At 55.5% G+C, this 56,656-nt stretch carries 56 protein-coding genes, 3 tRNA genes and 2 pseudogenes; 49 read left to right on the top strand and 12 right to left on the bottom strand.

The window, feature by feature from the left end; genetic code table 11:
• Window positions 1-51: 51 nt before the first annotated feature.
• The 13 genes and pseudogenes from VNL73_00450 (at window position 52) to VNL73_00390 (ending at window position 10,584) form a co-directional block, all read left to right on the top strand.
• The gene (locus VNL73_00450; protein ID HXF47878.1) at window positions 52-489 is read left to right on the top strand and encodes a DUF4437 domain-containing protein; all 438 of its coding nucleotides are present in this window, start codon (window positions 52-54) and stop codon (window positions 487-489) included.
• 208 nt (window positions 490-697) lie between these two features.
• Window positions 698-1,702, top strand: a complete 1,005-nt coding sequence (locus VNL73_00445) for an amidohydrolase family protein (protein ID HXF47877.1) — start codon at window positions 698-700, stop codon at window positions 1,700-1,702.
• Between the two features lie 64 nt (window positions 1,703-1,766).
• Entirely contained in the window at window positions 1,767-2,282 is a 516-nt protein-coding gene (locus VNL73_00440; protein HXF47876.1) for a DinB family protein, read from the top strand.
• 95 nt (window positions 2,283-2,377) lie between these two features.
• Window positions 2,378-2,638 carry a DUF5661 family protein gene (locus VNL73_00435; GenBank protein HXF47875.1) on the top strand — a complete coding sequence of 87 codons (261 nt, stop codon included), beginning with the start codon at window positions 2,378-2,380 and terminating at the stop codon, window positions 2,636-2,638.
• Window positions 2,639-2,647: 9 nt separating this feature from the next.
• The gene (locus VNL73_00430; protein HXF47874.1) at window positions 2,648-3,019 is read left to right on the top strand and encodes a VOC family protein; all 372 of its coding nucleotides are present in this window, start codon (window positions 2,648-2,650) and stop codon (window positions 3,017-3,019) included.
• Entirely contained in the window at window positions 3,016-3,468 is a 453-nt protein-coding gene (locus VNL73_00425) for a DUF2703 domain-containing protein (GenBank protein HXF47873.1), read from the top strand. Before VNL73_00430 ends, VNL73_00425 begins: the two co-directional genes overlap by 4 nt.
• Window positions 3,465-3,800 (top strand): NIPSNAP family protein, encoded by a 336-nt coding sequence (locus VNL73_00420; protein ID HXF47872.1) that lies wholly within the window; start codon window positions 3,465-3,467, stop codon window positions 3,798-3,800. The genes VNL73_00425 and VNL73_00420 overlap by 4 nt, the downstream gene beginning before the upstream one ends.
• Window positions 3,801-3,849: 49 nt before the next feature.
• Window positions 3,850-4,638, top strand: a complete 789-nt coding sequence (locus tag VNL73_00415; GenBank protein HXF47871.1) for an SDR family oxidoreductase — start codon at window positions 3,850-3,852, stop codon at window positions 4,636-4,638.
• A 323-nt stretch (window positions 4,639-4,961) separates the two neighbouring features.
• Window positions 4,962-6,209 carry a histidine kinase dimerization/phospho-acceptor domain-containing protein gene (locus tag VNL73_00410; protein HXF47870.1) on the top strand — a complete coding sequence of 416 codons (1,248 nt, stop codon included), beginning with the start codon at window positions 4,962-4,964 and terminating at the stop codon, window positions 6,207-6,209.
• Window positions 6,210-6,327: 118 nt separating this feature from the next.
• Window positions 6,328-7,689, top strand: a complete 1,362-nt coding sequence (locus tag VNL73_00405) for a sigma-54 dependent transcriptional regulator (protein ID HXF47869.1) — start codon at window positions 6,328-6,330, stop codon at window positions 7,687-7,689.
• The gene (locus VNL73_00400) at window positions 7,686-9,707 is read left to right on the top strand and encodes a DUF2723 domain-containing protein (protein HXF47868.1); all 2,022 of its coding nucleotides are present in this window, start codon (window positions 7,686-7,688) and stop codon (window positions 9,705-9,707) included. Before VNL73_00405 ends, VNL73_00400 begins: the two co-directional genes overlap by 4 nt.
• 60 nt (window positions 9,708-9,767) lie before the next feature.
• The gene (locus tag VNL73_00395) at window positions 9,768-10,196 is read left to right on the top strand and encodes a hypothetical protein (protein HXF47867.1); all 429 of its coding nucleotides are present in this window, start codon (window positions 9,768-9,770) and stop codon (window positions 10,194-10,196) included.
• A gap of 208 nt (window positions 10,197-10,404) precedes the next feature.
• Window positions 10,405-10,584, top strand: a pseudogene (locus VNL73_00390) (prepilin-type N-terminal cleavage/methylation domain-containing protein).
• 327 nt (window positions 10,585-10,911) lie between these two features.
• Here VNL73_00390 and VNL73_00385 read toward each other — a convergent pair.
• Entirely contained in the window at window positions 10,912-11,520 is a 609-nt protein-coding gene (locus VNL73_00385) for a transposase (protein HXF47866.1), read from the bottom strand.
• Between the two features lie 328 nt (window positions 11,521-11,848).
• Here VNL73_00385 and VNL73_00380 point away from each other — a divergent pair.
• The 8 genes and pseudogenes from VNL73_00380 (at window position 11,849) to VNL73_00345 (ending at window position 19,870) form a co-directional block, all read left to right on the top strand.
• Window positions 11,849-12,049 (top strand): annotated as a pseudogene (locus VNL73_00380) (prepilin-type N-terminal cleavage/methylation domain-containing protein).
• A 372-nt stretch (window positions 12,050-12,421) separates the two neighbouring features.
• On the top strand, window positions 12,422-14,491 hold the full coding sequence (locus tag VNL73_00375) for a DUF2723 domain-containing protein (GenBank protein ID HXF47865.1): 2,070 nt from the start codon (window positions 12,422-12,424) through the stop codon (window positions 14,489-14,491).
• Complete coding sequence (locus tag VNL73_00370) at window positions 14,472-15,536, top strand: glycosyltransferase (protein HXF47864.1); 1,065 nt, start codon at window positions 14,472-14,474, stop codon at window positions 15,534-15,536. The genes VNL73_00375 and VNL73_00370 overlap by 20 nt, the downstream gene beginning before the upstream one ends.
• Window positions 15,533-16,687 carry a glycosyltransferase gene (locus tag VNL73_00365; protein ID HXF47863.1) on the top strand — a complete coding sequence of 385 codons (1,155 nt, stop codon included), beginning with the start codon at window positions 15,533-15,535 and terminating at the stop codon, window positions 16,685-16,687. The genes VNL73_00370 and VNL73_00365 overlap by 4 nt, the downstream gene beginning before the upstream one ends.
• A 1-nt stretch (window position 16,688) precedes the next feature.
• Window positions 16,689-17,396 carry a class I SAM-dependent methyltransferase gene (locus VNL73_00360; protein HXF47862.1) on the top strand — a complete coding sequence of 236 codons (708 nt, stop codon included), beginning with the start codon at window positions 16,689-16,691 and terminating at the stop codon, window positions 17,394-17,396.
• Window positions 17,374-18,153 (top strand): class I SAM-dependent methyltransferase, encoded by a 780-nt coding sequence (locus VNL73_00355; protein ID HXF47861.1) that lies wholly within the window; start codon window positions 17,374-17,376, stop codon window positions 18,151-18,153. Before VNL73_00360 ends, VNL73_00355 begins: the two co-directional genes overlap by 23 nt.
• Complete coding sequence (locus VNL73_00350; protein HXF47860.1) at window positions 18,072-19,079, top strand: hypothetical protein; 1,008 nt, start codon at window positions 18,072-18,074, stop codon at window positions 19,077-19,079. The genes VNL73_00355 and VNL73_00350 overlap by 82 nt, the downstream gene beginning before the upstream one ends.
• Window positions 19,076-19,870: a prepilin peptidase gene (locus VNL73_00345; protein ID HXF47859.1), complete on the top strand. Its 795-nt coding sequence runs from the start codon at window positions 19,076-19,078 to the stop codon at window positions 19,868-19,870. Before VNL73_00350 ends, VNL73_00345 begins: the two co-directional genes overlap by 4 nt.
• A 23-nt stretch (window positions 19,871-19,893) precedes the next feature.
• Here VNL73_00345 and VNL73_00340 read toward each other — a convergent pair whose 3' ends face one another.
• A complete protein-coding gene (locus VNL73_00340) occupies window positions 19,894-20,379 on the bottom strand; it encodes a hypothetical protein (protein ID HXF47858.1) in 486 nt (161 codons plus the stop codon).
• Window positions 20,363-20,929, bottom strand: coding sequence for an exosortase H (xrtH, locus tag VNL73_00335; GenBank protein ID HXF47857.1), 567 nt, complete (start codon window positions 20,927-20,929; stop codon window positions 20,363-20,365). Before xrtH ends, VNL73_00340 begins: the two co-directional genes overlap by 17 nt.
• Before the next feature lie 70 nt (window positions 20,930-20,999).
• Here xrtH and VNL73_00330 point away from each other — a divergent pair, with 70 nt between their 5' ends.
• A complete protein-coding gene (locus VNL73_00330; GenBank protein ID HXF47856.1) occupies window positions 21,000-23,138 on the top strand; it encodes a M14 family zinc carboxypeptidase in 2,139 nt (712 codons plus the stop codon).
• Here the strand turns inward: VNL73_00330 and VNL73_00325 are convergent.
• The 8 genes from VNL73_00325 to VNL73_00290 form a co-directional block, all read right to left on the bottom strand.
• Complete coding sequence (locus VNL73_00325; GenBank protein ID HXF47855.1) at window positions 23,082-24,863, bottom strand: ATP-binding protein; 1,782 nt, start codon at window positions 24,861-24,863, stop codon at window positions 23,082-23,084. The genes VNL73_00330 and VNL73_00325 overlap by 57 nt on opposite strands.
• Window positions 24,864-24,983: 120 nt before the next feature.
• Window positions 24,984-26,675 carry a M6 family metalloprotease domain-containing protein gene (locus VNL73_00320; protein HXF47854.1) on the bottom strand — a complete coding sequence of 564 codons (1,692 nt, stop codon included), beginning with the start codon at window positions 26,673-26,675 and terminating at the stop codon, window positions 24,984-24,986.
• 18 nt (window positions 26,676-26,693) lie between these two features.
• Window positions 26,694-26,885: a hypothetical protein gene (locus VNL73_00315; protein ID HXF47853.1), complete on the bottom strand. Its 192-nt coding sequence runs from the start codon at window positions 26,883-26,885 to the stop codon at window positions 26,694-26,696.
• 248 nt (window positions 26,886-27,133) lie between these two features.
• Window positions 27,134-28,930 (bottom strand): DNA mismatch repair endonuclease MutL, encoded by a 1,797-nt coding sequence (gene mutL, locus VNL73_00310; protein ID HXF47852.1) that lies wholly within the window; start codon window positions 28,928-28,930, stop codon window positions 27,134-27,136.
• Entirely contained in the window at window positions 28,921-31,506 is a 2,586-nt protein-coding gene (gene mutS / locus VNL73_00305) for a DNA mismatch repair protein MutS (GenBank protein ID HXF47851.1), read from the bottom strand. Before mutS ends, mutL begins: the two co-directional genes overlap by 10 nt.
• On the bottom strand, window positions 31,503-32,486 hold the full coding sequence (locus VNL73_00300; protein HXF47850.1) for an SPOR domain-containing protein: 984 nt from the start codon (window positions 32,484-32,486) through the stop codon (window positions 31,503-31,505). Before VNL73_00300 ends, mutS begins: the two co-directional genes overlap by 4 nt.
• A gap of 3 nt (window positions 32,487-32,489) precedes the next feature.
• On the bottom strand, window positions 32,490-33,683 hold the full coding sequence (locus VNL73_00295; GenBank protein ID HXF47849.1) for a tetratricopeptide repeat protein: 1,194 nt from the start codon (window positions 33,681-33,683) through the stop codon (window positions 32,490-32,492).
• Window positions 33,683-33,985: a LapA family protein gene (locus tag VNL73_00290; GenBank protein ID HXF47848.1), complete on the bottom strand. Its 303-nt coding sequence runs from the start codon at window positions 33,983-33,985 to the stop codon at window positions 33,683-33,685. The genes VNL73_00295 and VNL73_00290 overlap by 1 nt, the downstream gene beginning before the upstream one ends.
• A 91-nt stretch (window positions 33,986-34,076) precedes the next feature.
• On the opposite strand from VNL73_00290, the gene VNL73_00285 reads away from it, so the two are divergent.
• The 8 genes from VNL73_00285 to VNL73_00250 all read left to right on the top strand — a co-directional run bounded on the left by VNL73_00285 (window position 34,077) and on the right by VNL73_00250 (window position 39,612).
• Window positions 34,077-34,913, top strand: a complete 837-nt coding sequence (locus VNL73_00285; protein HXF47847.1) for a hypothetical protein — start codon at window positions 34,077-34,079, stop codon at window positions 34,911-34,913.
• 192 nt (window positions 34,914-35,105) lie between these two features.
• Window positions 35,106-35,612 carry an HNH endonuclease gene (locus VNL73_00280; protein ID HXF47846.1) on the top strand — a complete coding sequence of 169 codons (507 nt, stop codon included), beginning with the start codon at window positions 35,106-35,108 and terminating at the stop codon, window positions 35,610-35,612.
• A 22-nt stretch (window positions 35,613-35,634) separates the two neighbouring features.
• Window positions 35,635-36,402, top strand: coding sequence for a hypothetical protein (locus tag VNL73_00275; GenBank protein HXF47845.1), 768 nt, complete (start codon window positions 35,635-35,637; stop codon window positions 36,400-36,402).
• Complete coding sequence (gene trpS, locus VNL73_00270) at window positions 36,402-37,376, top strand: tryptophan--tRNA ligase (protein ID HXF47844.1); 975 nt, start codon at window positions 36,402-36,404, stop codon at window positions 37,374-37,376. Before VNL73_00275 ends, trpS begins: the two co-directional genes overlap by 1 nt.
• Window positions 37,369-38,148, top strand: coding sequence for a segregation/condensation protein A (locus tag VNL73_00265; GenBank protein HXF47843.1), 780 nt, complete (start codon window positions 37,369-37,371; stop codon window positions 38,146-38,148). The genes trpS and VNL73_00265 overlap by 8 nt, the downstream gene beginning before the upstream one ends.
• Complete coding sequence (gene scpB, locus VNL73_00260; GenBank protein HXF47842.1) at window positions 38,129-38,716, top strand: SMC-Scp complex subunit ScpB; 588 nt, start codon at window positions 38,129-38,131, stop codon at window positions 38,714-38,716. Before VNL73_00265 ends, scpB begins: the two co-directional genes overlap by 20 nt.
• Window positions 38,706-39,452: a pseudouridine synthase gene (locus VNL73_00255; protein ID HXF47841.1), complete on the top strand. Its 747-nt coding sequence runs from the start codon at window positions 38,706-38,708 to the stop codon at window positions 39,450-39,452. Before scpB ends, VNL73_00255 begins: the two co-directional genes overlap by 11 nt.
• 86 nt (window positions 39,453-39,538) lie before the next feature.
• Window positions 39,539-39,612, top strand: a tRNA-Ile gene (locus VNL73_00250).
• 31 nt (window positions 39,613-39,643) lie between these two features.
• On the opposite strand, the gene VNL73_00245 is transcribed toward VNL73_00250, so the two are convergent.
• A complete protein-coding gene (locus VNL73_00245) occupies window positions 39,644-39,907 on the bottom strand; it encodes a hypothetical protein (GenBank protein ID HXF47840.1) in 264 nt (87 codons plus the stop codon).
• A gap of 111 nt (window positions 39,908-40,018) precedes the next feature.
• Here VNL73_00245 and VNL73_00240 point away from each other — a divergent pair.
• From VNL73_00240 to VNL73_00150, 19 genes are all read left to right on the top strand, one after another.
• A tRNA-Val gene (locus tag VNL73_00240) sits at window positions 40,019-40,092 on the top strand.
• 170 nt (window positions 40,093-40,262) lie between these two features.
• Window positions 40,263-41,060: a C4-type zinc ribbon domain-containing protein gene (locus VNL73_00235; GenBank protein ID HXF47839.1), complete on the top strand. Its 798-nt coding sequence runs from the start codon at window positions 40,263-40,265 to the stop codon at window positions 41,058-41,060.
• The gene (gene guaB / locus VNL73_00230) at window positions 41,061-42,527 is read left to right on the top strand and encodes an IMP dehydrogenase (protein HXF47838.1); all 1,467 of its coding nucleotides are present in this window, start codon (window positions 41,061-41,063) and stop codon (window positions 42,525-42,527) included.
• Between the two features lie 64 nt (window positions 42,528-42,591).
• On the top strand, window positions 42,592-43,347 hold the full coding sequence (locus VNL73_00225; GenBank protein HXF47837.1) for a YebC/PmpR family DNA-binding transcriptional regulator: 756 nt from the start codon (window positions 42,592-42,594) through the stop codon (window positions 43,345-43,347).
• Window positions 43,347-43,877, top strand: a complete 531-nt coding sequence (ruvC, locus tag VNL73_00220; protein ID HXF47836.1) for a crossover junction endodeoxyribonuclease RuvC — start codon at window positions 43,347-43,349, stop codon at window positions 43,875-43,877. The genes VNL73_00225 and ruvC overlap by 1 nt, the downstream gene beginning before the upstream one ends.
• On the top strand, window positions 43,874-44,470 hold the full coding sequence (ruvA, locus tag VNL73_00215; protein HXF47835.1) for a Holliday junction branch migration protein RuvA: 597 nt from the start codon (window positions 43,874-43,876) through the stop codon (window positions 44,468-44,470). Before ruvC ends, ruvA begins: the two co-directional genes overlap by 4 nt.
• Before the next feature lie 292 nt (window positions 44,471-44,762).
• Entirely contained in the window at window positions 44,763-45,827 is a 1,065-nt protein-coding gene (gene ruvB, locus VNL73_00210; GenBank protein ID HXF47834.1) for a Holliday junction branch migration DNA helicase RuvB, read from the top strand.
• Between the two features lie 22 nt (window positions 45,828-45,849).
• Window positions 45,850-47,349 carry a hypothetical protein gene (locus tag VNL73_00205; GenBank protein ID HXF47833.1) on the top strand — a complete coding sequence of 500 codons (1,500 nt, stop codon included), beginning with the start codon at window positions 45,850-45,852 and terminating at the stop codon, window positions 47,347-47,349.
• Entirely contained in the window at window positions 47,340-48,467 is a 1,128-nt protein-coding gene (gene queA / locus VNL73_00200) for a tRNA preQ1(34) S-adenosylmethionine ribosyltransferase-isomerase QueA (GenBank protein ID HXF47832.1), read from the top strand. Before VNL73_00205 ends, queA begins: the two co-directional genes overlap by 10 nt.
• Before the next feature lie 124 nt (window positions 48,468-48,591).
• Complete coding sequence (gene ispD / locus VNL73_00195) at window positions 48,592-49,275, top strand: 2-C-methyl-D-erythritol 4-phosphate cytidylyltransferase (protein ID HXF47831.1); 684 nt, start codon at window positions 48,592-48,594, stop codon at window positions 49,273-49,275.
• Entirely contained in the window at window positions 49,194-49,757 is a 564-nt protein-coding gene (ispF, locus tag VNL73_00190) for a 2-C-methyl-D-erythritol 2,4-cyclodiphosphate synthase (GenBank protein HXF47830.1), read from the top strand. Before ispD ends, ispF begins: the two co-directional genes overlap by 82 nt.
• Entirely contained in the window at window positions 49,757-50,389 is a 633-nt protein-coding gene (locus VNL73_00185; GenBank protein ID HXF47829.1) for a DedA family protein, read from the top strand. The genes ispF and VNL73_00185 overlap by 1 nt, the downstream gene beginning before the upstream one ends.
• Window positions 50,373-51,416, top strand: a complete 1,044-nt coding sequence (locus VNL73_00180; protein HXF47828.1) for a D-alanine--D-alanine ligase — start codon at window positions 50,373-50,375, stop codon at window positions 51,414-51,416. The genes VNL73_00185 and VNL73_00180 overlap by 17 nt, the downstream gene beginning before the upstream one ends.
• A complete protein-coding gene (locus VNL73_00175) occupies window positions 51,406-52,149 on the top strand; it encodes an HAD family hydrolase (GenBank protein ID HXF47827.1) in 744 nt (247 codons plus the stop codon). The genes VNL73_00180 and VNL73_00175 overlap by 11 nt, the downstream gene beginning before the upstream one ends.
• Window positions 52,150-52,182: 33 nt before the next feature.
• Window positions 52,183-53,259, top strand: a complete 1,077-nt coding sequence (locus VNL73_00170; GenBank protein HXF47826.1) for a M42 family metallopeptidase — start codon at window positions 52,183-52,185, stop codon at window positions 53,257-53,259.
• On the top strand, window positions 53,259-54,656 hold the full coding sequence (gene cysS / locus VNL73_00165) for a cysteine--tRNA ligase (GenBank protein HXF47825.1): 1,398 nt from the start codon (window positions 53,259-53,261) through the stop codon (window positions 54,654-54,656). Before VNL73_00170 ends, cysS begins: the two co-directional genes overlap by 1 nt.
• Before the next feature lie 33 nt (window positions 54,657-54,689).
• Window positions 54,690-55,181 (top strand): hypothetical protein, encoded by a 492-nt coding sequence (locus VNL73_00160; GenBank protein HXF47824.1) that lies wholly within the window; start codon window positions 54,690-54,692, stop codon window positions 55,179-55,181.
• Between the two features lie 12 nt (window positions 55,182-55,193).
• Window positions 55,194-55,793 (top strand): GNAT family protein, encoded by a 600-nt coding sequence (locus VNL73_00155; GenBank protein ID HXF47823.1) that lies wholly within the window; start codon window positions 55,194-55,196, stop codon window positions 55,791-55,793.
• Window positions 55,794-56,036: 243 nt separating this feature from the next.
• Window positions 56,037-56,108 (top strand) — tRNA-Thr (locus tag VNL73_00150).
• Window positions 56,109-56,656: the final 548 nt, after the last annotated feature.

Below are 56,656 nucleotides of genomic sequence, written 5' to 3'. Positions count from 1 at the left end.
GTTTTCAAAGATTGGCTATACCAACTACGCAAACAAACAAAGGAGGAAGACGTGAAAAAAATAGTGGCGTTTCTGGCGGCGGCGATTCTTTTAGCCGTTGTCTACGTAATCGGTTTTGGGCAGGCGAAACAGCCCAAGGCGAAAAAAGCGACCTTTGCCTCGGCCGACCAGGCAACCTACAAGGACATAGTTCCCGGCGCTTCCCGGGCAACCCTATGGGGGGATCCGGACAAAGGGCGCTTTGGTTCCTTTGTCAAATTCGTGCCCGGATTCGACGCCGGATGGCATACACACACCAACGATAACTGGCTCGTGGTTATCAAGGGGGCTTATCTGTATAAGGACGACGACGGTGAAAAGCGGGTCGGCCCCGGAGAATTCCTGCGGATTCCGGGCGGGCACAAGCACTGGAGCGGCGGTGACTCCACGGAGGGCGCGCTCTTTTACAACGAAGGCGCCGGCAAGTTCGACCTGATTCCGGCCAAGTAGGAGCCAAGCTTTTTTAGGGATAGTTCCCGACCTTTTCGGTTTTTGCAATTTCGAGAAAGCGGCCGGAGTTAGGCCGCTTTTCTCGTTTCTCCATGATTACCGCCCCCAAGCCTCCACGGAAAGGCTTTTGACGGTTGTGGAGTAGTTGACAAGTTTTTCGGAGTATGGTATAAAGCCGCCAATGACAAATCATGCGGAAACAAGAAGGTTGGGACTACTCCTGGGGCTATTGATTCTTCTTTTTGCAAATCCGCTTTCCGCCCAAGGACGCCTTCCAGTCATCGATATGCACCTCCACGCATTGTCAGCGGACGCCAACGGGCCGCCCCCTTTGGGGCTGTGTGTGCCCACCCAAGGATTTCCAACCAACGATCCGGCCGAATCGTGGGGGGATATCTTTATCGCTTGGCAGAAAAACCCCCCCTGTCCCGATCCTGTTTGGTCGCCCAAAACAGACGAGGAACTTATGTGGCAGACCATTGCGGCGATGAAAAGGCGCAACGTTTTTGGTGTCTTGAGCGGGACTTTGGAACGGGTGCGAGAATGGAGCAAGGCCGCGCCGGGCCGATTCATCGCCGGTTTTCAGTTCCAGTTTGGCCGCGAAAAAATCTCCCCTGATTCGCTCCGCCGATTATATCAGTCCGGGCACTTTGCAGTTCTGGCCGAGGTAACCAACCAATATGTCGGCATTCGACCCGATGACTCTCTTTTTGAACCATACCTCGCGGTGGCGGAAGAACTGGACATTCCGGTCGGCATCCACATCGGGACCGGCCCGCCCGGGGCTCCTTATTTGGGAGCCGGCCGCTATCGGGCCGCTTTACACAGTCCGCTCACCTTGGAAGAAGCGCTCATCCGGCGTCCGAAACTACGAGTTTACATTATGCATGCTGGCTGGCCAATGCTGGATGATTTACTGGCCCTATTTTGGGCGCATCCCCAGGTGTACGCGGAATTGGGCGGAATCATCTTCGGACTCCCCCGCGCCGAGCTTTACCGTTTTCTGCGCACGATTGTGGAAGCCGGTTTTGGAAAACGGATTATGTTTGGCTCCGACCAGATGGTGTGGCCCGGCGTCATCGAACCCTCCATAGACGCAATTGAATCGGCACCGTTTCTGTCTGAGGAGCAGAAACGGGACATTCTATACATCAACGCCGCTCGGTTTCTGCGCTTGAGCAAAGAAGAAGTTGCTCGACATCATGGAAGATGAACATACAAATGAAAGTTGCAGTCAAATTGGAAATATTAATTTGTGAATTATCGTTTGGAGGAAAATGACAAAAGCTTACCGTAAAGGCGGGGTGGGGGCGATGATGGATGAGTACGAACGGGCGGGGGGGGAATTAAAAAACGTGGTGGGAAGAGCCACGGTGGAGCAATATGAGCGCATCGTCGACCCCGACACCAAAGACCCCGACTGCCGCTCCATCCAAACCATCATCACCCACGTGGTGCGGGCCGGATACGGCTATGCGGACTACATCCGGGGGGCGTTCGGCATTCCCTCCCAAACCCCCAAAGAACACTTGCGCGGGTCGCCAAATGGACCTGGCGGGTCGGGTGTAATGGTTGCCCGGCAGGAAGCGGCGGGGAAAATCGACGGCTTTCTGCGCTACACGGCGGGAACGCTCGAAGGGAAGTGGGAGATGACGGATGAGGAGATACAGAACACAAAAATGACCGTACGCTGGGGCCCGACCTACGATTTGGAACAGCTTTTGGAACACGCCATCGTCCATATTTTGCGGCATCGAAGGCAGATAGAAAGATTCTTGGAAAGGATGGGTTAACCTCACCCTAACCCTCTCCGACACGGAGAGGGGACAAGACAAAGGTTTTAAGGTGGTAGCCTCGACTTCAGTCGAGAGGGGGCAAAGGAGAAAAGGTGTCAGCCAAAAAACAGTTCACCGCCGAGCAGGCCCGCCAAATCGGCGAAATGCTGGGCATTGATTGGAAGCGCTTTGACGTGGAGCAGTTCCGGATGGGGCTGGACGTGGAACTGGAACACGGCCTTGTCGACCCCTCCACAAACGTAACCGGCGACGACCCCATTTTGACCGGCAAAATTGCGCTCGCCCATCTGAACGAGTTTGCCGATTACTACACCCGCCTTTATAAAATGGAGCGGGAAGCGGAAGGGAAATAAGGGGCTTGGATGCTCAAATTCGCCATCCCGGTTTTGCATATCTCCAATTCCATTAAGGCGGAGGAATTTTATTGCGGGCGGCTCGGTTTCAAGCAGGAATTTGCCGTCCGGCCGGATGAGAAAAGAACGGACCCCTGCTATATGGGAATTTCGCGGGACGGCGTCTGGCTGCATCTTTCCTCCTTCTCCGGCGACGGGGTTGCCGGCGGCGTAGCGAATATCTACGTCGACGACGTGGATGCGCTCCATAGGGAATTCAAGGCCAAAACTGTCCCGATTGACTCCGGGCCGGTGGATCAAACCTGGGGGACGCGGGAAATGTACGTCAAGGACGCGGACGGGAATTGTTTGCGGTTCGTGCAGGAAGGGAAGAGGGGATGAAAAAACTGCCGATTGTCTGGCAACGATTGGTGACGCCGGATGGAAGGACCTGTGAACGCTGCGGCACGACGCAAAAGGAGATGGAACGGGCCGTAGAGAAACTTTCGCTTGCGCTTGCCCCGCTGGGAATTCGCCCGGTTCTGGAAACGCGGGCAATCGATGAAAAAACGTTCAAGGCCAATCCCGCGGAGTCCAACCGCATTTGGATGGGGGGACGGCCGATGGAGGAGTGGCTGGAGGGAAAGGCCGGCGCCAGCCCCTGCTGCTCGGTTTGCGGAGAGTCCGAGTGCCGGACGGTCGAAGTGGAGGAGACCGTGTTCGAGGCCATTCCGGAGAATCTTATTCTCAAGGCCGGGCTTCTGGCCGCATCCAGTTTGATTGAGCCCGCCACCCGGGAAACGCCCCCATCACAGACCGCCAACAGCGGCCGCGCCGGAAGAGATAAATGAAGAAAACGGTCGAAATCCGCGCCTATAATCTCAAACCCGGCAGGCGGGAGGAGTTTCACCGGCTCGTTCTGGAAAAATCGATGCCGATGCTCAAACGCTGGAAGGTGGATGTAGTCGACTTCGGTCCTTCGCTTCACGATGGCGATTCCTACTATCTGATTCGCGCTTATCAAGGTTTGGAAGACCGGCAGAAAAGCCAGGATGCCTTTTACGGCAGCGAGGAGTGGCGCAAAGGCCCGCGGAATGCGATTGTGGGGCTGATTGAAAACCATACCACCGTGGTTGTCGAAATGGAAGAGGCGGTGGTCGATGCTCTGCGGAGAAAAACGTAGAGGCAGCTTGACAAGTTTTGGGGGATTTGGTATAAAAACACCAATGGCAATGCAAACCGAAACACAGGCAAGGGCCTCCGGCATTGGGGCGCGCTTTACCGACAAAGTTGTTTTAATCACCGGCGGGACGCGGGGCATCGGCCGGGCGGTGGCTTTGAAAATGGCGGCGGAAGGGGCCAAGCTGGCGCTCGGCTTTTTCAAAAGCCGCCAGAAGGCCAAGGAAACCGAATTGGAAGTGAAGGCGCTCGGCGCGGAGTGTGTGATGGTGCGGGGCAATCTGGCCAATCCGGAATCGATTCAAAAGATGTTCGGCGAGGTGCAGGAAGCGTACGGACGGCTGGATGTGTTTGTCGCCAACGCCGCGATGGCGATGTTCGGCCCCACGCTCGAAATGTCGCTCGAGGACTGGAAGCTGACTTTAGACGCCAACATCACCTCGTTTTATCTCTGCTCCAGGGAGGCGGCCAAGATGATGACCGGGCCGAAGGGGAGAATCATCGCGCTCACTTCCTACGGCTCGCGGCGCTACATTCCCGGATATGCGGCAATGGGAGTGAACAAAGCGGCCATCGAGGCGATGGTGCGCTATCTTGCGGTCGATTTGGCCCCCAAGGGAATTCTGGTGAACGCCGTAAACGGCGGGCCGGTGGATACTGATTCTTTGCGCATCATTCCCGGCAACGAACAGATAGTCGCCGAATCGGTCAAACGCACCCCTGCGGGGCGGATCGGCCAGCCGGAGGATTTGGCCAACGTGGTGGCCTTTCTCGCCTCCGAAGAAGCGGACTGGATCGTCGGCCAGACCATCATCGCCGACGGCGGCGTTTCGTTATATTAAATTCCGGTAGTTGGTAGCCTCGACCGTAGTCGAGGAATTGGATGCACCGACACTGAAGTGTCGGCTACCAAGAACAAGATTTCCAAAAACAGAGGGGATTCGCTGGGGCTTGTGTTTGGGCAACTCCTTGCTCTTTGGCCGCTTATGTGAAACGGCTTGCAGGGGGAATTGGGGAACTGAGGCGTCAGCTATTATAGAAAGCTTTAATTTATCGGCACAAGTAGTTTGTTTTCAATTAGTTACTATTCAACAAAAAAATCGTTTATTTGGTATGAGTTTGGTTTGAGCGGTATGGGCCTTGCGAGGTAGGGGGATGGGGAATTATGTCGGAGACCGGGTTTAGAAAAAAGTTTGAAATCCTAAAAACGCTTACCTTGGCCAAGGGGGAGTTCGAGCCGCTCGCCAAGCGGATTTTGGGGGAGGTTGCCGAACTTTTAGAGCTGGAAGCGCTCTCGTTGCACATCAATTTCCTGGGGGAAAAGGAAATCGTTATCGAATCCGGGCAAAGACAGGCGCTTTCGGCCTTGGCCGAACTGGAAAAGGAAGTGCTGGCCGGGCTGCGAAAAAACTACGGAGTGGAGGGGTTTCATCTTTCGCTCAAGCGGGAAGGAGCCCGCGCGGTTTTCGGGGTGCCGGTTTCCGGCAGTTTCGGCCCGCTCGGGTTGCTCGAAGGGCTGGATAAAAAGGAGCGGAATTTTGCCGGGGATGAGGAGTTTCTCTCCGCCCTCGGCATCCAATTCGCCCTGACCTTCGAGCGGACGCTTTCGCAAAAACAGAAAGAAGCGGCAATCGCACATTCGGGTGCGAGGCCGGTCGCCCCCCTGGAACCGGGAGCGTTTCTTTTCTGGGCGCGGAATTTTTTAAAAAAAGAGAGCTTCAACCTCGTCGGGTTTTTGTTCGATGAGGAAAAAACCTTCCGCGAATTTTTCCTCTCCGCCGGAGCTTCCACCGCCGAGGAACAAAGCCATTCGGAACTGGACCCGCATTCCGCCTTCGGCAAACTCTGGGGGAAGGGGGAGGTTCAACTTTTGTCCCGATTGGGGACGGCGGAGGCACGCTTCAGGGCGGCCGGCTCGAAGTCGGCTTTGATTATCCCGGTAAAAACCGGCGGGAAATTCGGGGGGCTTTTTTACCTCGGTAGTTCGGTCGCAATAGAAGAGGGGCAGAAGACCGCCGTTTTAGAAAAGCTTGCCGCGGTTCTGCTCGGGGCGGAAAATGTTTTGTCCTATCTTGAAATCCGCCGGGCGGTAATGGCCTTGTCCCTCTCCCAGTCGGAGGAAATAAAAAAAGAGCGGCTGGCGGCGATCATCGAGACCGCCATTGCCGTCAGCCACGAGGTGAACAACCCGCTCACGGCGGTCATCGGGAACGCCCAGTTGGTCCGCCTGCGTACAAAAGACCTGCCCCCGGACGTGGAGGAAAAGCTGAAAATCATCGAGGAAGCGGCCGGGCGCATTCAAGAAGTGACCGCCGCCTTGATGCGCATCACGGAGCCGGCCACCCTCGAATACACTCCCGGCGTAAAAATGCTGGATATCTTCGGCTCCGGCCAAAAAGAGCCGAAAGAATAGGGCGGGGCTGCTTCACCCGCACAGCGTTTCTATTTGCATTTCCCTCTGAAAATTCCACAAAATTTGCCGATAAAATAAGGAAAGGGGGCCGTTTACTTTTGGCCCAAAATGGGGGAGTATGGAAAACGCCCGGCTATTGGTGGTGGATGATGAAGAATCGATGTGCAAGTTCATGCAAATCTTCCTTTCCAAGGAAGGATACGACGTCACCGCCACCGCCGATCCAAGCGAAGCCGTTTCGAAAATAGAAAAAGAGGACTACGATCTGGTCATCGCCGATTTGATGATGCCGGAGATGTCCGGGCTGGAGCTTCTGGCCCGTGCCAAGGGAATCGACCCGGGGCTCAACTTCATCGTGATGACCGCCTTTGCCTCGGTCGATTCCGCAATCGAGGCGTTGAAAAAGGGGGCCTCGGACTACGTCACCAAGCCGTTCAAGGTGGATGAAATTAAAATCGCCATCCAAAAAACGCTCGAACAGAAAAAAATCGTCCGTGAAAACGCCACTTTAAAGCGGCAGCTCAAAAAGGAATTCCAGTTCGACAATTTCATCGGCTCCTCACCGCAAATTTTGGAAATGAAAAAGCTGGCCGACCGGGTGGCGGCCACCGATTCCACCGTTTTGATCCGCGGCGAGTCCGGCACCGGCAAGGAGCTGGTGGCGCGGGCCATCCACAACCACAGTTTGCGCTCCGGCAAGCCGTTTGTTTCCATCAACTGCGCGGCCCTGCCGGAAACGCTTTTGGAATCGGAGCTTTTCGGCCATACCCGGGGGGCTTTTACCGGCGCCGTCAAGGAAAAAGACGGTCTTTTCAAGGTTGCGGACGGGGGCACGTTTCTTTTGGACGAGGTGGGGGAGACCTCGCCCGCGATTCAAGTCAAGCTCCTGCGGGTTCTGGAGGAAAAGGAAATCACTCCGCTCGGCGCCACCAAGCCGGTGCATGTGGATGTCCGGCTGATCGCCGCCACCAACGCGGACTTGGAACAGGATGTGAAATCCGGAAAGTTCCGGGCCGATTTGTATTACCGGCTGCACGTCATTCCCATTCTCATTCCCCCCCTGCGGGAGCGGAAGGAGGATATCAAGCTTCTGGCCAACCATTTCTTGAAACGGCTTTCGGAGCGGGAAAAAGCGAAGCTGAAGGGAATTACCGAGCCGGCCCTGAAGATGCTCGTGTCGTACGGATGGCCGGGAAACGTGCGGGAACTGGAAAACGTCATCGAACAGGCTTATCTGCTCTGCAAAAAAGAGCAGTTGGACGTGGAGGATTTCCCCGAACGGGTGCGGGCCGGAAATGTGCCGCAACTGGTCGAACAGAACCATCCTGGAACGCCGACTTTGGAGGAAGTGGAGAAGGCGTACATCTTTTGGACTTTGGAAAAGACCGGCTGGCAGAAAACCAAGGCGGCGCAGATTCTGGGAATCGACGCCTCCACGCTATACCGCAAAATCGAGCGGTACCAGTTCAAGGACAAATGAAAAAGGCGCTGGGGCCAAGTTTTCTTTTCTTCTTCTTCTTTCTGGTGTATCTCGTTTCCACTGCCCCCTCCGTTTTCTGGTGGGATTCCGGCGAGTTGGTGGCCAATGTCAAGACGCTCGGCGTACCGCACCGGCCGGGGTTTCCGCTCTACGTTCTTATGGCCAAGCTTTTCAGCTACCTGCCCATCGGCGGGTTTGTTTATCAGCAGAATCTTTTCTCCGGTTTTTGCGGCGCCTTGGCGCTTGTTTTCTTCCATCTTTCGCTGGTAATGTTTTTGAAAAGACAGAACGAACTTTTGGGGGGCTCGGCGGCCCGGCGGAATCTGGTGGCTTTCTTCACCACTTTGACCATCGGTTTCACTTTCACTTTCTGGATTCAGGCGGTGCGGGCGGAGGTTTATACCTTGGGGGCGTTTTTGTTCACTTTTGCCCTTTATTGTTTTCTGCGGGCAACGCCGCCGCCCCGCCCCGAAGCGGCAAGGCAGCCCTCCGCTTCCTTTCCGCGGCCCGGCTTCGAGTCCTTCGGCGAGGAAAGCGGCGACTATACGCCGGCCGTAGTCAAAGTTGGGAATCATGCCACAGCCCGCTGGTTCTGGCTCGGAATTTTCGTCGCGTTTCTCGGATTGGGGAATCACCACATCACTCTTTTGGCCACCTTCCCGTTTCTTTTCGCCGTGGCGGGGCCGTCCACCTTTACCAGCTTGAATTTTAAAAAATGGATGGGTTTGTTCTTCTTGTTTCTGCTTGGAATTTCAACCTATCTCTACCTGCCCGTGCGGGCCTGGAGCCAGCCGCTTTTCAACTGGGGGGGACCGGCCGATTTTGCCTCCACCGCCAATCTGGTCTTGGCCACCGATTCCTACAAAACCATTTCCACCTCGTTCATCGACAATCTGGTAAAGATGCACCAACTTTTGTCCGTTTTGTTTGACCAGCTTGGAATGGGACTTTTCTTCTTTGCCTTCGGCGGGTTTTTGATTCTGCTTTTCACAAACAAAAGCTGGTTTTGGAAGGCGGCTTTCCTGCTCGCCGGCAACCTTTTGGTCACCGCCCTCCTGGCGGCCGAGGTTATCCCGGACAATCCGGATTTGCACGGCTATCTGGTCTTTTCCCTTTTTGCCTTGGGGCTCGGCATCGCCACGACCATTGCGGCCTTCTTTGGCGTGGTGGAGCATGCCGTCGGCGCGGTTTCCAATTTTCTGGTCGGCTTTGCCCGCGTAGGGCTGGCGGGTCTGTTTTTGCTATTCAGTTTGATCCCCTGGACCTTTTCCCGTCCCCTATGCGACCTATCTGAAAACCGAATTGCCTTGAAGATGGCGCAGGAGGCGCTTTCCCCCGTTCCTCCGGGGGGGGTGGTTTTTCTCGATTCCCCCGCGCTCGATTTTGTTCTGCGCGGAGTGCAATACGGCGAGGGGTGGCGCAAGGACGTGGTGGTGGTGAACCGGGCGTTTATGGAGGCGGATTGGTACCGCAAAAGCTTGGTTGAGAATTTTCCCCGTCTCACCACGGTCTTTTCCTCCAAGCCGAAGAAAAGAGAGGGGGATGCGCTTTTCCGTCATTGGACCACGCGGCTGACGCAGAAAAAAGTCCCGGTTTTTCTGGAATTCACCGAGCGGGACAAGGACTTGGTCGAGCGCTTGCAGCCGACCGGCTTTCTCTTCCAATTGATAGACACCCCCTTCGTTCTGGACACCGTTTCCCTCGAGCGGCAGTTGATGTGGGAGGTTTCCAATCTCTGGACGGCGGATGACCGGGTGATGCAGAACGACCCGCAGGCGGTCAAAATGCTCGTTCTGTACCTCTACCGCTCCGGCTTGTACTACGAATGGCGCGGGGCGAAAAAGAAGGCCTTGAACCGCTATCACAAAACCGTCGCTTGGGGGGAGAAGGGGGAGGAAGTGCAAAAGAGAATAATGAGGCTGGAAAAAGAAATAACCCTTGCAGAAAGCAAGAAAGCAGGGTCGGCTCCAATTGCTGCGATGGAGCCAAAGAAATCGAAAAGGCAGTCAAGTCGTTAGCGTAGAATAGAGAACGGCGACGCTGGGGTTTGGGAACAAGCTTTGCAGTAGGAGGAAGATATGAAAACAAGAAAGTTTGGAATTGAGGAGATTGTGGTTTTGGGTTTGACGGTCTTAATGTTGCTGGCTTGGGGCTGTACTGAAACAAAATATATAACGATCGCCCCGCCAACACCAAGCAAGCAGGATGAAGCCAAATCAAAGTTGCAGGAAATTTATCAACAGCAATTGGCTTATCGGCAGAATACCGGAGTTTTTTGGCCAGCCGGAGGTATCGAAGGCTCCGCAGCAAATCCGTATGCATTTCTCCCGATTGGTGTGGATTTTAATTGCACCAATCGCTATTCCTATGTTTTCACGGTAGTTTATGACAGTGTTTTTGTCTGTAGAGCAACTTCTGGTATTTTGGATGGCGACGCTACGACAGACGTGTGGACGATTGACGAGAAAGGCTCATTGGTGGTTGTTTCTGACGATACGAGATCCTAATCAGGTTGAAAGAAGCGTAGTGAATTGGCGACTTTTCAAGCTGGAAAAGGAGATAACCCTTGCAGAACGCAAGGCGGCCGGCTCGCCGCCAATGGCCTCTTCGGAACCCAAAAAGCCCCGCGGCAAGGTAAGTCGTTGATGGACAAGGAAGATGAAAATAAAGCGGTTTTGGAACGGGGTTTGCCATAAAAAGGGGTGCGAGGGACGTATGCCTAAACTTATGAGACGGGACAAAGGGTTCACCTTGATAGAGTTGATGATTGTGGTGGTTATCATCGGCATTTTGGCGGCGATGGCTCTGCCGCGTTTCATGTTGGCAACCGTCAAAGCCAAGCAGTCGGAGGCAAGAACGATTTTAAAGGAAGTTTATACAATGCAGCTATCTTACAGACAGCAGTACGATGGATATTGGGGAGCCGGCGTTTCTGCTTATGCAAACGGAGCAGACACGGCTTTTGCACGGATTGGTGTCGATATTGCTTCAAACTCAAGATATACCTATACAATGACAGTTGCAAATGCCACCGCTTTTATCTGCGTCGCAACTGCCAGTTCTCCGGCTTTAGACACGGATCCGGCCGCTGATGTCTGGCAAATTGACAATACCGGCAATCTGGTTGTCACTTCCGACGACGCGATATTGTAAGTCAAGAATCGGCACGATTAAATCAAGCCCCGCAAGAGCGGGGCTTTTTTGTTGTGCCTCACCGGCCATTTACGCCGATACGTTCCAGAATTTTTCTTCGCTTCGGCGGCTATTCGGATTGGATAAAATGGCCGGGTTTTCGATGTCCAAGGCCCAATTCAATGGATTGCCCTTAATGTATTCCCGGATTTTGTTTAGGGAGGATTCATTGCGGATAATATGTTCGTAATAATTCCGTTGCCAGATGGGAAGGCCCGGCATTCGTCGAAATTCGTTTATTCGTCGAGCAGAGAATGTCTTGAACGCCCGGACAATTTCCGCCAGTGAACGTTTCTTCGAATTTTCACCTGTAGGGGCAGGTTTTAAACCTGCCCGGGGGGTGGAAAGGGCGGGTTTCAAACCCGCCCCTACAAGGATGATAATCCCGTGAATATGATTGGGCATAATGACAAATTTATCCAATTCAATCGACGGGTAATGTTCGGGCAATTCATCCCAAACCTTCTGGACTATCAGCCCGAGGTCATTCAATCGCATCTGGCCATCTATGATTTCGCCAAAGAGAGATTCTCTATTCCCAGTGCAGATGGTTATGAAATATCCACCCTCCCTGGAATAATCGTAGCCCCGCAGCCGAATGGAACGGCGCTGGGGTTTAGGCCGGTTCTCTATTGACATTCGGCAAAAAATGCATGGACATTTCGGTTTGTCAATGGTAGGGGCAGGTTTTAAACCTGCCCGGATGGTGGCAAGGGACGGGTTTAAAACCCGCCCCTACAAAGACCATTCTGATCATTCGCATTTTGCAAAATAATTGGCGGGTTACCCTTGGAATCCGTGTAGGGGCGGGTTTGAAACCCGCCTGGAGTTTGCGGCCTTCTGTAACCGTTTGTAAACAAATCACTTGCGAGGCCGAAAAAATGCCCGGCTTGGGCATCTTTTGGCATTGGGGTTGCGTAACTGTTAGCCGACGATTATGAAAACCAATAACCAAAGGGAGGAACAGATGTTCAACAAGAAAAACAGCCAGAAGGGTTTCACCCTTATCGAGCTGATGATCGTGGTGGTCATCATCGGTATTCTGGCGGCTCTGGCGATTCCGCGTTTTATGCGCGCGACGACCAAGTCCAAACAGTCGGAAGCCAAGCAGATTCTGAAGCAGGTTTACACGATGCAGCAGGCCTTTCGGCAGGAAAAAGACCGATATTGGTCAACTGCTTTGATAGCCGGTCCGGCGACGCCGAACGCCTTTGACAGTATTGGCGTGGAAATCGGGTTAACCGCCCGTTACTCCTATGACTTCACCGTGGCGAATGCTACGGCTTTCACCTGTCGGGCGCGGGCTCTCGCCAAAGACCTGGACGACGACGCGACGGTTGATACTTGGCAGATTGATCAAACCGGAAACCTCATCGTCACGACCGACGACGCGATACAGTAACCTTGCGTCACGAAAAAGCCCCCCGTACGGGGGGCTTTTTTTTGCTCTGTTAACCTCACCCCCTAACCCCCTCTCCGACGCGGAGAGGGGGAAAGGGTTACGGAAAAGGTGTTTTTTACCGAAAACAAGAAAGGGGATATGGATAACCGCTTGGAGCGTTTTTGTCTTTTGGCCTCGTTCATTTTGCCTTTGGGGGTCTATTTCTACACGGCCGCGCCGGGACCCTTCTGGGAGGATTCCGCCACCTTTTCGATGGCGGCGGCCACCCTTAGCTTACCTCATTCGCCCAGCTTTCCGTTGTGGGTTTTGATTGGCAAGCTTTTCAGTTGGCTTATTCCGCATAACCCCGCACGGGCCACCAATATGATGTGCGGGCTTTTTGGGGCGGCGGGAGCGGCTCTATTCTTCCTGTGCGTTAAAAAGGTTTTGGCGGATATTTTTGTAACCCCTTCCCTCGACTTCTCTCGGGACAAGCCCCAATCCTCCACGATAAGGGAAGAGGAAACGACCGGTGTTTTGGCGACAAATCCTGCGGTTGTGACTTTAACGGCGCTGGGAGCGGCTTTGGTTTTTGCCTTCAGCCAGACGGTCTGGCTGCAGGCCGTGCGGGCGGAAGTGTACTCTCTACAGTTGATATTGATCTTTTCGGTTCTGCTGATTGCGCTGTCGTTGGAAAAGATCGATAAGCCAACCCATTTTTTCCTTTTGGGTGCGTTTCTGTGGGGACTTTCGGCCACCAATCATCCGCTGCAGTCGGTTTCGATTTTGCCGGGGCTTTTAATTATGGGCTGTTATAAATCCGACAACTGGAAAGAAGAACTGTCTAAATGGGGTTGGGTGGCCGGTCTAATCCTGCTTGCGGCCACGATGTATTTGTTTTTGCCCATCCGCTCCGCCCAGGACCCGTATTTCAACTGGAACCAGCCGGACAATTGGGAGCGTTTCTGGGCCGCCCTCACCCGTTCCGGCAGTTGGCAGGAGTCCATCGACGACACGCCGACCAACGTTTCCTATCCCAATATGATGCGGCTCGCGGTCTTTTTTCAATCGGAATTTTCGGCGGTTTTCTGGCTTTTAGTCATCCCGGGAGCTCTTGTACTCGCGCATCATTTACCCCGGATCGGCCTGGGTGTTTTTGTGCTTTTGTTGTCCAATTTTCTGGTGACCTTGTGGGCGGCGGAATTCAACCCCTATAATATGGATATCTTGGGATATCTCTCTTTTGGGACCGGACTGGCTGTTTTGACGGCGACGGCGGGTTTGATGCAAGTCCTTACTTGGCTGTCAAAGGGCGTGTCCCGATTTGCGCTAAAAATTAGCTGGGCAGTTCCCGTTCTTACGATGTCATTTGGTCTTTTTTTGGCGGCAAAAAATTGGGGCGAATGCGATTTACATCAGAGCAGCTGGCCGCAAAAAATTGCGGAAGAGAGCTTGCGTTCCCTGCCGCCCAACGCCGTCGTTGTTTACTCTTCCGACCGCCTGCTGACCGCCGCTTTGTACCAGCAGGGGGCTTTGGGGCAAAGGCCGGATGTGGCCATTGTCTTGTCAAATGTTTTTTTTCAACCGCACTTGGCCGAATGGACACGGCACCGTTATCCGGATTTGATTATCGATTCAATCCCGAATAGTGCCAAACCGTTGACTCAACTCCGGCGCGGCTTTGCGGCGTTCTGTCAAAAAAACGAACGGCCGATTTTCACCCAGCTGGGGTATCACATCAGCGATTGTCGCTACTTTTGGCCCTTCGACTATCTCCTTGAATTCCGGCGAGAGAAGGTGGGGCTGGAGGTGCCGAAGCAGGTGGTGAACTTTGTGCGCAAGACCTACATCGGGGGGTCGGATAAACTCACGCGGGAAAGCTTAGAATTAGAAATATACAATTGGGGGGCCTACTTGTCCAAGATTGGTGCTCCGGAGACCGATGATTTGCTCAAACTGGCGACGGAATACGACGGCGAGAACCCGCGCACCTGGGTCACGGTGGGTAAGGCGTACCTCTATGCCCGGCAGTATCCTTTGGCCGAGACCTGCTTTAAGCTGGCGCTTTCTTATGATCCATACTGGGGAGAGGCGTACTTTTTTCTGGCCACGGCACTTCAGGAGCAGGGAAAATTTGACGAGGCCAAGGAGGCCCGGGCGGAGGGGAACTGGCTTTTACCGGACAAATTAAAACCGATGGGGCGAGAAGATGAAAAAACGACAAGATAACAGGTCACTGCAAAGACAATTATACGGCGTCTCCGTGGTGGTGCCGATGTACAACGAGGAGCAAAACGTCTCCTCGACTTTGTCCCGCATCGCCGCCGCCTTCCGGGCCATTGGCGGGGATTGGGAAATCATTGCCGTGGATGACGGCTCCACCGACCGGACGGCGCTTTCGGTTTTGAGCTTTGCCGAGCAGGAGCCGCGCGTCCGGCTCGTCTCCTATTTCCCCAACCGCGGGCGGGGCTGGGCGCTGCGGCAGGGGTTCGCCGCCTCCGCCAAGGAAATCATCATCACCGCCGACGCCGATTTGTCCTACAGCGAGGAATATCTTTTGGCGATGGCCCAAATTCTGCAGGCCCACCCAGAAGTGGATATCGTGGTCGCCTCGCCTTATACCAAGGGAGGCGGGGTGGAAAACGTCCCTTTGTGGCGGCTTTGGATTTCCAAGCTGGGGAACAAAATTTTGGGCTTCGCCATGAAGAGGGGGCTGGCCACCGTCACTGGAATGGTGCGGGGCTACCGCAAGAAGGTTCTGGAAGCGCTGGAGCTGGAAGCGGAAGGGAAGGAAATTCATCTCGAAATTCTGGCCCGTGCCCTTGGTATGGGCTATCGCGTGGTCGAAATGCCTGCGGTTTTGAAAGCCCGCAAGCTGGGGAAATCAAAGTTCAAATTCACCGCCACGGCGGTTTCCCACATCCTGTTCTCCTTCCATGAAAAGCCGGTTCTGCTTTTCGGCGGGGTCGGTTTGTTTCTGGTTTTGCTTTCGTTTGGCGGGGCGGTGTATATCTGGTATCTCTGGCAAGAAGGGAATTTGAACCCGACCCGGCCTTTGGTCACTCTTACGGTACTGGCTTTCCTGGCCGGTCTGGCGACTTTGTTTTTCGGCTTCCTCGGCACCCAGCTCGTGCACTTAAAGCGGGAAATCTACCGTATCCAAAAAACGGCCAAGGAAACAATGCTGAAACTGGAAGAGCTTTCCGGCGGAAAAGAACAGTTGGATTTTCAAGTGCGGGTCGAAAAGAGAAATAGAGAGAAGGTGAAGGTATGAAGCTGGGGCTTGTCACCAACCGCTATCCGGCCGGGAAGGGGGATACCGCCAGCCCGTTCGTGAAGGACTTCGTCCATGCCCTGCGCGAAAGGGGGCATAAAGTTTCTGTTTTCACGCCGGAATACGTCGTGGATCATCCCGCCAGCGACCCGGAGGTTTTCCGCTTCCCCTGGTCCGGCTCGATTGCCCCCATCGGCTCGCTGAATTACAAAAATCCGCTCAACTGGCTCAAGCTGGCCAACTTTCTTTACAGCGGGCGGAAGGCGGCGATGCCGTTCGTGCTCACCCACGATGTCGATTATCTTTTGGCTTTGTGGGCGCTCCCTTCCGGCTACTTCGCCCGCTACTTGAGCCAGCGCACCGGCATTCCGTACTCCGTCTGGTGTCTCGGCTCGGACGTGTACAAATGGTCGGAGCGCCCCTTTTTCGGGCTTTTGACCCGCCAGGTTCTGCAGGGGGCCGACCATCTGTTCGGCGACGGGTTTGATTTGTGCCAGAAGGTGGAGGAGCTTTCCGGCCGGGAGTGCCGTTTTCTCCCCTCCGCCCGCCGCCGCGAAAAACGGACGGTTCTTCCCAAAACAAACTACAACCGCTTTTTCTATCTGGGCCGGCTGGAGCGGGAAAAGGGAATCGAGGATATGCTTCTGGCCTTTTCCTACGTGGCGAAAAAGAAGCCGGCGGTCCTGGAAATCGCCGGCTGGGGAAGTTTGGCCGGCGAAATCCCCAGACGGTTGGCCGAGCTGAAACTGGGGGACAAGGCAATTTTTCACGGTAAAATTTCTGAAAAGGAGGCGGCGACCTATCTGCGCCGGGCCGCCTGCGTTTTGATCCCCAGCCATTCCGACTCCATTCCGCTCGTTTTGACCGAAGCGGTGGCCTCCGGAACGCCGGTGATCGCCACGGACGTGGGGGATATGGGGTATCTGGTTCGAAAGTTCAGTTTGGGAAAAGTGGTTCCGCCGCACGACCCGGAAAGCCTGGCGCAGGCGATGTTTGCCTTCATGCATGAAAAAAGGAATTACGACCCGGCTTCCTCCGGGCTTCTTGACCTTTTGGATGTTAACCGGGCGGCCAACGACTTTTTGAAGGTAATTGCCCGCAAGCGGAGCGGACAGCCGCTGCGGAGCCAGATGGCGAATCTGTTTGATTAAGATGATGGCGGTAGATGTTCCCGAAAAGCAAACCGGCGTTTTCTTCGACCGGTTCTGGAAAAAACAGGAACCGGAACGGGTGGATAAGCGGACGTTGCAGCGCTGGCAGTTTGTTGAAAGCAATCTTTCCTCCCTCCCGGGGAAGAAAATTCTGGATGTCGGCGCCGGGCGGGGGCTTATCGCCCGGATGCTGATGGAAAAAGGATATGAGGTTTCGGCCTGTGACGTCTCCTCCGACTCGGTCCAACTGCTGCGGCAGCAGGGACTGGTCGGCTTTGTCTTCGATTTGGAGGAGGATGAGCTGGAGCAGAAATACGACGCGATTTTCTGCATGGAAGTTTTGCAGTACCTGCGTTATCCGGAAAAGACGGTCGCAAAACTGAAAGCGGCCTTGAACCCGGACGGCATTTTGGTCATCTCCGTGCCGAACGAGTTTCACCTCCTGCGCCGGCTCGGAATTCTCCTTGGGCGTACAAGCTGGGCCGGTATCCAAACTCCGCATCTACGGCTATTTGACCGGAAAACGGCGCTTCAACTATTCGCACAATGCGGGCTCAAAACGAGGCGGATGATTCCGGTCACCCTCTGCCCGCCGGGACTTTGGGGGGAGAGGTTGGCGCAGCTTCTGGCCCGCTGGCTGCCGGACTGGTTTTCCCTCTCGATAATCTTTTACCTAAGGAGCGAGGATGGGGAAGCTGCCGCAAGTTGATCTGTCCATAGAACGGCGCTGGGGGCCGGAGGGGACTTTTTCGGAGCGTTTTCCCATTCTTTTCCGGAAGGGGGAACGGAATTTAAAGGCCGAGAAGGTTATTCGGGTTTTGGCTGACTTCGCCGGGGATTTGTCCGTCATGACCTGTCTTGATTTAGGGGCTTCCACCTGCATTATGTCCCGCTATTTTGCCGAGCATTTCAAAACCGTTTTGGCCTTGGACAACGACAAAGTAGGCCTGCAATACGGAAAAGAGAACGCCTCTCCCAATTTGATCCCCATCTGCGGGGACGGGGCGCGACTGCCCTTGCCGGATGAATCGGTGGACGCCATCATCTGCAACCAGGTGTACGAGCATATTGAAAACCAGACCGGGCTGGTGGCGGAGATGTATCGCGTCCTGAAACCGGCCGGCTGCGTCTATTTTGGGGCGGGGAACCGCTACGTTTTGGTCGAAGCCCACTACAAGTTGCCATTTTTATCCTGGCTGCCGCGCAAACCGGCCAACTGGTACATGCATTTAACCGGCCGGAAGATGGATTACGACGTGTTTCTGCTTTCCTGGCGGGCTTTGCGGAAGCTTCTTTTCCGTTTTGAAATCACGGACTACACGTTCAGGGTTCTGGAAAACCCGGAAAAATTCTCGGCCACCGACGTGGTGCCGAAGTGGATGAAATGGATAAAACCCTCCCTGCTGAAACCGTTCAAAACGGCCCTGCCGGCCTGGGTCTTGGTGCTGACCAAAAAACCGGCTTAGCGCGGCTCTGGTCGGTTTTTTTCCCGGTTCTCCAGTACGCCGCGGCCGGCTGGTTTTTGTGGTTTTACTATCAGACCATCCGCGCCGACTGGGGAGAAATCGTGCGATACGGTTTTCATCCGAACGCGCTTTGGTTCGGGCTGGGGGCGCTCCTACTTCTTTTGGGGCATTCCTGGCAGCCGGCCGCATTCTGGTTCAATTTCAAATTCACGGGGGTCTCCATCCCGGTGCGCGACAGCTACAAAATTTACTGCATGGCGCACATCGCCCACTACCTGCCGGGGCGCATTTGGTCGTACTTGAGCTTCGCCTATTTAGGGAAATTTTTGGGGATTTCGCCAAGCCGGCTGCTGGCCGCCTTGTATCTGGGATTCGTTGCCTCGCTTCTTTCCGGGGCAGCCTTCACAATTTTCGCCTTGCCGCTTTTCAAGCAACTGGGTCTTCCCACTTGGGCTCTGGCCGCTTTTGTCGTCTTGCTTCTGATTCTGTTTATCCCCAAAGTTTTTCACGGCATCATCAAAACCTTCGGGCGGCTGGTGCGGACGCCGATGGCGGAGCTGCCCGAACCGTTCGGCTGGCGGCCCGTTTTTTTATCCTCGGTTTACTACGGGTTCAGCTGGTTTTTGAATTCCGCCGGAGTGGTCTTTCTGGCCCTTTCTTTCCACTCCTTGACGTTCCGAGAAGTATTGTACTCCCTTTCCGCCTTTCCTTTGGCCTATCTGGCGGGGTATCTGGCCTTCTTTGCCGCCGGGGGATTGGGGGTACGGGAAGGGGTGATGCTGGCCTTGCTTTCGGCCTATCTGCCGCCGTATGCCGCCGCGACGGTTCCGATTGCAGCCCGGCTTCTGACTTTGACCTATGAAGGGGTTTGGTTTTTGGCAGCGTGGAGAATGCCTTGGAAAAGTAAAGGGGAGCAACTTGGATGATGATAATTCTTGAGTTTATTCCCGCGGCGGTTGCCTTTGCCCTCGGGTTGATTTTTGGCAGTTTTGCCAATGTCGTCATTTACCGGCTGCCGCGCGGGCTTTCGGTCGTCCGGCCGCGAAGCTTCTGCCCTGCCTGCCAAAAAACGATTCCCTGGTGGGGGAATGTCCCGCTTTTCAGCTATCTTTTTTTGGGCGCCAAATGCGCGTTCTGCAGAACGCCGATTTCCCCCCGCTATTTTTTCGTGGAGCTTTTCACCGCCGCGTTGTTTCTGACCGCCTTCCTTTCGATTGGCTGGGGATGGAAGCTTTTCTTTCTGTTTTACCTGAATTTTGCCTTGGTGGTCATTTTCTTCATCGATCTTGAATTCCGAATAATCCCGGACTGGTTCACCCTCCCCGGCATTCTCTTGGGAATGGGGTATGCATTCTTGAATCCGGCAGTCGGCTGGCAGAACGGGCTTATCGGCCTTATAGTCGGCGGCGGCGGATTTCTTCTTTTGGCCCATGCCGGCGAGTTAATCTTCAAAAAGGAAAGCATGGGCGGGGGGGACGTCAAAATGGCGGCGATGCTGGGGGCCTTTTTGGGGTGGCAAAAGCTTCTTTTGGTTTTCTTTCTGGCCTCCTTGGTCGCCGTTTTAACCTTCTTCGTCATCCGGTTGTTGAAACCGAAATCGCTGGCGGACCGGCTGATTCCGTTCGGCCCGTTTTTGGTAATCGCCGCGCTCGTGGCCTACTACTGGGGCGGGGAGCTGATTTCCCTTTACACGGAGCGGTTCCTGGCTATCCGATAGCCGGCCAAAACAGAAAATCGCTGTCAGTTTTTGACCGCTTGCGACTCTTTCGGGCGGGCGAAAATCTCCCCCAGGAGTTCTTTGGCCCCCCGCCAGGCCAGAACAATCCAAAGAACGACCGGCATGGCGGAGTTGATGGAGATGGCGGGTATGAAAAGGCGGTAGAACCGCCGGTCGCGCCCCCAAAGAGTTTGATAGTGGTTCAAAACCAAGCTGAAAAAAAGATGCCAGGTGAAAAGTATCGCCAGGCCGAGAAGTAGGGCCGTCAACCGTTTCTTCCACCCCAAGGCGGGAGTGACCAGAATCAAAGCAACCAGCGGCACGGCGTTCATATAATGCGCCTTTAGCACGAACAGGTTCAACTGTTTTTCCCCCAGCGCCTTGGCCGCGGGGACAATGACGGCCCCCATCAGCTTTTGGTAATTGACCTGCCCCCATTCCATCCAAAGCCAGAAGAGGGGAAGCGAGACGGCTATCAGAAGAAGAAAAAATCTAAGCAGTTTGGACATTCCGAAAGACCGCCAGCTTTATCCAGAGGATGAAAACGCCTAAAATCATCAGAATCAAAGTGGCCTGCCAGAAATAGACATGCATGAAATCAAACAGGTTGGGACTGCCGTGGGCTTGAACGTAGGCCAACAGCATCATCCGGAGAATATTTATGCCGTACAAAAGGGGGAGGCCGAAAAGTATCCCCCATCCCTTTTTCCGCCAGCCGGTCGGAAAGGCAATAACAGCGGCGGCGAAAATTATCATCTCATAGGCCCCCGTGCATTCCTCGATAACCTGCAGGGCGATTTTTTCACCGGAAATCAAACTTCCGGCCGCCGACGTTTTGCCCCCCGCCAGCGAATAGCAGCCGCTCACCATCCTGGCCGTAGCTGCCGTGAAGCCGTTGCGAAAAGCATCCCAGCGGCTGGAAATTTGGGAGTAAAGGGCCCCCAAGAGAATCAAAAACAAAAGAAATTTTCCCACAAACCGGAAGGCGGGGGATTTCCAAAAACGCGGGGAAAGGTTTTTTCGGGCGACCGTCGGGCTGGTCTTCATACCGTTGGTCATAAATTATACGGAAAATCCGGGGGAGCGTTGTTGTTTTTTTTGAAGGGGAGGTTATACTTAATAAAGGGTTATGCGAAAAATCGGGGTCTGGCTGGCAATCTTCCTGGGATTTTGTCCTTTCGCCTTCGGAACAGAAAGTCTGGTGCGGGTGCCCATAACTTCCAAAATGCAGCTTTTGCACCTGCTCGCTTCCGGACTGGATGTGGCCTACATGGAGCCGGAGGGGGCGTTCGTTGACATCGTGGCCGACAGTTTCGAAATCAACCAGCTTCGGTTCATGGGTTTTTCCCCTTTTGTAGCCGTGCCGGATTTGCGCGCGCAGGGTGCCGGGCTTCTGGGGGCATCGATGGGGGGATACCACACCTATTCCGAGGTGAAGAGCTTTTTGGATTCGATTCGAGCCGCGCGCCCCGATCTGGTCTCGCCGGTTTTTACCATCGGGCAGTCGCTGGAGGGGCGGGAAATCTGGGGCGTCAAGATCTCCAACCTGCCGAACGGCAGCGACGGGCGGCCGGAAGTGCTGTACACGGCCCTGACCCACGCCCGGGAACCGATGAGCATGGAGGTTCTGCTTTACACCATCCGGCATCTGTTGCAAAACTACGATTCCGACCCGTTTGTAACCGGGCTTTTGAACGGCCGAGACCTGTACTTTATCCCGGTCGTGAACCCTGACGGCTACGTCTATAACCAAACCACCAACCCTTCCGGAGGCGGTTTTTGGCGAAAAAACCGCCGGCCCAACGCAGGGGGCAGTTTTGGTGTGGATTTGAACCGAAACTTCGGATACCTCTGGGGTTTGGATGAGTTCGGATCCAGCTCGAATCCGGCCAATGAAACGTACCGCGGTGCGGCTCCGTTTTCCGAGCCGGAGACCCAGCGGCTGCGGGATTTCGTTCTCTCCCGCAATTTCAAGATTGAAATCGATTACCACACCTATTCCAACCTCTGGCTTTTTCCCTGGGGATACGGCACGGAGCCGGCGGCGGACTACTGGCTGTACCGCGCCCTGGCCGATTCCGCCGTGCAGCACAACGGTTACATTCCCGGCCCCGGATGGCAGCTTTACTTGACCAATGGCACTTCCATCGACTGGGCCTACAGCTCCAACACCGCCAGTCCGATTTACAGCTTTACACCGGAAGTGGGCGGGCCGAACGATGGCTTTTGGCCCTCCCTTCCCCGGATTCCAGTTCTGGCGGCAGAAAACTTAATGCCCAATCTGTTCTATGCCTCGATTGCCGATAACCCCAAAAAAATTCTTCCCCCCGAGCCGCCGGAGTTTTTGTCCCTGGACACGCAAGTGGCGAACGGCGCGGCGGAATTGGAATGGCGGCAGTCCGATCCCGGCAACCCAGCGGGCGGTTACCTCCTGAAAATCTCAAGGGAACCGCAGACAATTATCGATTCCGTTCGGAACACAGACCATTGGAAGCTGGTGGGTTTCAGTATCGTGCCCTCCCCCGACGATACCGCCAAAAAATCATTTTTCTCCGGGGCCGATCCGGCCTTGATAGCCGTCCTGGATTCCAAAAACGCCTATTTGGTCGGTCCGAACGACACGCTGCGGGCCGAGACCTATTATAACATCGAGCCGTACTTTGATTACGCCTACGGAGAGATTTCCACCGACGGGGGTAGGAGTTTTCATCCCTTGACGGGAAACCATGCCACCCCCGACGGCTCCCCTTTCAACCGGGAGCAAAAGGGAATCACCGCCTCCCCGGGTTTATGGACGGGAATGGAGTTTCCGCTGAATGCCTACGCCGGCCGGAAGGTGCGTTTCCGATTCAGTTACTTCACCGACCTCGGGTATACGCCGGGCGGGATTTACCTGCGAAACATTTATCCGGTTTTACGCTTTGCCAAAGACACGGTCCTCTCCCTGCCGGCGGAAAGCACATTTGCTTTTGAATTGGATGCTCCCGGTGAATATTACTTCTCGGTTGCCGCAGTCGACTCGCAAGGACAAACGGGTCGGTTCGGCGACTGGGTCAAAAAGACCGTGACCTTCAGCCCGCATTTCATGGATTTGAACGGGGACGGAAAAGCAACGCCGGCCGATTTGGTTCTGGAGTTGAACTACGTTTTTATGGGGCTTACGCCCCCCCACCGTCCGCAACGGGGGGACGCCAATGGTGACGGACAGCTTTCATCCGCGGACGTGGTGCTTTTTTTGAACTTCATCTTTGCCGGGCAGATTCCGTAACCGTTCAGCAGGCAGGGTTACGGTAAATACAGCTCCCTTGGTTCCGTCCTTTAGCCGAATCTCCCCTTCCAGCAGGTGAACGGCCTTTTTGGCCAAAGCCAGCCCCAGCCCGGTGCCGTCCCGCTTGGTTGTAAAAAAGGGGGTGAAAAGCTTCTCTTTTTCTGTTTCGGCAACGCCCGGGCCGGAATCGGCGACTTCGATTTTCCATCCCATCGGAGTTTGAGAAGCTTCAAGCGTTACTTTAACCATTCCCCCATCCCCGGCCGCCTCGGCGCCGTTTAAAATCAGGTTGGAAAAAATCTGCTTGAGCAGGGCGGCATCCGAACGGACGGAGGCCTCCAGGGGGGCGTTTAGCCGGAAGCCCGCGGAAGGGAAGCGGGGTTTGAGCGAGGCGATGGTTTCTTCCAAGAGCCCCCGCAAGTCCAGAGTTTCAAGAAACACCTCTCCCGGCCGGGCGTATTCCAAAAACCGTTTCAGGGTCTCCTCGGCGGCCTGGGATTCCCGCAGAAGTTCGCCGGCGGTTTTGTGCGAAGGGTGGTCCTCCCCCACCGCCTTGGCCAAAAGTTTTCCGTAACCGACCATCACGGCAAGGGCGTTGCGCAGTTCGTGGGCCAGCCCGGCGGCGGTTTCCCCCAAAAAGGCCCAGTGCTCCTTTTCCTTCAATTTTGTTTCCATTTCCTTGAAATCGGTCAAATCGGAGACCAGAAGGGCCTTTCCCAAATTTTCCCCGTTAGGGTTCGTGATGGCGGAGGCGGAAACGGCCAATATTTTGGTCTGCCCTCCCATCTGCACTTCCAGTTCAACGCTTTCGGCCGGGTGTCCCGGCTTCACCTCCGGCAGAACTTTTTTCAGCGATCCGGGAAGCCGCCGGTTTTCATTCAATCCCAAAAGCAGTCCCGCGGCGGGGTTGAAATCAACAATGTCCCCGTTCGGGTCGAAGATGACAATGCCGGAGCCCAAACTGTCGATTAAATGTTTGCTCAAAGCGGAGTAATGCAGGGCCTTTTTCTCCGATTCCTCGTACAGCCGGGAAAGCTCCTGTTCCTTGGCTTTCAGCTCGGCCAGCGCTTTTTCAAACCGGGCGATGACCAGTTCGGCCGGGTCCTCCCCCGGTGTTTTGGCCGGAGCAAGATGGGCCTCGGCCGCCTTTTTCTCCACCGCCTCGAAGGGGGCCAAGACAAAGCGCCAGAGCAGGCTCACCGTGGCGGCCATTAAAAGGAACCCCAGAATCCAGAAGAAGGTCTGCAGCCGGAAAAGCTCCTCCAACCTTCCCAGCGGATCGGCTTGGGCGATGACGAAACCGGCCGGCCGGTTGGTTCCCGCCGGAAAGGAGTAGGTTATCGTGAAATGCCCCCCGAATTCAATCGGGCCGGAAAGTGACGGCTCATTCACCGGCCGGTAGTCGGTTGCAAAGCCGGTTTTGTTGTCCAGGGCGGTCCAGACGGTGGGGAGGGGGCCGTTGAAAAAACCGACGGCCAAAAGCTCCCGCTCGAAAAGAAACTTCTGCACCAGAGCCCGGGCCTCTTCCGGGCGGGAGGAATTCCCGGCCAGGCGGGAGAGCTGGGCGGCGGCGGCTTCAAGTTTTACTTTAATCTCGGTTTTCAGCGCGTTTTTGGCCCGGTAGGAAAGCCAGAGAAAGGAAAAATTGCTGATCAAAAAAAACAAAATCAAAAGCAGGGTGGAAAGTTTCAACGTAAAACTCCACCGTCCGAGCTTCTCCGGCATATTCAAATTATCGGCAAAAAAAGGCCGCCAGGGAGGCCCCAGCGGGTCTGGGCCCTCTTCCGGGGGGTGCGGAAGCTCCTGGCGGCGGGGAATTTTTTCTGGTCGTTTGCTACATCGCGTTTATCGCACGAGCATCATTTTTTTGGTTTCGGCAAACTTTTCCAGCCGCAGCCGGTACAGATACAGCCCGGAGGAAACTACCCGGCCGGATTCGTCCCTGCCATCCCAGCTTTTTTGATGCAGTCCCGCCCCCTGATGGCCGGAAACCAGCGTCTTCACCTTTTCCCCCAGCAGATTGAAAATCTGCAACTCCACCGGGCCGCTTTTTTCCAGCGTGTAGGCAATCACGGTGGCCGGGTTGAAGGGGTTCGGATAATTCTGCGCCAGTTGAAAGTTTTTCGGCCGGTTGAAGATCCCGTCATCCACGTCGGTCGGCGCCTGCACGAAGAAATCGGCGGTCATCGTGTCGCCGGAGTTGGAGATGTTGGTCACCTGCACCAACGAGCCGGCTCCCGCATAGCCGTTGGAATTGGGAGCGGAGGAAGCGTGGAAATTCCGGTTCACCGTCGAGCCGGGATAGGGGTCACCGGAATTGCCGCTGTTCAGATTTTTTTCCAGTTGAAAGAGATTGTCGGCCTGCACCAAGGCGACTTTGTAATGGCCGGTGGACGGGCTGTTCGGCGGGTACCAGGGGCGGTTGTTGCCGGAAGAAACCGTGTCGTCGATGTGCCAGATTAAAAGACCGGAGGAAGTCAAGGCCGTGTCGTATCCCCGGCGCTGGCGGTTTTCCACCAGAAAATATTCCGGGCCGATGGTGCCGTTCGTCCAGAGCCGGAAAATTCCGGCATTGGATCGCTCGGCATACGGAATCCGGACGCCGGTCTGGTTATTTGCAATCACGCCCGCCACGGCAAATCCCAGCTCGATTTTGCACCAGGCGTCGAAGTGGGCGGGGGAGGCGCCCATCGGGCTGCCGTTCCAGCTGCCGCCCGCCATCACGCTCCAGCGCCCGACACCCTGCGAGCCGCCGTCCGTGTCGTACAGATCCGGAAGCCCGCCGATGGCGTGGCCGAACTCGTGGCAGAAAACGCCGATGGTCACGTCGCCGGGGTTCGTAAAATATTCCGGTTCCATGCTGTAATTGAAGATATAAACCCCGTCCCGCAGCCGCGGGGTGATTCCCCATTTGTGGGACCAGATGTCGTTGGGATTGCCCGAGACTTCCGCCCCCCGTCCGGCGTGAACAAAGGTGATGCCGTCTACAAAGCCGTCGTTGTCGTTGTCGTAATCGGCAAAGTTGACCAGCGGGTTTATCAAATCCACGGCATCCTCCACCAGCTTTTGGGCGTTCTGGGGATAGGCCCCGAAGCCGTTTGTCCCGTTCGCATAATAGGCCAAAGTCTGCGGCGCCCGCAGCCAGCCGGTGGAAGAGGGATAATTCAAGGTAACCAAATCAAAATTGCCATAGGAGTTTTCGTCGTAATAGCGCCAGACCGAGTTTTGGGTTTTGGCGAATACCAACGAATCGAAAAAAACCGGCGCCACCTGCGAATTTTTATCCGAAAAATCGACCATGACCACCAGCATATTGAACGGCCCGGCGGCCTTGGTTTTGGCCGGCGCCAGCGCCTTCAACTGCGCCGGGTTGAAACCGGCTTTGGCCAGCTCTTCTTCGCTGACCATCAGATTATGCCGGGGGGCTTTCAACTCCCCCCTTTGAATCTTGTCCAAAACCTCCGGATGGGGCGGCATGGCCAAAAGTGCCGGGCTTAAGAAAAGCTGTATGGTCAGTCCCAAGACGAATCGGCGCATAAGTTCCCCTTTCGAGAATCAGCGGATATGCAAGAACCCGGTTACACCGGAATGTTGAAGGCGGGTTTCCGATACGGGTTGGCTCCCGGACGGGCGGGCGCCGCAGCGCAGCCAGGATAAAACGACCAGAATGAGAAAGATGGCTCCCAGAATGGTCACCAGTTTTCCCAAAAATCCCGTCCAGCTTAAGACCCCTTTTTCTTCTTGCATTTTCCCCCTCTTTTATCCCGCCAATAGTTGGGCAAGGGGTATGCCGGAAAGGGGTGCTTGAGAGTGCAGTCGTAAGTCCAAGCCGGACTTGCCACTTTTGGGCCATTTTGCACAATGCAAACGGCTGTGGTTTTATCCCTACTTTACGGTTTTAAAAATTATAGGGGGAAAGCCAGAGAAAATTGGGGAGGGGCTAAGGCGAATAAAGCTATTTTTAAGAAAGTGGGGAGGAGGGTTCGCGAACCGTCCTACACCGGCCGCCCAAACCGCCGGTGAATCTCCGCCAACGGCAGTTCGATAATCGTGGGGCGACCGTGGGGGCAGTTGTAGGGGTTTTCGGCGGCGAAAAGCAAATCGAAAAGATTCTCCATCTCCGCGATGGTCAGCTTTTCCCCCGCGCGGACAGCAGAATGGCAGGCCAGGGAGCGGGCCACCCGCCTGGAGGGCTCCAAGTCCTTTTTGTCGCTCTCCAAATCATCCAGAATTTCGCGCAACAATTTTGAGGGGTTTTTCTTTTGAGCCAGCGGGGGAGTGCCGCGAAGAAGCAGGGTGCGGTCGCCAAAAGGGGAAAGGTCGAAACCAAACGATTCAAAAAAATTTTGGTTCTGCACGAAGGTTTGGAGCTCGGTCGGCGTCAACTCCACCGTCTCGGGAAAAAGCAGTTCCTGCGATTCGGCTTTGTGCTCCCCCAAATTTGTCAAAATCTTTTCGTACAAAACCCGTTCATGGGCGGTGTGCTGGTCAATTAACAAAAGTTTTCCCTTCACCTGCGCCAGAATGTAAATATCCGCAAACTGCCAGAAGAGGGGGGAAAAGTTGGGTTGCGGATGAGCATTTTCCAACCCCCCAGCAGGGGCCGGGGGACTACCCATTAGAGAGGAAGGTGGAAAGGGAAAAACCTTTTGCTGATAGGAAAGGTCGGGCGGTGAGAAATTGCCGGTTAACCCACCAGCAGGGGCTGGTGGGCTACCCAACAAGGAATGTTCAGTGCTTGGAACGGGACCTGTCCAAACTGGCACCTTGCCACGATTGGAAAGGGCTTTGCGAATGGCGTGATAGACCCAATCATAGACGGCCCGCTCGTCGGCAAAGCGGACTTCCGCCTTGGCGGGATGGACGTTCACGTCCACTTCCGAATAGGGTAAAAAAAGATAAATGAGGGCATACGGGGACTTGCCGGGCTCCAGAAAGTCCCGATAGGCGGAAACAACGGCGTGATGAAGCAGTTTGCTTTGCACGGGGCGGCGGTTGATGAAAAAATAAAGCTGCGGCCGGGCGGCAGTGGTTTTCTCCGGCTTCTTCAAAAAGGCGATAAGCTGGGAGTTTTCCTTTTTGCTTTCCAAAAGCTCCAAGTCCCAGTAGCGCTCCTCCCCCACCAAATCGGAGACCCGCTCAAAAAGATTCTGACCGGGAGATTTCAAAATTTTTTTGCCATCGAGATCGAGTTCAAAGCCGATTTCGGGAAAAGCGAAAGCATACTGCTCCAAAAGAGCGGTTATCTGGCGGTTTTCGGATGCGGCCGATTTTTGAAATTTTTTCCGCGCGGGGGTGTTGAAGAAAAGCCGTTCGACCGTCACTTTGGTGCCGTCCGCGGTTCCGGCCGGCTCGACCTTCAGGATTTTTCCCGCTTCGGCCACCAGATGTGTGCCTATGCGCTCGGATTTCGCTTTGGTTTCGAGTTCGAAAAGGGAGACGGAGGCGATAGAGGGGAGGGCCTCGCCGCGGAAGCCGAGCGTGGTGATATGCTCCAACTCCTCGGCGCTTTTCAATTTGCTGGTGGCGTGCCGCTCCAGAACGGTGGAAACATCCTCCGCCGGAATCCCAGAACCATTATCAATCACTTTTATTTTGTGGTGCCCGGCCCCCTCGATTTCTACCGTGATTTCGGTCGCCCCGGCATCCAATGCGTTTTCCACCAGCTCCTTGACCACCGAGGCGGGGCGTTCCACCACCTCGCCGGCGGCAATCTGGTTGACCAGATTCTCCGGAAGTTTGGCGACTTTCCCAGTCGAAGTCGCAAAGACGGGAAGGGTTTTTACTTCCAACCGAACTCCCGGATGAGCTTTTGGCTTTCTTTTTTCAGTTCGTTGATGAGGAAAAGGGCTTCGAGGGGTGTTAAGCGATCCGGTTCCAGTTTCAGGACTTTTTCGAAAAAGAGCTTAACGCCGGAGAGGTCGGGCGCGGATGTTTGCTCCGCCGGGACGTTCAACGTGATGCGCTCGCTTTCCAGCTCCTTCAACAACTGCCGGGCCCGTTCGACCAGTTTCTGCGGCACGCCGGCCAGCTTCGCGACCTCGATACCGAAACTGCGGTCACAGCCGCCCGGAATGATTTTGTGCAGAAAAATCAACTGATGCTCGAATTCTTTCACTTCCACCTGCAAATTTGTTACCGAAGGGAGTTTTCGCTCCAACTCCACCAGTTCGTGGTAATGGGTGGCAAAAAGTGTGCGCGGTGCGCCGTTTGGGAAGGCGGCGAGATACTCCACCAAGCCGTAGGCGATGGAAAGCCCGTCATAGGTGGAGGTGCCGCGGCCGATTTCATCCAGTAAAATCAGGCTGTTGGAGGTGGCGTTGTTTAAAATGTTGGCGACTTCGCTCATTTCCACCAAAAAAGTGGAGCGGTGTCGCAGGATGTCGTCCGAGGCGCCGACGCGGGTATAAATATTGTCCGCAACCCTGATTTTGGCTTTTTTCGCCGGGACGAAGGAGCCGATTTGCGCCAGCAGGAACAGAACACCGGTCTGGCGCAGATAGGTGGATTTGCCGGCCATATTCGGGCCGGTTAAAATCTCAATGGGGCGCCCCGGCGCAAAGGAAATGTCGTTCGGCACCAGGTTTCCTTTGGGCAGGACTTTTTCCAGAACCGGATGGCGGCTTTCCTCAATAGTGGTTTCGTCCTCCGACGTAACTTCCGGGCGGATGTAGCGCTCATCGGTCGCCAGGGTCGCCAGCGCAACGGCGGCATCCAAAAGCGCCGTCCCCTCGGCATTTTCGAGAAGGGGAGATATGAAAGCCCGGCTTTTTTCCTCCACTTCGCGGAAGAGCTGTTCCTCGAGGGCGAAGATTTTCTCCTCAGCGGTCAGAATCAGTTCCTCTTTTTCTTTCAATTCCTCCGTGATAAACCGCTCGGCGTTCACCAAGGTTTGCTTGCGGATGTAATCGGAAGGCACTTTGTCCTTGTGCGGGGTGGTCACTTCGATGTAGTAGCCGAAGACCTTGTTGTAGCCCACTTTCAGGGAGGGGATGCCGGTGCGCTGGCGCTCTTGTGCCTGCAGGGTTGCAATCCATTTTTTGGCGTCAGAAATTCCAGCGTGCAATTTGTCCAGCTCCGCGCTGTAGCCCGACTTGATGATGCCGCCTTGATTGGTGGCCAGCGGCGGGTCGTCCTTCAAGGAATTTTCGAACAGCTTGAAAAGCGCGCTTAAATCGGGAAAATGGTTCAAAAGTTCGGAGAGAGGCGGGCCGGATTCCTTGAGCAGAGCGGCAATTTCCGGCAGAATCGCCAGGGAATTTTTGATGGCGACCAAATCCCGCGGGCCGGTTTTTCCCATCCCCAGCTTGGCTGACAGCTTTTCCAAATCGGATACTTCCGAAAGCAAGCGGTGCAGCTTCTTCCGTAAAAAATGATCGTTGACGAGGGATTCCACCCGGTCAAGCCGGGCGTTGATTTTTTGCGGATTGATCAGAGGCGTCCGCAGCCAGCGCCCCAGACGGCGTGAGCCCTGCGGCGTGGCTGTTCTATCGAGATGAGCAAACAGCGTGTTGGTTCTGTCCCCCGAGGGGGTGCGGAAAATTTCCAAATGCAGCAGGGTGGAAAAATCGAGCGTGGTTTCGTCCGAATCGGAAAGCGGCCGGATTACGCGCAGATGCTCCAGCCGCTGGATTTGATTTTCGGAAAGGTAGGAAAGCACCCCGCCGGCGGCGGAGACGGCCAGTTTTTTCTCCTCCACGCCGAAGCCGGAAAGGTTCAAAGTTCCCAGCTTTTCGGAAAGATTTTTTTCCGCCCAGCCGAAATCAAACTTCCAATCCTCGACGGGGGAGAGCGTCCGCCCCGCGGAGAGTTCCGGAAAATGGCTGATGGTCTCCTTCTGGCTTTGCGGGAAAATCACTTCGGTTGGCTCCAAGAACAAAAAGGTTTCCGACCAGCCGGATTCCTCCGCTTCGCCGACTAAAAACTCGCCGGTGGACAAATCCAACCGGGCGAAGCCGACTTTCTCTTTATTGAAAACCACCCCGGCCAGAAAGTTTCCCGTTCCCTTTTCGTCCCGGTCATAGAGCGACGTGCCGGGGGTGACGATTTCGACCGCCTCCCTGCGGACGAGCCCCTTGGCTTTCTTGGGATCCTCGGTTTGTTCGCAAATCACCACCTTGAAACCGGCGTTTAAAAGCTTGGCCAGATATTTTTCGGCCTGATGATAGGGGACCCCGGCGAGGGGAACTTTTTCGCTTTTGCCGTGGGCGCGGGAAGTCAAGGCAATTCCCAGAACGGGGGCGGCCCGCTCGGCATCCTCGCCGAACATTTCGTAAAAATCCCCCATCCGGAAAAAAAGGATTTTGTCGGGAAAGCGGTGCTTTATTTGATAGTACTGCTTTAGAAGCGGGGTTAGGTTTTCGCTCATCCTTCCAGTTCAACCACGCTGTAGGAGGCCTTCAAAATCTTTTCCAATTCCTTTTGGGTTTGCCCGGCGGCGGCGCTGGTGGAAAAATCCCCCCAGCGGATGAAATAGTAGGTGCGGTCGTTCAACTGCCGGGCGGTGATTTCGGCGTTTTTGGAATCGGCCTTCAGCTTCAAATAAGCTCGCTGCGCCTCGCTTTTGCTGCCGAACGGCCCGATTTCGATCTGGTACCGCTTGGAGGAAACGGAAGCCGTTTGGGGGGAAACATTCGGCCGGCCGGCGTTTGCCAGTCCCCGGGGAAATTTTTCCTCGTAAAGGCGGGAATAAATTTTCCCCTTGTCCCCGGGCAGATTTTTGGAAAGCAATAGGAGTGCCACGGCAACCTCCTCGTTGCCGCCGCGCCCCACCAGCTTGCGGAATTCGGCAATCCCCTCCTCCGATTTTTTGGTGCCCAACAGACCAAGCCCCTTTTCGAGCCCGGCCCAGCCGGCAATCGGGTGGGAAGGGTAGGTGGACAGTATTTGTTCCGAGCACTTAAGCCCAAGCTCCCGCCGCCCCAAAAGGCGGTAGGCCTTGGAGAGGTAGCAGGCCAGTTCCGGGTTGAACGATTTCCCCTCGAAAAAGGAGGGGAAGCGCTCCTTCAACTGAATCACGGCGCCGTAGTTTTTTGTCGTCAGGTAATATTGCGAAAGTTCTGCCAGAGCCCGGCGGAAAAACTCCCCGCGGGCGGGATCCTCCAGCGCCTTTTCCAAAAACTCCCTGGCCCGCTCCCCGTCCGGCTCCAGCTTGGCGGCCAAAAAGTGCGCCTCGGCCGTTGCGGTGTCACGCATGAAATCGCGCAACTTCTCCGAGGCCTTGTGAAAGGCTCCCCTGTAATACTCCTGCCAGGCGGAGGTAAGGTTCGGTTTGGCCTCTGACGGGGAAAAGAAGAGCGGGAGGGCCGCCGACAGGATGAGCAGTCCTTTTAATGTTGCTGTTTTCATAACCTAATCGGGTGGCGCCGGGTTTTGTTTGACGGCCGTTTCCAGCCGGGCGGAACGGTAGGCGTCGCAGTTGCCGCACAAAAAGAAATAGTCCGAACTGGTCTGGCCGCAGCGGGCGCAGTAAAATTCCTCCCGCATCACGGCGAGATGCTCCAGTAGAAACTCGGTCTCCCGCAGGGCCTCCGAGGGACGTTTCTGCTCCAAAAGCAGCCGGGCGAGGGCCTGCCGGGCGGGGGCAAATCCCGGGTCGTTCTCCAAAATGGAGGAATACTGCTCCATGGCCTGGTTGGCGCGCCCCCGTTTTTCCAGAATCCGTGCCAGCCCCAAGAGCGCATAGCTGTTTTTGGCGTCTTTCTGCAAGACCTCGCTGTACACCTCGGTGATGTCGCCGAACTTTCCCAGTTCAAAGTAGGCCCGTTCCAGTTTGGGGTAAACCAAAAAACCCAATTGCGGCGAGACGGCCAGAAACTTTTTCCAGAACTCGATGGCGTCCTCGATTCGCCGTTCAATCTGGTAGCTGTCGGCGATGTAGAGGTAGGGAATGTCCAGTTTTTCGTCGAAGTTCAAGGCCTCCTTGTACTCCAGCCGGGCCTTGTGATATTCTTTTTTCTCCGCAAAGTCCCGCCCGGCCAGGAGGTGAAATTTGGCGAGATACGAGATATTCTTTTCGTTTTTCAGCTTCAGGTACTTGGCGTAGGCCTTCTTGGCCTCTTCCCAGTTTTTCTTTCGTTCGTAGGCGGAGGCCAGCTTTTCCGCCGACCAGGCGTCGTACCCCGAAAGCCCGGACAATTCCTCGAGCGTCTTTACGGCGGAATCCCAATCCCGGGCGTCGAGATAATCGGCGGCCAAACTTTTCAAAACGAGCCCCCTCTCGTTTTCCGTCAAATTGGGGCGCAAGAGCAAATCGCGGTGGATTTGGATCGCCCGCTCCAGCTGGCGCCTATGCCGCAGAATGTCCCCCAGCCGCAGGTAAGCGTCCACGTTGCCGGAATCGGAGGCCACCACCATTTTCAGCTTCTGATAGGCCAGGCTTTCCTCGCCGGAAAGGAGATTTTTCAACGCATCCAGGTAGAGCGTGGGGGTGAGCATCTCCCGGCGCTTCCCCAGTTTTTTCCAGTACCAGATCAAAAGGTAGGCCGTGCCCAAGGCCAGAAGGCCGAGAACGATCAAGTGCCAAATGGAAAGATCGATTTCCATCACACTTCCTCCGGCGTGTCAATCGGCCGGTTGCGCAAAGCGGTCAGCTCCGCGGCCATCCGCTTGTTGTCCTTTTCATGCTCCCGCATCTGGTTGGTGATGCGCAGGTAATAGGCGATGCCCAACAAAAAGGAAACCAGCATGCCCAGAACGAAAGCCCAATAGGTGACCACAATCATCGGGACGTTTTCGTACGAGGCGATAATCAGATGCACGGCGACCCGCTGGGCTGAATTGTAAATCGAAAACCCGACGATTACAACGATGACCACCAGCAAAAGCAAAACGCGCATCGCCCACATATGGGTCAATTTTACGGCTGAAGGAAGTTTTTGTCAAACCCTTATTTCCGTTCTTGACAGCCCAAGGGAAGCGCGTAACTTCCGCTTGCCGATGTTTGCCCAGCGGGCCGCCGAGGCCTTCGATTTGACCAACCGCCGGTTGGTCTATCCGCTTTTGTTTTTCTTTTTGGGTCTGCCGGTGGTCGGCATCATGCTTTCCGCCGGGCAGTTTCAGGACCCCGCTACGGCAACGCCCGGTCTGGTGCTGAAATTCTTCGGCTATTTTCTTCTGTATGCGCTTTTGGCTCTTTTCGTCTGGCCTTTTGCTTACGGCGGAGTAATCGGCGAACTGGCCCATTTTTCTGGCGGGGCGACCGACTGGGGCCTGTTTAAAACCTGGGCGGTTAAAAGCTACGGGCGGCTTCTGCTTTTCAATCTTTTGCTTCTGTTTCTTTTGGCCGTTCTTTTGTTTTTGGTTGTGGTGGTGATGGTTTTTGGCTTTTTGGCTACCAGCATTGGCAGCGGGGATATTTCCGCCTTGGAGGAACAGCTTTCCCAGCCGCCGTCGGATACCGGCCTTGGACTGTTCTTTGGCGAGTTTTTCAGCACCCTGTTGGCCGAAGCTTTCATCTTGATTATCGTCGCCGCAATGCTTGCCCTTGTTTTGACGGACAAAGGGCTTTGGAGCTCTTTGGGGGCCGGCTTCAAGATCTTTTTTTCCCGTCCGGTTTTCAAATTGTATTGGGTGGCTTTTATGCTCTTCTTCTTCTTGAACCTTTTGGGAGCCCTGGTTTTCAACCGACCCGGCATGCCGCGCCTTTTTTCCGGCACCTATTTCGTAATCCTTGTTCTGATGCAGTCCTACTTCTCCGTTTTCGCGATCGCCTATCTTCTTCCCGCCTTCAAGCCGAAAGTGGAAACGGAAATCTCCTACGCTCCGACGGGGTAGCCTAACCTCATTTCTTCGCCTTGGCATTTTGAGCGGTTACCCCGAGCAAAGGGAAGGGAAGCGAAGTGAAGTGAAGTATCCCATCGTCTCAATGATGTCTGAAATGTCAAATCGGGGGGTATTTCCTCCCTCCGATATTTGACAAACGCCCCTCTGCCGATAAATTTAATACACTGAACGGTGCGCGAATCTATGCTGACGGGGAATGTATTGGTGCTCAACCAGAACTACGAGCCGCTTTCGGTCTGCTCGGTAAGGCGGGCGGTGGTGCTGGTCTTTATGGGCAAAGCCGAAATCGTGGAGACCGCCGACGGGCTCACCGTCCGCTCGGTCTCCCGCGCCTTTCCGATTCCCTCCATCGTCCGGCTGGGGCTTTACATCAAAGTCCCGCAGAAAAGGATACTACTCACCCGCAAAAACGTCATCAAGCGGGACGGCCACACCTGCCAGTACTGCGGACAAAACCACGGGGAGATGACCGTGGACCACGTCGTCCCGAAAATTTACGGCGGCGCCGACAGCTGGGAAAATCTGGTCTGCGCCTGCACCCGCTGCAACAACTTGAAGGGGGACAAAACCCCGGAGCAGGCCGGCTTTACGCTTATGCGCCGCCCCCGCCGCCCCAACCAGATCACCTTCATCCAACAGTTCGTCGGCATTTCCGATACCCGCTGGCGCCAATACCTCTTTCTGGACTGAACGCTTGAGCCGGCCCGGTCCTTTGAAAAAAGAGCGAAAAGTCCGCTCGTTTTTGGTTGCACTCGGATTGCTTGTTTTGGCAACCGCTACGGCGGCTTTCGGCCAGGTTTCCCCGCTGGCCGGTTTTTACGACATCCGCCCGCACAAAAGTTTGGCCATCGACTACGAAAGCAAGGGGATGCTGGAAGGGACCGTACGGGTTTACATCTCCGGCGACACGGCCGTGGCGATTCTGGACCAGTACGCCGCGGGGAAAAGGGATTCGGCGTCCGGGCGCGTCCACTGGGTGGAAATTCACCTGCCGGACGGCGTTTATTCCTTCGACCTTGCCGCCGGTACGGGGAAAAGCATCGACAACCGCCGCTGGATGTTGAAGCAAAAACTTGCGGCCCTTTCCGCCGCCGACAAAAAATATTTCGAAAGTTTCAAGGAAAAAATTCGCGCCTACCTTGTTTCGCGAGCCATCGACGCCGAAGTCCGCCCCACGCCGGTCACCGTTCTGGGGCGCAAGGCGCTCCGCTATCCGCTCCACAACGGGGCGCAGATGACCTTTTGGAATGGAATTTTGTTGCAAATCGACGTCCCCGCCTCGAACGTCCATTTGACGGCGGTGAAGATGGATTTGAACTTCGCCGCGCCGGATTCGGTTTTCAACCTGGTCAAAAAAACGCCGGTGCCGCGGGATTCGCTGATTTCGGCGGCCTTGCGAAACCAGGTGGAGGGATTGATTCAGGCCGTCCGCAGCCGCTCGCTGGAAAAATATCTCTCCCGCGAAAGGAAAGGGAGTTAGTGGCGAAAAAAGTGGTGCTTTCGGGAATGCAGCCGACCGGCCGCCTGCATTTGGGCAATTACGAAGGGGCCTTAAAAAACTGGGTGCATTTGCAGGAGCAGTACGAGGCGTACTACATGATTGTGGACTGGCACGCTTTGACTTCCGATTACGACCAAACCGCCGAACTGCCCGAGCGGATCCGCCAGATGGCGATCGATTTTCTGGCGGCGGGGGTGAATCCCGAAAAAGCGGCGGTCTTCGTCCAGTCGCAGGTCAAAGAACATGCCGAGCTTTTCCTGCTCTTTTCGATGATAATCCCGACGCCGTGGCTGGAGCGGGTGCCGAGTTACAAGGAAAAAAGCGAGGAGATGAAGCTGGATTCCTACGGTTTTCTGGGCTACCCGCTTCTGCAGGCGGCAGACATTTTAATCTACCGGGCCGACTTTGTGCCGGTCGGCAAGGACCAGCTTCCCCATATCGAATTGACGCGGGAGGTCGGCCGCCGCTTCAACACTCTTTACGGCGAAGTTTTTCCCGAACCGCAGGAGCTTTTAACCAAGTTTCCCGTGATTCCCGGCACGGACGGCCGGAAGATGTCCAAGTCGTACGGCAACGACATTACGCTTTCAGAAACGCCGGAGGAGACCGCCAAGAAAGTTTCCAAAATGCTCACCGACCCCAAAAAAATCCGGCGCGGCGACCCCGGCCGGCCGGAGATTTGTCCCGTGTATCAACTCCATTTGATTTACACCCCGGACGCGGAGAACGTGGTTGCGCCCCCCTGCCGGAGCGGGGAGCTTGGCTGTGTTGATTGCAAGGCGAACTTGGCGAAAAATTTAAATGCGGCTTTGGCACCGATTCGTGAAAAACGTCGCGAACTGGAGAAGAACTATGCTCCCGTGGAAAAGATGCTTGTCTCCGGCGCTGAGCGGGCTCGGGCTCGTGCGGCCGAAACGATGAAAAAAGTCAGAAAGGGGATGCACCTTGGCTGATGCGCCGGAATCGTCACACTTGTCCGTAAAACTGCCGGTTTTCGAAGGGCCGCTCGATCTGCTTTTGTATCTGGTGGAAAAAAACGAGCTGGATATTTACGACATCCCCATCGCCAAAATCACCCACCAGTATCTGGAGCACCTCCAATTTATGGAGGAATTGAACCTCGAAATCGCCGGCGAGTTCATTTTGATGGCCGCTTCCCTCATCCGCTTAAAGGCCCAGATGCTCCTTCCCCGGCCGGAAATTGAAGGGGAGGCGGTTGACCCGAGAACCGAGCTGGTCGAAGCGCTTTTGGAATACCAGAAATACAAACGCTCGGCTGAATTTTTGGGTAAAAGGGAAGAGGAGGAACGAAAGCTGGCCACCCGGCAGGATTTTTCCTTCGTGGAAAGGCGCGATGAGGTCATCCTCGAAAGAAGCGTCAATTTGTTTGATTTGGTCGCCGCCTTCCAGAACATTTTGGGGCGTCTGCCGGCGGAGGCGCCCTCGACCTATGAAATTGATTACACCCAAATCAGTCTGGAGGAGCGCGCCAAAATCATCCGGCGGCTTCTGGCCCAAAAACAGGAAGTGGAGTTCGAGGAGCTATTTGTCGATTTGCCCGTGCGGCTGGTGATGGTGGTGACCTTTCTGGCGGTGCTGGAGTTGGCAAAACGACAGGAAATTTATATACTTCAGCCGAGCCCCTTCGGAGCGCTTTTGGTGCGGGCCGGAAGCCAACTGAATAAGGCGTCCTTAGAGGAGGGAGATGAAGCTGCCGTCGAATAAACTGTCCATTCTGGAGGCCCTTTTGTTTGCGGCGGAAGAACCGCTGCCCGCCGCCGATGTTTTGGAGTTTTGCGCGGAGTTTGCTAATACGGGGGAAGTGGAAAAAGGGGTGGGCGAACTGAACCGGCAATATGCCGAAGGTGGCCGCGCCTTCAAAATCCGCCAGGTCGCCGGCGGTTTTCAACTTTGCACCCTTCCGGAATTTGCCCCCTTTGTTTCCGCTTTGGTTTCCAAAACCCGCACCCAGCGCCTTTCCCGCGCGGCTTTGGAAACCCTCTCCATCGTCGCTTACCGCCAGCCGGTCTCCAAACCGGTCATCGAGAAACTGCGCGGCGTGGAATCGAGCGGCGTTTTATCCACGCTTTTGGAACGAAAATTGGTCGCCATTGTCGGCCGGGAAGAGGGGTTGGGTCGCCCTTTGCTTTTCGGCACCACGCCGGAATTTCTGTCCTATTTCGGCCTCAACGACCTCTCCGAGCTCCCCAAGCCGGAGGAGGTTGCCCCCCCCGCGGGGGAAGAGGTCACAAGTCCACCCGGGGGGGCGGCGCAGCCGGCCGGTGCGCCTTAACAAGTTCCTTTCCGCCGCGGGGGTCGCCTCCCGCCGGCTGGCGGATGAACTGATTACTGCCGGCCGCGTGGCGGTTAACGGCGAAGCAGTCACCAAACTGGGGCTGGTGATTGACGAAACCAAAGACAAGGTCACCGTCGACGGCAAACCGGTTTCCGTCCCCTCCGAATCTCTCTACATTGTTCTGAACAAACCAAAAGGGTACCTAGTCACGCTGAAGGATGACTTCGGCCGCCAGACCGTTTTGGATTTGCTCCGCTCCTGCCGGGAGCGGGTCTTCCCCATCGGGCGGCTGGACAAGGACACCGAGGGGGTTTTGCTTCTGACCAACGACGGGGATTTGAGCTACCGGCTGGCGCACCCGAAATACGGTGTGGAAAAGGTGTACATCGCCACGGTCGAAGGGCAGGTAAAGCCGGAAATTGCCGCCAAAATCGAAGCGGGGGTGGATATCGGCACCGGAGAACCGGCGGTCGGCAAGGCAGAAATCGTTTCCACTTCGACCGCCAAATCGGTCGTCCAGTTAATTCTGAAAGAAGGACGCAAACGGGAGGTAAAGCGGATTTTCGAAGCCCTCGGCTACAAGGTCATCCACTTGAAAAGGATTTCCTTTGCCGGCATCTCCGCCTCCGGCCTTCGCTTGGGGGACTTCCGCTATTTGAACCCTAAAGAAATCAAAACCTTGAAGAAAAAAGTTGGGCTTATCGCGGGAGATTCCAAATCAAACGGGCCGTAAAGAGTTTTTCCCTCCCCGTAAGGGGAGGGGCAAGAGAGGGGTCGACCCCTTGCAAGTAGAGGTAACTTGAGCATATTTACCCCCATGGGCCCATAGCTCAGCCGGTTAGAGCAGCTGACTCATAATCAGCGGGTCGCAGGTTCGAATCCTGCTGGGCCCACAGAGATTAGTGATTGGAGATTGGGAAAATCTTACCACTTATCGGCTTTGGGAAGGGGTTTTGCAATCAGCCCCGTAAGCTTGGCCGAATACCGCTCAATATCCTCCTGCACGGCCCGGATGACGCTTTTCCAGATGGCCCGGCTGTGGTTGGCGGGGAGCGACTCCAGGGTGGCGGCCGCCGAATCCAAAAAGACCGCCGCGGCGTGCAAATCCTCCTGCACCTTCCCCAAATCGGGCACGGTCGTGCTTAAAGCCGGCTTTTTGTCCGCCTGTGTTTTCTGCCCGTCGCTCAAAAGTACCCCTCTCCTTGTATGAATCGGCAGAAAGCCGGGTTTCGATTAGCCGAACTTGACAGGTCCGCCGAAAAAATCTACATTCAACAAAGTCCCCAATTCGGGACTTCTGGGCGATTAGCTCAGTTGGTTAGAGCGTTCGGTTCACATCCGAAAGGTCGCAGGTTCGAGTCCTGCATTGCCCATATGAAAGATTGGTCGGAACAAAGGCGAAGGAGCGTTGGTTCTTTCAAATGCAGGTGAGTATAGAAACGAAAAAGTTTGGGCCCATCTCCCGAAAAAACTCGGGTTGGGCAAAGACCGGCACCTCTGGGAAACCCCCGGAGGTGCTTTTTTTTAAGGAAGGAAAGGTGTCATGTCGGAAACAATCGCACCGGAAGAGCTTTCAGTCAAACCCCATCCCGTCGGCGGCTCCGGCCGAAAAGGAGCGCCCCGCTTGAACAAGGATGCCGTGCACCTGCTCGAACTGCAAGAGGTGGATTTCGTTCTCCTGGAGCTGGAACATTCCAAAACCTACCTGCCGGAAATGATTTCCCAGAAAGAAAGGGAGATCGGCGTCATTGAAGCCGACCTGAAAGCCAAGCAGGAATCGCTGACCGCCAAGACGCTCGAAATCAAGCGGCTGGAGCTGGACGTCTCGAAGTTTCAAAGCGAGCTGGCCAATCTGCAGAAACGGATGAAGGATATCAAAACCAACAAGGAATACGACGCGCTGGTCAAGGAAATCGACGTCCGCAAGGCCGCGGTCTCCCAGAGCGAGGAAAAAACGCTTGTGTTGATGTCCGAGACGGAGGATTTGAAAAAGGAAATCGAGGCGGCCAAAGAGAAGCTGGAGACGGTCAAAAAGCATTCCGCCGCGGAACTCGAGGGTTTGCGAAAGGAACTCGAGGCCATCAGCATCAAAGTGCGGGCGAAGATGGACGAACGAAAGGAAAAGGCCTCCCGGCTGGACCGGCAGACCCTTTCCATCTACGAGCGGGTGCGCAAGGGGCGCGGCGGACATGCCGTGGTGCGGGTGACTTCAAGCCGCCCGGCCTGCAGCGGCTGCTACAAATCCCTCCCCCCGCAGCGTATTCAGGAGCTCAAGCGGGACGACCAAATAATCACCTGCCAGAACTGCGGGCGCATCCTCATCTGGTCGCCGGAGGATTGATTGGCGAAGAGAGTCGAAAAAGAAGCGCTTACATTTGACGACGTTTTAATCCTCCCGGCCCGCTCGGAGGTTCTCCCCAGGGACTGCAATGTCGCCGTCCAGCTCACGCCGGAAATCCGGCTGAACATCCCCGTCTTCTCGGCGGCGATGGACACCGTGACGGACTCCCGGCTGGCGATTGCGTTGGCGCGGGAAGGAGGCATCGGCGTTATCCACAAAAACTTGCCAATCGAAGCGCAGGCGGACGAAGTGGACAAGGTGAAACGCTCGGAGGCGGGGATGATTGTCGCGCCCATAACCCTTTCCCCCAACCGTCCCGTGGCCCACGCCCTCGAAGTGATGCGCCGCTATTCCATCTCCGGCATTCCCGTAACGGAAAAGGGAAAGCTGGTCGGCATTTTGACCAACCGGGATTTGCGCTTCCTGAAGGATTTTTCGCAGAAAATTTCTTCCGTTATGACCAAGAAGAACCTCATCACCGTGCCGGAAGGAACCAGCTTGGATGCCGCCAAGGAGATTTTGCAGAAGCACCGAATAGAAAAACTTCCCATCGTGGACAAGCGCCGAATGCTGAAGGGGATGATTACCGTCAAGGATATCATGAAAAACATCCAGCATCCCAACTCCTGCAAGGACAAACAGGGGCGGCTTAGGGTCGGTGCGGCGGTCGGCGTCGGCAAGGATCTGTTGGAACGTTCGTCTGCATTGGTTAAAGCGGGCGTCGATATTCTCGTTCTGGATTCCTCCCACGGCCACTCCAAAGGGGTTTTGGATGCCTGCGCCGTACTGAAGAAAAACTTCAAAGTTCCCGTGATGGCCGGCAACGTGGCCACCCGCGAAGGGGCGCGGGATTTGATCGCCGCCGGTGCCGATATCATCAAAGTCGGCATCGGCCCAGGTTCTATCTGCACCACCCGGGTGGTCACCGGTGCAGGCGTTCCGCAGGTCACGGCGATTATGGATGCCGCCGAAGCGGCCGACGCCAAGGGGGTTCCCATCGTGGCGGACGGCGGCATCAAATTCTCCGGCGACGTCACCAAAGCGATTGCCGCCGGCGCCTGGGCCGTGATGGTTGGGTCCCTCTTTGCCGGAACAGAAGAGTCCCCCGGCGAAACGGTCCTTTTCGAGGGGCGCAGCTTCAAGGTGTACCGCGGAATGGGTTCGCTGGAGGCGATGAAAGCGGGCGGCAAGGAGCGCTATTTCCAGGAACACGAGGAGGAAATGAGCAAGTTCGTGCCGGAGGGGGTGGAGGGGCGGGTGCCGTACAAGGGCTCGCTCTCCGAGTCGGTCTATCAACTGGTCGGCGGGCTGCGCTCCGGGATGGGGATTTGCGGGGCAAAAACGATTGCCGAACTGCGCACCAAGGCCCAGATGATTCGCATCACCAACGCCGGCTTGAAAGAAAGCCACCCCCACAACGTTACCATCACCAAGGAAGCCCCCAACTACCGCTCCCCTTCGGCCTAACGTCCGTCCCCTTTTTCTAAAACCAGTTGCTTAAAGTTCTTCTTTTTCGTTAATTTCTGGTGCTATGTCAGGCCACAGCAAATGGTCCACCATCAAGCGGAAAAAGGGGAAGATTGACGCCGAGCGCGGTAAAATTTTCACCCGTTTAATCCGCGAAATCACCGTCGCGGCCCGCCACGGCGGGGGGAATCCGGATTCCAATCCACGCCTTCGCACGGCGATTGCCGCCGCCAAAGAAGCCTCCATGCCGGCGGAGAACATCAAGCGCGCCATTATGAAGGGCACCGGCGAGCTTCCGGGGCAGGTGGTGGAAGAAGTGACGTACGAGGGGTACGGCCCGGGCGGCGCGGCCGTCTTGGTGGAAGTGGTCACCGACAACAAAAACCGGGTGGTTTCGGAAATCCGCCACATCTTCGACCGCAACAGCGGCAATTTGGGGGCCTCCGGCTCGGTCGCCTGGATTTTTTCCAAACAGGGATACTTCACGGTGGAAAAAAACAAAATTGGCGAAGATGACCTGCTCGGCGTTGTTCTGGATGCCGGCGCCTCCGATTTGCAGACCTCCGGCGACGTTTATGAAATCTACACCCCGTTTCATTCCTTCGAGGCGGTGCGGCAGGCGCTGGAGAAAAACAAAATTCCGTACACCCAGGCCGAAATCACAATGACCCCTTCCACCACCGTCCGGCTGGAGGGGAAGGAGGCGGAGCATATGCTCAAGCTGATGGAGGCCCTGGAAGAGCATGACGACGTGCAGAAGGTTTATTCCAATTTCGACATCGACGAAGCGGTGATGGAGCGAATTTCAGCCAGCGGATAATGGACGGCGCAGACGTTTTAGGGATTGATCCAGGCATTGGAGCCACCGGATACGGCCTTGTTCGGTTTGTAGGGGCGCATCGCGATGCGCCCTTTTTGATTGATTGCGGAACCTTAAGAACCTCCCCCAAAAAGAAAACCCCCGAACGGCTACGGGAAATTTATGATTTGGTTTTGGGGTTGATTCAAAAACATACCCCCCGGGCTTTGGTTGTCGAGAAGGCGTTCTACGGCAAAAGTGTTTCGGTCGCCCTGACCATCGGGCAGGCGCGCGGCGCGGCGATTCTGGCCGCCGCCAATCTCGGTCTGCCCATTTACGAGTTCTCCGCCCGCGAGGTCAAGCAGGCGGTCACCGGCAACGGCGCGGCGGATAAAACGCAAGTCCAGTATATGATAGGCCAGCTTTTGAATTTGAAAAACCCTCCCGATTCTCCCGACGCCTGCGATGCTCTGGCCGTCGCTTTAACCTATCATTTCCGTTCAAAAATTGTAGGGGCGGGCCTTGTGTCCGCCGATTCGACAGAATCATGATTGCCCACCTCTCCGGCCGCATTGCCGAAAAAACACCGACTTCCGTCATCCTGGATGTCTCCGGCGTCGGCTACCTTTGCGAAATTCCGGTCTCCAGCTTCAAACAGCTCCCTGCCGTCGGCGAATCGGTCAAACTGCTGACCTATCACCACGTCCGCGAAGACGCCCAGCAGCTTTTCGGCTTTTGCACTGCGGAAGAACGGGAGCTTTTCACCCATTTGATTTCCGTCTCCGGCGTCGGGCCGAAGATGGCTTTGACTCTGCTTTCCGGCGCCACGGTCGCCGAAATCGCCGATTGGATTCGCAAGGGAAAAACCGAGCTTTTGACCCGCGTTCCCGGCATCGGCCCAAAAACCGCCTCCCGTTTGATTGTGGAATTGAAGGACAAACTGGAGAAAATGAAAATCACCACCGTTCCTGCCGGTGCGGTTCGGGTCGAAAGCACATTTGAAGAGGAAGCGGCCTTGGCTTTGGTTACCCTCGGCTTCGGCCGCTTGGAGGCCAAGCGGGCCATCGAAAAAGCGTTGTCCACCAACGGTCACCCCAAAAACGTGGAGGAACTGATACGCCAGGCCTTGCGCGTCGCGCAGTGAAATTATGAATATGAACTTGAGCGATTTTGAGTATAACTTGATGGTACTAATATTTTTGATTGTTGGAGTAATATGCGTGTCGTTGCCTTATAAAATACAGGCTTTTGCTTTAAAATGGTCTGCTCAAGGCTGGGCAAAATACATCTTAAACTTTATTAAGACACGTAGCTATATTGTGACTCTACGAGTTATTGGCGTGTTCTCAATCGGCGTTTTTCTATTTTTACTTTTCGGTATGATTACCTTTTCGAAATAGGCGATGCCTTTGAAAATATTATATTAACCCACCACGATGACCGACCTTAAGACCGAACATACCCGCTTCACCACCCCTGCCATTCTCCCCGGCGAGCGGGATTTTGACGAATCGCTGCGCCCGGCCCGCTTTGCCGATTTCGTGGGGCAGGGAAAAACCATCGAAAATTTGAAGGTCTTCATCGCCGCCGCCCAAAAAAGGGGCGAGGCGCTCGACCACTGTCTTTTCTACGGCCCGCCGGGTCTGGGCAAAACGACTCTGGCGCGCATCGTCGCCGCCGAACTGGGGGTCGGCTTTAAAAGCACCTCCGGCCCGGTTATGGAACGGGCCGCCGATTTGGCCGGCATTTTGACCAACTTGAACGAGAAAGACGTTCTCTTCATCGACGAAATCCACCGCCTAAACCACGTGGTGGAGGAATATCTCTACTCCGCGATGGAGGATTATTCGCTGGACATCGTCATCGACAAAGGCCCCGCCGCCCGCTCCGTCAAGCTCCCGCTCAAGCGCTTTACCTTAATCGGCGCCACCACCCGCGCCGGGCTTTTGACCTCGCCCCTCCGTGCCCGCTTCGGCGTGGTCGGCCGGCTGGATTATTACACGAGCGAAGACCTGATTCAAATTCTGGAGCGCTCCGCCCGCATTTTGAAAATCGAGCTGACCGCCGAAGGGGCGGAAGAAATCGCCCGCCGCTCCCGCGGCACCCCCCGCATCGTCAATCGCCTTTTGCGGCGAGTACGAGATTTCGCAGACGTAGGGGCGGGCAAATCGGACAAGACCGGCGGTGCGACCCTCCCAATTGACCATGATTTGGCCCTCCACGCCCTCCAACGCCTGGACGTGGATGAACGCGGCCTGGATGAAATGGACAAAAAAATTATGGAGGTGGTCATCGGCAAATTCAAAGGGGGCCCGGTCGGCATCTCGGCCTTGGCCGTGGCGGTCGGCGAGGAGGAGGACACCATCGAGGAAATCTACGAGCCCTTTTTGATTCAAGAGGGCTTTTTAGACCGCACCCCCCGCGGCCGTATGGCCACCTCCAACGCCTACAAACACCTGGGCCTCGAAGCCCCGGAACTGTCGCAGAAGGAGTTGTTTTAAATCGTGTAACAAGGGAGGCTGAATGACAAAAGCAGTTAAAGCTTTAAGTTTCGTTTTGCTGACGCTTAACAGGGGGGCTGCACAAGATTTTTGGCAAAATATCAACGGACCCTTTGGCGGAACCGATTTGGTTCTCGCTATTAATTCAAGCGACCATATTTTTGCTGGAACTGGAGGCCGCGGTGTATTTCGTTCGACGGATAACGGAGCCAACTGGACACCTGTCAACACTGGTTTGACAAATCTTGGTGTTTTGTCTTTAGCATTGAATTCGAGCGAGCACCTCTTTGCCGGGACAGGGGGTGGGGGTATTTTTCGATCCATTGATAACGGTGCTACTTGGACGATAGCCAGCACCGGCCTTACAAATCTTTATGTCCTATCTCTGGCTATCAATTCAAGCGACCATATATTTGCCGGGACCGGTGGCGGCGTTTTTCGCTCCATCGACAACGGCGAGAGCTGGACACCCGTCAACGCCGGCTTGACGAAAACCTATGTTGGGTCTCTGGCCATCAATGCCAGCGGGCACCTCTTTGCCGGGACTGAAGGCAACGGCGTTTTTCGCTCCACTGACAACGGCGAGAGCTGGACACCCGGCAACACCGGCTTGACGAATACCTATGTCAGGTCTCTGGCCATCAATGCCAGCGGGCACCTCTTTGCCGGGACTAATGGCGGCGGCGTTTTTCGCTCCACCGACAACGGCGAGAGCTGGACAAACACCGGCTTGACGGCTGTCGGGTCTCTGGCCATCAATGCCAGCGGGCATATCTTTGCCGGGACGGGCGGCGGCGTTTATCGCTCCACCGACAACGGCGAGAGCTGGACACCCGGCAACACCGGTTTGACGAATACCTATGTCGGGTCTCTGGCCATCAATGCCAGCGGGCACCTCTTTGCCGGGACGGGCGGCGGCGTTTATCGCTCCACCGATAACGGCGACAACTGGACGCCAATCAATACCGGCTTAACCAATCCTTACGTCCTTTCTCTGGCCGTCAATTCGAGCGGACACATCTTTGCCGGGACTGATGGCGGCGGCGTTTTTCGCTCCACCGACAACGGCGAGAGCTGGACGCCCGTCAACACCGGCTTGACGGCTCCTTTTCTGCTTGTCGCGTCTCTGGCCATCAATGCCAGCGGGCATGTCTTTGCCGGGACAGATCTCGGCGGCGTTTTTCGCTCCATCGACAACGGAGCCAACTGGAGTTCGATCAACAGTGGCTTGACAAATTTAGATGTCTACTCTTTGGCCATCAGTGCGGACGGCCACATCTTCGCCGGCACGGCAGGTGGAGGGGTGTTTCGCAGTGTTCCAACGGCCCTGTTAGGCGATTTGAATCTGGATGGAAACGTTACAATTTTGGATGTGGCGTTAGAACTTAACTGCGTATTTTTAGCGGAAGGATTCTGTTCGCTGGAATATGCCGACGTAAACTGCAGTGGCGACCTGACTGCATCAGACGTTGTGCTTGAGCTACTTAAGGTCTTTGCAGGTAATCCATTTCCATGTCAGTAGTGCACCTCTCCGACTTCGACTTTTCCGTTCCGGCCGAGCTCATCGCCAAGCACCCCTTGAAAAACCGGGATGGGTGTCGGCTTTTGGCTTTAGAGAAAAAGACCGGACAGGTGGCGCACCGACAATTTTCCGACCTTCTCGAATACCTCCAACCCGGCGACATTTTGGTTCTAAACGACGCCAAGGTGAACAAATCCCGCTTTTTCGCCACCCGCCCCACCGGCGGCAAGGTGGAGGTATTGCTCACCCGCCCCGCGCAGGAAATTGTAGGGGCAGGCCTCCGTGCCTGCCCGGGCGGGGAAGGGCAACCACAGAGGGTTGCCCCTACAAATACCCAAAACGTTTGGGAGGCCATCATCTCCCATTCCGCCCGCATTAAGGAGGGGGAATTTTTGACCCTGAATGGCAAGGGAGAGGGGTTCAAGATTTTGAATAAGGGAGAGGGAAAGGCGGAAGTTCAGATTGTCTCCGAAACGGACATCTTCGAAAAATACGGCACCGTTCCAATCCCACCCTATCTCGAACGCCCGGCAGAAAAAGAGGATGACGAGGATTACCAAACGGTCTTTGCGAAAACCCCCGGCGCTTCCGCCGCTCCGACCGCCGGCCTGCATTTCACGCCGGAACTTTTGGACAAAATCAAATCCAAGGGTGTGGAAATCGTCTATCTTTCACTGCTGGTCGGCCCCGGCACCTTTGAGCCGATTCGCGGTGATGACATTACCCAGCACAAAATGCACGCCGAATATTTTGAAATAGGCGAGGAAACCTCTTCCAAAATCAACGCCGCCAAAAAAATCGGTAGAAAAATCTGGGCCGTTGGCACAACCGTCGTCAAAGCCCTCGAAACCGCCGCCCGTTTTTCCCCTCCCCGCGTCGGGGAGGGGTCAGGGGAGAGGTTACATCCCTTCTCCGGTGACTCCGACCTTTTCATCCATCCTCCCTTCGATTTCCAAGTCGTCGATGGTCTCATCACCAATTTCCACTGGCCCCGCTCAACCTTGATTCTTCTGGTCGCCGCTTTCGTCGGCAAAGACCAGATTCTATCCGCATATAACGAAGCCATCGCCCGGCGTTACCGCTTTTTCTCCTACGGCGACGCGATGTTGATTTATTGATGGACGGATTGAAGTCGCGTTTTTTTGTAGAGGTGAACCTTCAGGTTCACCCGGGCGAACCTAAAGGTTCGCCCCTACGTTTTTCCTCCCTCTCCTTGCGAAGGAGAGGGGCGGAGGGTGAGGTATGACCGTCGGTTTAATCCTCGTCGCCGCCGGCGAAGGGAAACGGGCCGGCGGAAACATCCCCAAACAATTCGTCAAAATTCACGGCAAACCGCTTCTGGCCTATTCCCTTGAAAAATTTGCCAAGGTTAAAAGCCTCGCTGAAATTGTTATCGCCGTCCCGCCCGGGAAAGAAAAGATGGCAGCTAAATGGTTGGCCCCCACGCTGAAGAAATTTTGCAAGGCAGAATTCGTCCCTGGCGGCAAAACCCGTCAGGAGTCCGTCTTTAACGCCCTCCAACGGTTGTCCGATTCCGTCACGCACGTCGTTGTCCATGATGGCGTCCGGCCGTTCGTCAATCCCAAAATAGTTGCGGAACTTATCGACATGCTTAAAACGGAGGACGCCGTGATACTCGCAAGTCCCGCCACCGATACGGTCAAGCTGGTTGCCTCCGACCATATCGCCGAAACGCTCGACCGCCGAGCTATCTTTCTGGCCGAAACCCCGCAGGGATTCAAAAAAGAAGTTCTGATGGAAGCGCACCGCGAGGCGCAAAAAAAGGGCTTTACTTTTTCGGACGATTCTGCTTTAGTAGAGGCCTTGGGAAGGAGGGTTGTGATATGCCCGAGCGACGGAAAAAATCAAAAAATAACAAGCCCCGCCGATCTTCAGTTGGCTCGTCTTCTTCTGCCAAGGCGCTGAAGCTCCGCTGGGTGGTGGGACTGGGATACGATGTTCACCGGCTGGTGAAAGGCCGCCGTCTCGTTTTGGGCGGCGTGGAAATTCCTTCCAGCGTCGGCGGGCTCTACGGCCATTCGGACGCCGATGTGCTTTGCCACGCCGTGGCGGACGCCTGCTTGGGCGCCTTCGGCCTTGGCGACATCGGCGAGCATTTTCCCCCCTCCCAGCCGAAATGGAAAAACATCTCCTCACTTCTGCTTCTGGACTGGGTGCGGATTGCGGTGGAAAAGAAGAAAGGGAAAATCATGCACATCGACTCCACGATTATCGCCCAGGAGCCGAAAATCGCACCGTATAGAATGCGGATGAAGGCCCAAATCGCCGCCGCCCTGCGGCTCCCGCCGGAACGGGTCTCGGTCAAGGCCACTACGCCGGAAACCCTGGGAGCTTTGGGCCGTCGCGAGGGAATCGCCGCCATGGCGGTCGCCCTCGGCCAGTATTGATGGACCCCGTCTGGGGACAGGTCAATTCCTTCTTCGACTGGGCCACCGCCCACGGCGCTTTCTGGATTTACACGTTTCTTTTCGTTTCGGCCATCGTTGAAAATATTTTTCCTCCCTATCCCGGCGACGCGGTCATCTTCGCCGGCGGCTATCTGGCCTCCTCCGGCCGGTTAAACTGGCCCTTGGTGTTTCTTTCCACCACCGCCGGAAGCTGGGCGGGGCTTTTGATTCTCTTTTGGCTGGGGCGCGCCAAGGGGAGGAAGCTTTTGATTAAAAAAGAGGGGAGCTGGCTCTCCCACGAGCAGTTCGTCCGTTTCGAAAACTGGTTCGCCCGCTGGGGAGTCGCGGTAATCATCTTTGGCCGTTTTCTGGCCGGCATCCGTTCCGGTGTGGCTTTGGCCGCCGGCATCGCCGGCGTCTCCTGGAAAAAGATTCTGATATTCGGTCTGCTTTCGGTTTTAATCTGGAACGGCATTCTAATCTCTTTGGCCCGTCTGGTCGAAAACAATTGGGAGGGGTTGTATCACTGGTTCGGGCTGTACAACCGGCTGGTCTTGGCCGCCCTCGCGGTGGCGCTTATATTGTGGGCTTTGCGGTTCTGGAGGAGAAAACGTAGTGCCAAAAAAACTTAGGGTTTTGCTTTTAGCCGGCGGGGATTCGCCGGAGCGGGAGGTCTCTTTGGCCTCCGGACGGGCCGTGGCGGAGGCGGTCGGCCATCTTGGACATTCCCTGTTGGCCATAGACCCGGCCACGGGGAAGAGCTTGCTCGGCCCCGATGGAAAATTTCTGGCCGATGGCGTCCACGAACTGCCGCCGGATTCCAAATCACTCGCGGTGATCCGCCAAAAAGGGGCCATCCGCACGGTGGAAAAGTTCGATTTCTCCGCCGTGGATGTGATTTTCAACATCCTGCACGGCGGAAGGGGGGAGGACGGCACGATTCAGGCCCTTTTGGATTTGGCGGAAAAGCCCTACACGGGCTCCGGCGTTTTGGCCTCCGCTTTGGCGATGAACAAGCACGCCTCCAAAAAGCTATTCAAAGCCGAAGGGATTCCCACGCCGGACTGGGAGCTTTTCACCCTCAAGGAGCCGAAACTTTCGCCGGAACAAAAGTCGAAGTTGAAACGCTTCGGCTATCCTTTCGTGGTCAAGCCGAACGACGGCGGCTCGACAGTCGGATTGACCATCGTCCACAAACCGGATGAGTTGGAAGGGGCCATCGAAGCCGCTTTCGAGTATTCCAATCAGGTGATGGCGGAGGAGTTCATCGCCGGGCGGGAGCTGACGGTCGGCGTTCTGGGGCAGACGCCTTTGCCGGTGGTTGAGATTATTCCCAAGCATGAAATTTACGACTACACCTGCAAATACACCGCCGGAATGACTGAATACATCTGCCCGGCCAAGCTTACGGAAGCCGAGACGAAGAAAGTGCAGGAATTTGGGCTGAAGGCGTTTCAAATTCTCGGCTGCGAGGGGTTTGCCCGCACCGATTTTCGGATGGGGAAAGACGGCGTTTTCTACTGCCTCGAAGTCAACACGCTGCCGGGAATGACCAATTTAAGTTTGGTTCCCAAGGCGGCGGGCGCCTCGGGACTTTCCTTTGAAAACCTGGTGCAAAAAATCATCGATTTGGCCATTGAGCGGAAACGTGGCGGCTAACGGCAAAATCAAGGGAGTCCTTTTCGATATGGGCTCCACGCTCCTGGAATTCGAGAACCACTCCTGGGAGGTCTTGGACGGGCAATCCATTGCCGCCGCCTATGATTTCCTCCAAAAATCCGGCCACCCCTTGCCGGAGTTTGCCTCCTTTGATAAAAGCTTTCGCTCGGTTCTGGCGGAATACTGGAAAACGACCGACCAGACGCTCGAAGAAAGGCCGCTCACTCATTTGCTTGAGTTGGGGCTTTCCCGCGCCGGTTTTGAACGCAACGGACTGAATATGGAAGCGCTCGGCCGGGTTTTCTACCAGCCGATTCGCAGCCAGATTACCGAGTATGATGATGCCGTAGGGGTTTTGGAATGGCTGCGGGGAAAAAACCTCGCGCTGGCGGTGGTCTCCAATTCCATTTTCCCGGCCGAATATCACCTCGAAGATCTGCGAAGTTTTCGTTTGGCCCCCTTTTTCCAGACCACCCTGTTTTCTTCCGAAGTCGGACATCGCAAACCCCACCCGGAAATTTTCCATCGGGCTTTAAAGGCCCTTTCGCTCGGCCCGGAAGAGGTTATATTTGTCGGCGACCGGATGCGGGAAGACGTTTTGGGCCCCCAGCAATTGGGCATCCGCGCCGTTTTGAAACACCATCCCAAACGGGACTATTCGTTGGGAGCGAAACCCATGGCGACGGTCAAAAGTTTGAGGGAGCTTTTGCCGGTCGTGGAAAGGCATATTTAAACCCGTCCGCTTGGACGGACTTGAGGAGGAGTTGTGGATTTTTCCGAAACGCTTTTGAAGGATTTGACCGAGGCGCCGGGCGTTCCGGGTCAGGAAGAGGAAGTGGCGAAAGTAATGGAACGCTACCTGAAGCCGATGGCCGAAATTTCCTACGACCGGCTCGGCAGCTTGATTGCCAAAAAGCCGGGCGCCAAGGAGACCCCCAAGGTGATGATTGCCGGCCACATGGATGAGGTCGGCTTCATGGTCAAGGAAGTGACCAAGGACGGCTACATCCGTTTCCTCCCGCTCGGCGGCTGGTGGGGGCATGTCGCCTTGTCCCAGCGGATGAAAATCTATACCAAAAAAGGGCCGGTGCTGGGCGTCACCGGCGCCAAGCCGCCTCACATTTTGCCGGATGAAGAGCGCAAAAAAGTCATGGAAATAAAAGATATGTTCATCGATGTCGGTGTGGTGAAAGGGGGGGACGGTTTCAAAAAATTGGGGATCACCCCCGGCGACCCAATCGTGCCGGACAGCGCCTTCACCGTTCTATCCAACAAGAGAATGTATCTGGCAAAGGCCCTCGACAACCGCTTCGGCTGCGCGGGGGTCGTGGAAGTGCTCCAGCGTTTCACAAAAATTCCGCATCCCAACACGTTGTACGGCGTCGGTTCCGTTCAGGAAGAAGTCGGCTGCCGGGGCGCCGGCACGGCCGCCAACACCATCCAGCCGGATGTCGCCTTGATTCTGGACGTCGGCATCGCCCAGGACACCCCCGGCATGGAACCGGACAAATCGGAGCGGATGGGGGGCGGCGTCACCATTCTGGCCTACGACGGCGGGATGATCCCTTCCAAAAAGCTTTTGGATTTGACCATCGAGACCTGCGAGAAGGAAAAAATCAAATACCACCTCGCGGCGATGGAAAAAGGGACCACGGACGGTGCCAAAATACATGTCTCCCACTCCGGCGTGCCGACCATTGCCTTGGGCGTTCCCACCCGCTACATCCACACTCATCAGGCGATGATGCTGCGGGATGATTACGACGCCGTTCTCAAGCTGATGGTGGCTTTGGTGAAAAAACTGGACGCCAAAACGGTCGCAGGCCTGCACAACAACAAGTAATGGGGCTGGTTTTTCTAAACACCTTCTCCCGCAAGAAGGAGGCGTTTGTCCCCATCGAGCCGGGCAAGGTCAAGCTCTACACCTGCGGCCCGACCATCTACGATTTCGCCCACATCGGCAACTTCCGCACCTTTTTGTTCGAGGATTTGCTCCGCCGCTACTTGAAGTACAAAGGTTTCAACGTCGTTCAGGTGATGAACCTGACCGATGTGGACGACCGCACCATAACCGCGTCCAGAAAAGAGGGAATTCCACTTTCCGAATACACGGCCCGGTATGCGAAGGCGTTTTTCGAGGACTTGAAAACCTTGAATGTCGAGTCGGCCGAGCATTATCCCGCCGCCACGGCCTACATTAACGAGATGGTGGAAATCATCCAGAAATTGATGAAGGAGGGATACGCTTACGAATCGGGCGGCTCCATCTACTACAAAATCTCCGCCTTTCCCGGCTACGGCACCCTGCCCCATTTCAAGCCGGACGAGCTGAAGGCCGGCGCCCGGGTGGCGGCGGACAGCTACGAGAAGGAAGAGGTGGGGGATTTCGCCCTCTGGAAGGCCTGGGATGAAAACGACGGCGACGTTTTCTGGGAAACCCCCTTGGGAAAAGGCCGCCCCGGCTGGCATATCGAGTGCAGCGCGATGAGCATGAAGCTTTTGGGGGATCGCTTCGACATTCACACCGGCGGGGTGGACAACATCTTTCCCCACCACGAAAACGAGCGGGCCCAGTCAGACGCCTTCGCCGGGCATCCGGTGGTCAAGTATTGGTTGCATTCGGAACATCTTTTGGTCGAGGGGAAAAAGATGTCCAAGTCGCTCGGGAATTTTTACACCCTGCGGGATTTGCTTGCCAAAGGGTTCGCGCCGCCCGCCATCCGCTACGCCTTGATTTCCGTCCATTACCGCCTTCCGCTGAATTTCACCTTCGAGGGGATGACCGCCGCCCGCAATGCCTTGGAGCGGCTCTACGATTTCCAGCGGAACGTCAAAAACTCCAAGGAAGCGCCGGAGGGGGTGGAGGTCGGCCACGCCATCCACAAGGCCCGCGAGACCTTCGAACAGCAGATGGACGACGACCTGAATATCTCCGGGGCTTTGGCCGCCTTGTTCGACTTCGTCCGCGAAACCAATCGGCTCATCATCACCTACGGCCTTTCCGCCAAGGACAAAGAAAAAATTCTGGAATTTCTACAAAAGCTGGATACCGTTCTGGGCTTTTTGAAAGAGCCGGATGCCGCCATCGACGACCAAGTCGAAAAGCTCATAGCCCAGCGCAACGAGGCCCGCAAATCCAAGGACTTCGCCCGCTCCGACCAAATCCGCCTCGAACTGGAAAAAATGGGCATCCTCCTCGAAGACACCCCGCAAGGGACGAAGTGGAAAAAACGTCTTTAGAAGCTCACCAACATTATTTAAGCCGCAATTTCTATGGAACATGACAAATCTTCTCGCGGAAATGCAAGCCAGTTCTTCGTAGCGGGAGAGCTATGCCGTCGCGGCTACTCGGCCGTTGTAACATTGGGCAACACGCCCAATACCGACATATTGTGCAGTAATCTCGATGGAACTAGGTTTGTACACATTCAGGTGAAGACCTTTGTGCCAGGCAGCAAAACATGCAGTGTTGGCAAAAAAGCCGAAAGGGACTACGGGGATAATTTCTTTTGGGTGTTGGGAGGAATTCCGAAGCCAAACACGAATAAGTATTTCGAGTATTACATAATCCCAGCTTCTGTCATGGCGAAAAACGTACTTGCAGGCCATCAGCATTGGCTGAAATCTCCCGGAAAGCGAGGTCAGGCACACAAAGAAAGCACCGTTAGAACGGTGCGCTTGCCGCCCTATAAATCATCTATTGGCTGGGATATTAGCGAGTTTCTTAATCGTTGGGACTTAATTGAAAATAAGCTGCGAGCGTAACAAAGTGAAAACGTGATAGCACTCACCCCCATTACGCTCGAAGGCCACGGCGTCCGGCTGGAGCCCTTGACTCCCGAACATAAAGATGCCTTGATTGCCGCCTCCTCCGACGGCAAACTCTGGGAGCTCTGGTTCACCGCCATTCCAGAACCAGCCAAAACCGAAAAATACATCGCCGACGCCTTGGCCAGTCAGCAGGCCGGAAATATGCTGCCGTGGGTGGTGCGGGAATTGACTTCCGACAAAATCATTGGCAGCACCCGTTATCACGACATTGTTGCCGCCCTCGATCGGGTGGAAATCGGCTACACCTGGTACGCCAAATCTTTTCAGAAAACCCACGTCAACACCGCCTGCAAGCTCTTGCTTTTGGCCCACGCCTTCGAAACGGTGGGCTGCAAGGTGGTCGGCTTGCGCACGGACAATTTCAACTTCGCTTCGCAGAAAGCCATTGCGGCCCTGGGGGCCAAAAAGGATGGCGTCATCCGCCACCACGGCCTGCGCAAGGACGGCACGGTGCGGGACTCGGTAATGTACAGCATCCTCGCGGCCGAATGGCCGGACGTGAGACGCCACCTCGAACTCCGCCTCACACGGCATGCGGAAAAATAGGGGGTATTAAAGAATGCCCAAACCCAATAGCGGCGGCTGGAAAACCTGCTCGCGCGGGCACAAGTACCGCGGGTTTTCCTTCTGCCCCACTTGAATGCCCGGCCGCGCCCGGCGGGCCGCCGCGGCTCGGAAGAGAAAGAAATCCCGCCGCCGTTAGTGCAGGGGCAATTCATGAATTCCCCTTACAACCCCCATTTCGGGCTTGGCATCCGCCTTTTCAACCGATAACTTACGCAGGAGCGCGCTGGCATAGCTCAGGGGTAGAGCAGCGGTTTTGTAAACCGCCGGTCGGGGGTTCGAATCCCTCTGCCAGCTTTTTTTATTGGGGCAAAAACGGGGGGAATTTAGTTGCGAATTTGGGAATTTTGGGCGGAGTTGTAGCGGGGGGATTGGTGCGGGCTGCAAAATCGGGGGGATTTTGCAGGGGAAAATGCAACCTCCCCTTAATCCCCTCCTTCGTAAGGAGGGGAGGAAAGACAACCTCTCCCTGACCCTCTCCTACAAGGAGAGGGGACAAGAAAGACGGAGATTAGAGATCAGAGATTAGTGATTCGTCCGCTCGTCACCTCCATTTTAAAGACGATTATTTAAGGGAAGGGAGGGGCGGAGCGTACGCTCCGCCCCTTTGCCTTTCCTTTTTCCCCTCAACCCGCTTTTGGCGGGTTTGGGGCTTTGTGACCCTTTTGGCTGCCCTTGGGTCTTAGGGCTTTGGGTTCGCGGGATTTGGGCGGCATGTGAAGGGGAGGCGCCACCTCCTCTTCAGCTCTATTGGGTTGGCTGCCTTCAAAGAGGCAGCTGCCCTGCGCCGTTTACGCGGCGCTTTGGTGTTCTATTCCGGCTTAGTGCAACCTCCCCTTAATCCC

It is taken from the genome of Verrucomicrobiia bacterium (assembly GCA_035574275.1).
GTDB lineage: Bacteria > Zixibacteria > MSB-5A5 > DSPP01 > DSPP01 > DSPP01.
The sequence above is the reverse complement of the archived record's forward strand: the minus strand, read 5'-3'. Positions and strand labels throughout refer to the sequence as shown.

Coding starts and splice junctions, on each gene's coding strand:
- VNL73_00440 (HXF47876.1), top strand. CDS start 1,767: ATGACAAAAGCTTACCGTAAAGGCGGGGTGGGGGCGATGATGGATGAG.
- VNL73_00430 (HXF47874.1), top strand. CDS start 2,648: ATGCTCAAATTCGCCATCCCGGTTTTGCATATCTCCAATTCCATTAAG.
- VNL73_00425 (HXF47873.1), top strand. CDS start 3,016: ATGAAAAAACTGCCGATTGTCTGGCAACGATTGGTGACGCCGGATGGA.
- VNL73_00420 (HXF47872.1), top strand. CDS start 3,465: ATGAAGAAAACGGTCGAAATCCGCGCCTATAATCTCAAACCCGGCAGG.
- VNL73_00415 (HXF47871.1), top strand. CDS start 3,850: ATGCAAACCGAAACACAGGCAAGGGCCTCCGGCATTGGGGCGCGCTTT.
- VNL73_00410 (HXF47870.1), top strand. CDS start 4,962: ATGTCGGAGACCGGGTTTAGAAAAAAGTTTGAAATCCTAAAAACGCTT.
- VNL73_00405 (HXF47869.1), top strand. CDS start 6,328: ATGGAAAACGCCCGGCTATTGGTGGTGGATGATGAAGAATCGATGTGC.
- VNL73_00400 (HXF47868.1), top strand. CDS start 7,686: ATGAAAAAGGCGCTGGGGCCAAGTTTTCTTTTCTTCTTCTTCTTTCTG.
- VNL73_00395 (HXF47867.1), top strand. CDS start 9,768: ATGAAAACAAGAAAGTTTGGAATTGAGGAGATTGTGGTTTTGGGTTTG.
- VNL73_00385 (HXF47866.1), bottom strand. CDS start 11,520: ATGTCAATAGAGAACCGGCCTAAACCCCAGCGCCGTTCCATTCGGCTG.
- VNL73_00375 (HXF47865.1), top strand. CDS start 12,422: ATGGATAACCGCTTGGAGCGTTTTTGTCTTTTGGCCTCGTTCATTTTG.
- VNL73_00370 (HXF47864.1), top strand. CDS start 14,472: ATGAAAAAACGACAAGATAACAGGTCACTGCAAAGACAATTATACGGC.
- VNL73_00365 (HXF47863.1), top strand. CDS start 15,533: ATGAAGCTGGGGCTTGTCACCAACCGCTATCCGGCCGGGAAGGGGGAT.
- VNL73_00360 (HXF47862.1), top strand. CDS start 16,689: ATGATGGCGGTAGATGTTCCCGAAAAGCAAACCGGCGTTTTCTTCGAC.
- VNL73_00355 (HXF47861.1), top strand. CDS start 17,374: ATGGGGAAGCTGCCGCAAGTTGATCTGTCCATAGAACGGCGCTGGGGG.
- VNL73_00350 (HXF47860.1), top strand. CDS start 18,072: ATGGATAAAACCCTCCCTGCTGAAACCGTTCAAAACGGCCCTGCCGGC.
- VNL73_00345 (HXF47859.1), top strand. CDS start 19,076: ATGATGATAATTCTTGAGTTTATTCCCGCGGCGGTTGCCTTTGCCCTC.
- VNL73_00340 (HXF47858.1), bottom strand. CDS start 20,379: ATGTCCAAACTGCTTAGATTTTTTCTTCTTCTGATAGCCGTCTCGCTT.
- xrtH (HXF47857.1), bottom strand. CDS start 20,929: ATGACCAACGGTATGAAGACCAGCCCGACGGTCGCCCGAAAAAACCTT.
- VNL73_00330 (HXF47856.1), top strand. CDS start 21,000: ATGCGAAAAATCGGGGTCTGGCTGGCAATCTTCCTGGGATTTTGTCCT.
- VNL73_00325 (HXF47855.1), bottom strand. CDS start 24,863: ATGCCGGAGAAGCTCGGACGGTGGAGTTTTACGTTGAAACTTTCCACC.
- VNL73_00320 (HXF47854.1), bottom strand. CDS start 26,675: ATGCGCCGATTCGTCTTGGGACTGACCATACAGCTTTTCTTAAGCCCG.
- VNL73_00315 (HXF47853.1), bottom strand. CDS start 26,885: ATGCAAGAAGAAAAAGGGGTCTTAAGCTGGACGGGATTTTTGGGAAAA.
- mutS (HXF47851.1), bottom strand. CDS start 31,506: ATGAGCGAAAACCTAACCCCGCTTCTAAAGCAGTACTATCAAATAAAG.
- VNL73_00300 (HXF47850.1), bottom strand. CDS start 32,486: ATGAAAACAGCAACATTAAAAGGACTGCTCATCCTGTCGGCGGCCCTC.
- VNL73_00295 (HXF47849.1), bottom strand. CDS start 33,683: ATGGAAATCGATCTTTCCATTTGGCACTTGATCGTTCTCGGCCTTCTG.
- VNL73_00290 (HXF47848.1), bottom strand. CDS start 33,985: ATGTGGGCGATGCGCGTTTTGCTTTTGCTGGTGGTCATCGTTGTAATC.
- VNL73_00285 (HXF47847.1), top strand. CDS start 34,077: ATGTTTGCCCAGCGGGCCGCCGAGGCCTTCGATTTGACCAACCGCCGG.
- VNL73_00280 (HXF47846.1), top strand. CDS start 35,106: ATGCTGACGGGGAATGTATTGGTGCTCAACCAGAACTACGAGCCGCTT.
- scpB (HXF47842.1), top strand. CDS start 38,129: ATGAAGCTGCCGTCGAATAAACTGTCCATTCTGGAGGCCCTTTTGTTT.
- VNL73_00235 (HXF47839.1), top strand. CDS start 40,263: ATGTCGGAAACAATCGCACCGGAAGAGCTTTCAGTCAAACCCCATCCC.
- VNL73_00225 (HXF47837.1), top strand. CDS start 42,592: ATGTCAGGCCACAGCAAATGGTCCACCATCAAGCGGAAAAAGGGGAAG.
- ruvC (HXF47836.1), top strand. CDS start 43,347: ATGGACGGCGCAGACGTTTTAGGGATTGATCCAGGCATTGGAGCCACC.
- ruvA (HXF47835.1), top strand. CDS start 43,874: ATGATTGCCCACCTCTCCGGCCGCATTGCCGAAAAAACACCGACTTCC.
- ruvB (HXF47834.1), top strand. CDS start 44,763: ATGACCGACCTTAAGACCGAACATACCCGCTTCACCACCCCTGCCATT.
- VNL73_00205 (HXF47833.1), top strand. CDS start 45,850: ATGACAAAAGCAGTTAAAGCTTTAAGTTTCGTTTTGCTGACGCTTAAC.
- queA (HXF47832.1), top strand. CDS start 47,340: ATGTCAGTAGTGCACCTCTCCGACTTCGACTTTTCCGTTCCGGCCGAG.
- ispD (HXF47831.1), top strand. CDS start 48,592: ATGACCGTCGGTTTAATCCTCGTCGCCGCCGGCGAAGGGAAACGGGCC.
- ispF (HXF47830.1), top strand. CDS start 49,194: ATGCCCGAGCGACGGAAAAAATCAAAAAATAACAAGCCCCGCCGATCT.
- VNL73_00185 (HXF47829.1), top strand. CDS start 49,757: ATGGACCCCGTCTGGGGACAGGTCAATTCCTTCTTCGACTGGGCCACC.
- cysS (HXF47825.1), top strand. CDS start 53,259: ATGGGGCTGGTTTTTCTAAACACCTTCTCCCGCAAGAAGGAGGCGTTT.
- VNL73_00160 (HXF47824.1), top strand. CDS start 54,690: ATGGAACATGACAAATCTTCTCGCGGAAATGCAAGCCAGTTCTTCGTA.